The organism is Aromatoleum buckelii (assembly GCF_012910785.2).
Lineage (GTDB): Bacteria > Pseudomonadota > Gammaproteobacteria > Burkholderiales > Rhodocyclaceae > Aromatoleum > Aromatoleum buckelii.
Map to the genome: position 1 here is coordinate 1 of NZ_WTVH02000009.1, position 56784 is coordinate 56784.

At 67.1% G+C, this 56784-nt stretch carries 55 protein-coding genes (1 of these 55 only partly in view); 37 read left to right on the top strand and 18 right to left on the bottom strand.

The features are described from left to right. Positions 1–281: 281 nt before the first annotated feature. Positions 282–1250 (top strand): acetyl-CoA carboxylase carboxyltransferase subunit alpha, encoded by a 969-nt coding sequence (locus GO608_RS06110; RefSeq protein ID WP_169198775.1) that lies wholly within the window; start codon positions 282–284, stop codon positions 1248–1250. Positions 1251–1284: 34 nt separating this feature from the next. Continuing rightward, positions 1285–2556, top strand: a complete 1272-nt coding sequence (tilS, locus tag GO608_RS06115) for a tRNA lysidine(34) synthetase TilS (protein ID WP_169198846.1) — start codon at positions 1285–1287, stop codon at positions 2554–2556. A gap of 25 nt (positions 2557–2581) precedes the next feature. Here tilS and GO608_RS06120 read toward each other — a convergent pair whose 3' ends face one another. Continuing rightward, positions 2582–3190, bottom strand: a complete 609-nt coding sequence (locus GO608_RS06120) for a response regulator transcription factor (RefSeq protein WP_169198776.1) — start codon at positions 3188–3190, stop codon at positions 2582–2584. Further along, on the bottom strand, positions 3187–5163 hold the full coding sequence (locus tag GO608_RS06125) for a sensor histidine kinase (RefSeq protein WP_169198777.1): 1977 nt from the start codon (positions 5161–5163) through the stop codon (positions 3187–3189). The genes GO608_RS06120 and GO608_RS06125 overlap by 4 nt, the downstream gene beginning before the upstream one ends. Positions 5164–5314: 151 nt before the next feature. Between GO608_RS06125 and GO608_RS06130 the strand changes: the two genes are divergently transcribed. The 12 genes from GO608_RS06130 (at position 5315) to GO608_RS06185 (ending at position 17858) form a co-directional block, all read left to right on the top strand. Further along, positions 5315–6319, top strand: coding sequence for a TRAP transporter substrate-binding protein (locus GO608_RS06130; RefSeq protein ID WP_169198778.1), 1005 nt, complete (start codon positions 5315–5317; stop codon positions 6317–6319). A 76-nt stretch (positions 6320–6395) separates the two neighbouring features. Next, on the top strand, positions 6396–7112 hold the full coding sequence (locus tag GO608_RS06135; protein WP_169198779.1) for a TRAP transporter small permease: 717 nt from the start codon (positions 6396–6398) through the stop codon (positions 7110–7112). Then, positions 7109–8392 (top strand): TRAP transporter large permease, encoded by a 1284-nt coding sequence (locus GO608_RS06140; RefSeq protein ID WP_169198780.1) that lies wholly within the window; start codon positions 7109–7111, stop codon positions 8390–8392. The genes GO608_RS06135 and GO608_RS06140 overlap by 4 nt, the downstream gene beginning before the upstream one ends. Positions 8393–8539: 147 nt before the next feature. Then, positions 8540–9493 (top strand): ornithine cyclodeaminase family protein, encoded by a 954-nt coding sequence (locus GO608_RS06145; RefSeq protein ID WP_169198781.1) that lies wholly within the window; start codon positions 8540–8542, stop codon positions 9491–9493. Between the two features lie 58 nt (positions 9494–9551). Continuing rightward, complete coding sequence (locus GO608_RS06150; RefSeq protein ID WP_169198782.1) at positions 9552–10277, top strand: FHA domain-containing protein; 726 nt, start codon at positions 9552–9554, stop codon at positions 10275–10277. Between the two features lie 150 nt (positions 10278–10427). Next, entirely contained in the window at positions 10428–11195 is a 768-nt protein-coding gene (locus GO608_RS06155; RefSeq protein WP_169198783.1) for an MBL fold metallo-hydrolase, read from the top strand. Between the two features lie 73 nt (positions 11196–11268). Further along, positions 11269–13629 carry a GspE/PulE family protein gene (locus GO608_RS06160; protein WP_169198784.1) on the top strand — a complete coding sequence of 787 codons (2361 nt, stop codon included), beginning with the start codon at positions 11269–11271 and terminating at the stop codon, positions 13627–13629. Between the two features lie 39 nt (positions 13630–13668). Continuing rightward, entirely contained in the window at positions 13669–14364 is a 696-nt protein-coding gene (gene rpe, locus GO608_RS06165; RefSeq protein WP_169198785.1) for a ribulose-phosphate 3-epimerase, read from the top strand. A gap of 41 nt (positions 14365–14405) precedes the next feature. Beyond that, entirely contained in the window at positions 14406–15083 is a 678-nt protein-coding gene (locus tag GO608_RS06170; protein ID WP_169198847.1) for a phosphoglycolate phosphatase, read from the top strand. A 216-nt stretch (positions 15084–15299) separates the two neighbouring features. Beyond that, positions 15300–16787: an anthranilate synthase component I gene (gene trpE / locus GO608_RS06175; RefSeq protein WP_169198786.1), complete on the top strand. Its 1488-nt coding sequence runs from the start codon at positions 15300–15302 to the stop codon at positions 16785–16787. Between the two features lie 187 nt (positions 16788–16974). Next, positions 16975–17412: a thioredoxin TrxC gene (trxC, locus tag GO608_RS06180; protein WP_169198787.1), complete on the top strand. Its 438-nt coding sequence runs from the start codon at positions 16975–16977 to the stop codon at positions 17410–17412. 104 nt (positions 17413–17516) lie between these two features. Then, positions 17517–17858, top strand: a complete 342-nt coding sequence (locus GO608_RS06185; RefSeq protein WP_169198788.1) for a zinc ribbon domain-containing protein YjdM — start codon at positions 17517–17519, stop codon at positions 17856–17858. 41 nt (positions 17859–17899) lie between these two features. On the opposite strand, the gene GO608_RS06190 is transcribed toward GO608_RS06185, so the two are convergent. The 8 genes from GO608_RS06190 to GO608_RS06225 all read right to left on the bottom strand — a co-directional run bounded on the left by GO608_RS06190 (position 17900) and on the right by GO608_RS06225 (position 28294). After that, positions 17900–19897, bottom strand: a complete 1998-nt coding sequence (locus tag GO608_RS06190) for a GumC family protein (RefSeq protein WP_169198789.1) — start codon at positions 19895–19897, stop codon at positions 17900–17902. A gap of 285 nt (positions 19898–20182) precedes the next feature. Continuing rightward, entirely contained in the window at positions 20183–20758 is a 576-nt protein-coding gene (locus GO608_RS06195; protein ID WP_169198790.1) for an NADH-quinone oxidoreductase subunit B family protein, read from the bottom strand. Then, positions 20758–22302 (bottom strand): hydrogenase large subunit, encoded by a 1545-nt coding sequence (locus tag GO608_RS06200; RefSeq protein ID WP_169198791.1) that lies wholly within the window; start codon positions 22300–22302, stop codon positions 20758–20760. Before GO608_RS06200 ends, GO608_RS06195 begins: the two co-directional genes overlap by 1 nt. A gap of 1 nt (position 22303) precedes the next feature. Further along, positions 22304–23758, bottom strand: coding sequence for a hydrogenase 4 subunit F (locus tag GO608_RS06205; protein ID WP_169198792.1), 1455 nt, complete (start codon positions 23756–23758; stop codon positions 22304–22306). 90 nt (positions 23759–23848) lie between these two features. Further along, on the bottom strand, positions 23849–24508 hold the full coding sequence (locus tag GO608_RS06210) for a formate hydrogenlyase (protein WP_011238183.1): 660 nt from the start codon (positions 24506–24508) through the stop codon (positions 23849–23851). 6 nt (positions 24509–24514) lie between these two features. Then, a complete protein-coding gene (locus GO608_RS06215) occupies positions 24515–25462 on the bottom strand; it encodes a respiratory chain complex I subunit 1 family protein (protein ID WP_211159410.1) in 948 nt (315 codons plus the stop codon). Then, positions 25459–27459, bottom strand: coding sequence for a hydrogenase 4 subunit B (hyfB, locus tag GO608_RS06220; RefSeq protein WP_169198793.1), 2001 nt, complete (start codon positions 27457–27459; stop codon positions 25459–25461). The genes GO608_RS06215 and hyfB overlap by 4 nt, the downstream gene beginning before the upstream one ends. Positions 27460–27472: 13 nt before the next feature. Beyond that, positions 27473–28294: a spermine/spermidine synthase domain-containing protein gene (locus tag GO608_RS06225; RefSeq protein ID WP_169198794.1), complete on the bottom strand. Its 822-nt coding sequence runs from the start codon at positions 28292–28294 to the stop codon at positions 27473–27475. A 251-nt stretch (positions 28295–28545) separates the two neighbouring features. Here GO608_RS06225 and GO608_RS06230 point away from each other — a divergent pair, with 251 nt between their 5' ends. The 8 genes from GO608_RS06230 to GO608_RS06265 all read left to right on the top strand — a co-directional run bounded on the left by GO608_RS06230 (position 28546) and on the right by GO608_RS06265 (position 36848). Beyond that, a complete protein-coding gene (locus tag GO608_RS06230) occupies positions 28546–28812 on the top strand; it encodes a DUF504 domain-containing protein (RefSeq protein ID WP_169198795.1) in 267 nt (88 codons plus the stop codon). 76 nt (positions 28813–28888) lie between these two features. Beyond that, positions 28889–29164 (top strand): hypothetical protein, encoded by a 276-nt coding sequence (locus GO608_RS06235; protein ID WP_169198796.1) that lies wholly within the window; start codon positions 28889–28891, stop codon positions 29162–29164. Positions 29165–29368: 204 nt separating this feature from the next. Further along, a complete protein-coding gene (locus GO608_RS06240) occupies positions 29369–29935 on the top strand; it encodes an aminodeoxychorismate/anthranilate synthase component II (RefSeq protein WP_169198797.1) in 567 nt (188 codons plus the stop codon). A gap of 63 nt (positions 29936–29998) precedes the next feature. Beyond that, positions 29999–31030, top strand: coding sequence for an anthranilate phosphoribosyltransferase (gene trpD / locus GO608_RS06245; RefSeq protein WP_169198798.1), 1032 nt, complete (start codon positions 29999–30001; stop codon positions 31028–31030). 8 nt (positions 31031–31038) lie between these two features. Continuing rightward, positions 31039–31827, top strand: coding sequence for an indole-3-glycerol phosphate synthase TrpC (trpC, locus tag GO608_RS06250; protein ID WP_169198799.1), 789 nt, complete (start codon positions 31039–31041; stop codon positions 31825–31827). 12 nt (positions 31828–31839) lie between these two features. Continuing rightward, positions 31840–35844, top strand: a complete 4005-nt coding sequence (locus GO608_RS06255) for a translocation/assembly module TamB domain-containing protein (protein WP_169198800.1) — start codon at positions 31840–31842, stop codon at positions 35842–35844. A gap of 61 nt (positions 35845–35905) precedes the next feature. After that, complete coding sequence (gene msrA / locus GO608_RS06260) at positions 35906–36469, top strand: peptide-methionine (S)-S-oxide reductase MsrA (RefSeq protein ID WP_169198801.1); 564 nt, start codon at positions 35906–35908, stop codon at positions 36467–36469. A gap of 34 nt (positions 36470–36503) precedes the next feature. Then, positions 36504–36848, top strand: coding sequence for an FKBP-type peptidyl-prolyl cis-trans isomerase (locus GO608_RS06265; protein ID WP_053421116.1), 345 nt, complete (start codon positions 36504–36506; stop codon positions 36846–36848). A 7-nt stretch (positions 36849–36855) separates the two neighbouring features. Here the strand turns inward: GO608_RS06265 and GO608_RS06270 are convergent, their stop codons facing one another. After that, positions 36856–37239, bottom strand: coding sequence for a hypothetical protein (locus GO608_RS06270; RefSeq protein ID WP_211159411.1), 384 nt, complete (start codon positions 37237–37239; stop codon positions 36856–36858). Positions 37240–37321: 82 nt separating this feature from the next. Between GO608_RS06270 and GO608_RS06275 the strand changes: the two genes are divergently transcribed. Together GO608_RS06275 and GO608_RS06280 are read left to right on the top strand one after the other, a co-directional pair. Continuing rightward, complete coding sequence (locus GO608_RS06275) at positions 37322–38374, top strand: Glu/Leu/Phe/Val dehydrogenase (RefSeq protein ID WP_169198803.1); 1053 nt, start codon at positions 37322–37324, stop codon at positions 38372–38374. Between the two features lie 113 nt (positions 38375–38487). Beyond that, positions 38488–39348 carry a cation diffusion facilitator family transporter gene (locus GO608_RS06280; RefSeq protein ID WP_169198804.1) on the top strand — a complete coding sequence of 287 codons (861 nt, stop codon included), beginning with the start codon at positions 38488–38490 and terminating at the stop codon, positions 39346–39348. 28 nt (positions 39349–39376) lie between these two features. Here GO608_RS06280 and GO608_RS06285 read toward each other — a convergent pair whose 3' ends face one another. Next, on the bottom strand, positions 39377–39898 hold the full coding sequence (locus GO608_RS06285) for a hypothetical protein (RefSeq protein ID WP_247002904.1): 522 nt from the start codon (positions 39896–39898) through the stop codon (positions 39377–39379). A gap of 342 nt (positions 39899–40240) precedes the next feature. On the opposite strand from GO608_RS06285, the gene GO608_RS06290 reads away from it, so the two are divergent. Continuing rightward, the gene (locus tag GO608_RS06290) at positions 40241–41626 is read left to right on the top strand and encodes a fused MFS/spermidine synthase (RefSeq protein WP_169198806.1); all 1386 of its coding nucleotides are present in this window, start codon (positions 40241–40243) and stop codon (positions 41624–41626) included. Here GO608_RS06290 and GO608_RS06295 read toward each other — a convergent pair. The 3 genes from GO608_RS06295 to rfaE2 form a co-directional block, all read right to left on the bottom strand. After that, complete coding sequence (locus GO608_RS06295) at positions 41623–42504, bottom strand: YihY/virulence factor BrkB family protein (protein ID WP_211159412.1); 882 nt, start codon at positions 42502–42504, stop codon at positions 41623–41625. The two genes, GO608_RS06290 and GO608_RS06295, sit on opposite strands and share 4 nt — an antisense overlap. Before the next feature lie 92 nt (positions 42505–42596). Next, positions 42597–44429, bottom strand: coding sequence for a DNA helicase RecQ (gene recQ, locus GO608_RS06300; protein ID WP_169198807.1), 1833 nt, complete (start codon positions 44427–44429; stop codon positions 42597–42599). 84 nt (positions 44430–44513) lie between these two features. Further along, on the bottom strand, positions 44514–45002 hold the full coding sequence (gene rfaE2 / locus GO608_RS06305; protein WP_169198808.1) for a D-glycero-beta-D-manno-heptose 1-phosphate adenylyltransferase: 489 nt from the start codon (positions 45000–45002) through the stop codon (positions 44514–44516). A gap of 393 nt (positions 45003–45395) precedes the next feature. Here rfaE2 and coxB point away from each other — a divergent pair, with 393 nt between their 5' ends. The 6 genes from coxB to GO608_RS06335 all read left to right on the top strand — a co-directional run bounded on the left by coxB (position 45396) and on the right by GO608_RS06335 (position 49734). Then, positions 45396–46298: a cytochrome c oxidase subunit II gene (coxB, locus tag GO608_RS06310; RefSeq protein WP_169198809.1), complete on the top strand. Its 903-nt coding sequence runs from the start codon at positions 45396–45398 to the stop codon at positions 46296–46298. A 64-nt stretch (positions 46299–46362) separates the two neighbouring features. Further along, positions 46363–47940, top strand: a complete 1578-nt coding sequence (gene ctaD / locus GO608_RS06315) for a cytochrome c oxidase subunit I (protein ID WP_169198810.1) — start codon at positions 46363–46365, stop codon at positions 47938–47940. Between the two features lie 8 nt (positions 47941–47948). After that, complete coding sequence (locus tag GO608_RS06320) at positions 47949–48062, top strand: cytochrome oxidase small assembly protein (RefSeq protein WP_211159413.1); 114 nt, start codon at positions 47949–47951, stop codon at positions 48060–48062. Next, entirely contained in the window at positions 48059–48616 is a 558-nt protein-coding gene (locus GO608_RS06325) for a cytochrome c oxidase assembly protein (protein WP_169198811.1), read from the top strand. Before GO608_RS06320 ends, GO608_RS06325 begins: the two co-directional genes overlap by 4 nt. Then, the gene (locus GO608_RS06330) at positions 48613–48864 is read left to right on the top strand and encodes a DUF2970 domain-containing protein (protein ID WP_169198812.1); all 252 of its coding nucleotides are present in this window, start codon (positions 48613–48615) and stop codon (positions 48862–48864) included. Before GO608_RS06325 ends, GO608_RS06330 begins: the two co-directional genes overlap by 4 nt. A gap of 18 nt (positions 48865–48882) precedes the next feature. Further along, positions 48883–49734, top strand: coding sequence for a cytochrome c oxidase subunit 3 (locus GO608_RS06335; protein WP_169198813.1), 852 nt, complete (start codon positions 48883–48885; stop codon positions 49732–49734). Here the strand turns inward: GO608_RS06335 and GO608_RS06340 are convergent. Beyond that, positions 49729–49929 (bottom strand): twin transmembrane helix small protein, encoded by a 201-nt coding sequence (locus tag GO608_RS06340; RefSeq protein WP_169198814.1) that lies wholly within the window; start codon positions 49927–49929, stop codon positions 49729–49731. The two genes, GO608_RS06335 and GO608_RS06340, sit on opposite strands and share 6 nt — an antisense overlap. 60 nt (positions 49930–49989) lie before the next feature. Between GO608_RS06340 and GO608_RS06345 the strand changes: the two genes are divergently transcribed. Genes GO608_RS06345 through GO608_RS06365 form a run of 5 tightly spaced genes read left to right on the top strand, consistent with a single transcriptional unit; the run spans position 49990 to position 53823 of the window. Next, complete coding sequence (locus GO608_RS06345) at positions 49990–50682, top strand: SURF1 family protein (RefSeq protein WP_169198815.1); 693 nt, start codon at positions 49990–49992, stop codon at positions 50680–50682. Next, on the top strand, positions 50679–51248 hold the full coding sequence (locus GO608_RS06350; protein WP_169198816.1) for an SCO family protein: 570 nt from the start codon (positions 50679–50681) through the stop codon (positions 51246–51248). The genes GO608_RS06345 and GO608_RS06350 overlap by 4 nt, the downstream gene beginning before the upstream one ends. A gap of 37 nt (positions 51249–51285) precedes the next feature. Then, entirely contained in the window at positions 51286–52323 is a 1038-nt protein-coding gene (locus tag GO608_RS06355; RefSeq protein ID WP_169198817.1) for a COX15/CtaA family protein, read from the top strand. Then, positions 52289–53203: a heme o synthase gene (gene cyoE, locus GO608_RS06360; protein ID WP_169198818.1), complete on the top strand. Its 915-nt coding sequence runs from the start codon at positions 52289–52291 to the stop codon at positions 53201–53203. The genes GO608_RS06355 and cyoE overlap by 35 nt, the downstream gene beginning before the upstream one ends. A gap of 32 nt (positions 53204–53235) precedes the next feature. Then, positions 53236–53823, top strand: a complete 588-nt coding sequence (locus GO608_RS06365) for an SCO family protein (protein WP_169198819.1) — start codon at positions 53236–53238, stop codon at positions 53821–53823. 122 nt (positions 53824–53945) lie between these two features. On the opposite strand, the gene rpoH is transcribed toward GO608_RS06365, so the two are convergent. Then, positions 53946–54797, bottom strand: coding sequence for an RNA polymerase sigma factor RpoH (gene rpoH, locus GO608_RS06370; protein WP_169198820.1), 852 nt, complete (start codon positions 54795–54797; stop codon positions 53946–53948). Positions 54798–55238: 441 nt separating this feature from the next. On the opposite strand from rpoH, the gene GO608_RS06375 reads away from it, so the two are divergent. Then, positions 55239–56321 carry a porin gene (locus GO608_RS06375; protein WP_169198821.1) on the top strand — a complete coding sequence of 361 codons (1083 nt, stop codon included), beginning with the start codon at positions 55239–55241 and terminating at the stop codon, positions 56319–56321. Positions 56322–56763: 442 nt separating this feature from the next. Here the strand turns inward: GO608_RS06375 and GO608_RS06380 are convergent, their stop codons facing one another. Next, a protein-coding gene (locus GO608_RS06380) for an N-acyl amino acid synthase FeeM domain-containing protein (RefSeq protein ID WP_169198822.1) crosses the window boundary here: on the bottom strand, positions 56764–56784 show its 3' end. 750 nt of this gene lie beyond the right edge of the window; 21 of the gene's 771 nt are visible here — the last part of the coding sequence; its start codon lies beyond the right edge, outside the window; its stop codon occupies positions 56764–56766.

Genomic DNA, 56784 nt, shown 5'->3' on the forward strand with positions numbered 1-56784 from the left:
CATCGCCCGGAGCTTTCGCTGCTGTTGCGCGTGCCGCGCATGGTGGCTTTCGGGGTGGCCGAAAAGGCCGTCATCGGGGTGTTTCGACTACTCATGGCGCGGAGATTGTGTCGTCCCCGCTGCTCCTTTGCGTTGTATGCCTGCGCGCATCATGCCTCAGCGGTCCCGGGCTGTCACGTCCGGGGCCCCCCGCGACGGGGGCGACGCCGCGTGCGGCAGGCCCGCGGCTTTGCGACGACAAGCGTTACAATGTCGCACTTTTTTTCGCTTGGAACGGTCGGATGAAGACCACCTTTCTGGATTTCGAACAACCCGTTGCCGATCTGGAAGCAAAGATCGAGAAGCTGAGATTCGTCCAGGACGATTCGGCAGTGGATATTTCCGAGGAGATCGCGCGCCTCGAAGCGAAGAGTCAGACGCTGTCCAGGAACCTGTACGCGAAGCTCACGCCGTGGCAGATCGCGCAGGTCTCGCGTCATCCCCAGCGGCCCTACACGCTCGACTACGCGCGCCATATCTTTACCGATTTCGTCGAGCTGCACGGCGACCGCAGCTACGCCGACGACAAGGCGATCGTCGGCGGCCTCGCGCGCTTCAACGGCCAGAGCTGCGTCGTCATCGGCCACCAGAAAGGGCGCGATACGAAAGAAAAGATCCTGCGCAACTTCGGCATGCCGCGACCGGAAGGTTATCGCAAGGCGCTGCGGCTGATGCGGCTGGCGGAGAAGTTCGGCCTGCCGGTGTTCACGTTCGTCGACACTCCCGGCGCGTATCCCGGGATCGACGCCGAGGAGCGCGGCCAGTCCGAGGCGATCGGCCGCAATCTTTACGTGATGGCCGAACTCAGGGTGCCGATCATCGCGACGATCATCGGCGAAGGCGGTTCCGGCGGCGCGCTGGCGATCGCGGTCGGCGACCAAGTGATGATGCTGCAGTACGCGACGTACTCGGTGATCTCGCCGGAAGGCTGCGCGTCGATCCTGTGGAAGAGCTCCGACAAGGCTTCCGAAGCGGCCGAGACGATGGGCATCACTGCAGCGCGCCTGAAGTCGCTCGGTCTCATCGACCGGGTCGTCAACGAACCGCCGGGTGGCGCGCATCGGGATCATCGCGCGATGGCGCAGACTCTCAAGCGTGCGCTGCAGGATGCGTTGCGCCAAGTGGCGGACCTTTCTCCGGCCGAACTGGTCGAGAAGCGGTTCGAGCGCCTGATGAGCTATGGCCGGTTCAAGGAAGAGAACGTCGCCTGACCCTCTCCCCCCGCTTGTCGATGCTGTCGCCGGCGTGCTCGCGGCGGCAGCGGTGGCGTCCCGACAACGCCTGTGCGTCGCGTTCAGCGGCGGGGCAGACTCGACGACGCTGCTGCATCTGCTCGCCCGCCTGCGGCCGCGCTTCGGCTTCGACCTCTGCGCGGCCCACGTCCATCACGCACTGAGTCCGAACGCCGACGCGTGGCTCGACTTCTGCGCGCGACAATGCGCGGCGCTCGGCGTGACTTTCCAGCCGTTTCGCGAGCAGGTCGCGCGCCACCATCCGGCCGGTCTGGAGGCGGCCGCGCGCGACGTCCGCCATGCTGCGCTCGCGCGCGTCGCGTGCGACTGGCTCGTGTTCGGCCACCATCAGGACGACCAGGCCGAAACGCTGCTGTTCCGGCTGCTGCGCGGCGCGGGCGTGCGCGGCGCCGCGGCGATGGCAGCGATCGAGCCGGGGTCGCCGGGACGGCTGCGGCCGCTGCTCGGCGTGCGCCGCGCCGACATCCGCGCGTTCGCGCAGGCAGCGTCACTCGAATGGATCGAGGACGAGAGCAACGCCGATCCGCGCCATGCCCGCAATTTCCTGCGTCACCACGTATTTCCGCTGCTCGGCGAAGCTTTTCCCGGCGCGGTCCCGGCGCTCGCGCGGGCGAGCGGCCATTTTCGCGAGGCGGACGGACTGCTCGGCGATCTCGCGGCGCTCGACTACGCCGCGTGCGGCGGCTCGCCATGGCTGCGGGACCGGCTGCTGATGCTGTCCGACGAACGGGTGCGCAACCTCTTGCGTTGGCGGATCCGGCAGATGGGGTGCGAGGCGCCGGCGCGCGCGCGGCTCGTCGAGGCCGTCCGGCAACTGCGCGCGACGCACGCCCCGCTGTACCTGCCGCTCGGTACAGCCGCGTGCTGCACTTACCGGGATCGGCTGTGGCTGGAGCCGCAGCGCGACGGCGCTCCCGAGCAGCCCGTGCCCTGGCGGCAGGAGCCGGCGCTGTGCTGGGGTGCCGGCGTCGTGCGCTTCGAGCCGGTGACCGGCGCGGGCATCGGCCGAGGGGCGCTGCAGCGTGCCGTGGACGTCGCGCTGGTGCCGCGCTGGCCGGGGCTGATGTTGCGGCAGGACAGCGGGCGTCCGCGGCGCAGTTTCAAGAACCTGTGCCAGGAAGCCGGCATCCCGGCGTGGCTGCGGCCACGGCTGCCGGTGCTGCGCGTCGACGGCGAGGCGGCGTGGATCGGCGAGATCGGCGTCGCGGCCGAATTTCGCTGCGGTCAAGGCGAAGCCGGACTGCTGCCGGTGTGGCAGCGCTGAATTCATCGCCTGCCGGAACGGCTTCCTAGCGTCCGCCGACTAGATTGATCAGCTGCGCGAGCTCGACGGCCGAGCGCACTGCCATTTTGTCGAAGACTTTCGAGCGATGCGCCTCGACCGTGCGCATCGAGATGTTCAGGTGGTCCGCTATGACCTTGTTGTACTTGCCGGCGAGGATTTGCTCCATCACTTCGCGCTCGCGCGCGGTCAGCAGCGCGAGCCGTGCTTCGACCGTTTCACGTGTCGCGGCGGCGAGCTGGCGTTGCGCGTCGGCGTCGAGGGCGCGCACCACGACGTCGACAAGGTCACTGTCGTTGAACGGCTTTTCGATGAAGTCGAAGGCGCCTTTCTTCAGCGCCGCCACCGCCATCGGCACATCACCGTGGCCGGTGATGAACACCACCGGCAGCAGGTTGCCGCGCGCGCGCAGCGCGTCGAAGCACTCGAGCCCGCTCATGCCTTCCATGCGAATGTCGATCACCGCACAGCCGCCCCAGTCCGGCTGCACCGCAGCAAGGAATTCTTCGGCGCTCGGCCACGTCGTGCACGCCACGTCGCGCGTCTTGAACAGCCACTGCAGCGCGTCGCGGATCGCTTCGTCGTCGTCGATGATGTGGGCGCAGGCGGGATTCATGAGAGTTCGACCGGGAACGACAGGATGAAGATGGTACCGCCGCCCGGATTGCTTTCGAAACCCAGGCGTCCGTGGTGAAGCTCGGCGATCGAGCGGCAGATGTTCAGGCCCATTCCCATTCCTTCGGGCTTGGTCGTGAAGAACGGTTCGAACAGGCGGCGCGCGATGTCCGGGTCGATGCCGCGGCCGGAATCGGCGACCCGCACGACGAGCTGGCCGCCTTCCTCGCGCGTCGCGACGCGCACCGTGCGCCATCCGGGCGGATTGTCGTGCATCGCATCCATGCCGTTGCGCACCAGGTTGACGATGACCTGCTCGATCATCACCGGATCGGCGGGGATGTCCGGCAGACGCGCTGCCAGGTCCGTTTCGATGCGCATGCGCCGCTTGCGTGCGTCGGCTTCGATCAGGCCGATCGCTTCGCGAATCACCGTGTTGAAGTCGAGCGTCTCGCGTTTGGGCTCGGCGCGGCGGACGAAATCATGGACGCGGCGGATGATCTCGCCGGCGCGCCGCGCCTGGCGGCCGAGTTTCGCATGGATGTCGCGCAACTCGTCGCGATCGATCGTCGCCTGCTCGAGGCGGTTCAGGCAGCCGGTGTTGTAGCTCGCGATCGCGGCCAGCGGCTGGTTCAGCTCGTGCGCGAGCGTCGAGGCCATTTCGCCCATCGTCACCAGCCGTGAAGTCGCTTGCAGGCGCTCTTCCTGCTGGCGCCCGAGTTCGCGCGCGCGTTTTTGCTCGGTGATGTCGAGCAGCGACCCCATCCAGCCGGTATGGCAACCGGCCGCGTCGATCAACGGCGCTTCGAAGATCAGCGCGTCGAGCCGCTCGCCGTTCTTGCGGCGCAGGCGCAGCTCGACGCCTTCGGGCGGCGCGGCGCCGGAGAGGATCATGTCGTGGACTTCCTGCGTTCGTTCGAGGTGATCGGGATCCCAGTACGGCATTGGCGGCAACTGGCCGATCAGCTCTTCCGGGCTGTAGCCGACCATCCTGCAGAACGCCGGATTGACGTAGGTGATGCGGCCGTCGAGATCGCGAGCGCGCAGCCCGGTCAGCAGCGAATCTTCCATCGCCTTGCGGAACAGCGACTCGCTGCGCAATGCCTGTTCGGCGCTGTGGCGGCGCACCAGCTGGCGGCGCAGCTGCCACACGCTCCACACGATGATGCCGGCGAGCAGCACGATCGAGGCGATCAGCAGCACCGGCACCCAGCGCGTCTCGCCGCGGTAGGCGGTGATGTGCAGGCTCAGCCCGTGGCCCGGCGGGTCGAAAGGGATCGTGTAGTTCATGTCCCCGGACAGCGGCGCGACTTTCGACTTGGCGACGATCTGCCGGCCGTCCGCATCCAGCACGCTGACGCGGTAGCGCCCCGAGAACCACCACGGCAGCTCGCGCGCGATCAGTTCGTGCAGCGAGTAGATCCCGACCACGGCGCCGATGAACGCGTCTTCGGAATGGATCGGCACGTGGACCTCGAACTGATGGCTGCCGTCGGCGACCTCGTAGGCCGGCCCATAGGCGCGCCGGCCGATCGCGCGTGCAAGGCGGAAAACCGAGTCCGCTGGCACGGCGCCCACGCTCTCGCCGATCAGGTGACTGCCGGACATCGGCGGCATCTCGCCTTTCCGGCGGCCTTCGGCGTCGAGCCATATCACGCGCACGAGCCCGCTCTCGGGACGCAGCAGCTGGCGCAGCTTCGCGTCGGTCGAGGGCGGATGGGTGTCGTGCGCGAAGAGTTCGGGGCCGATCTGGGCGAGCAGGGAAGCGTTGCGGTCGAGCTGGAACTGGAGGTTCTGTTCCATCCACAGCACGTCGTTGATCAGCGTCATCCGCTGCTCGTCCCGGTCGGCGCTGCGCGTCAGCCATACCAGCGCCGCGATGATCGCGAGAAACAGCGGCAGCGTCAGGTACGGCAGCACGGCGAGCCATTTCGCCGGGGCCGGCGTTAACGCAGGGTCGGGCCGGCGGCTCATCGTGTCGGTGCGAGGGGAGCGGAGTTGTGGATGACCACAATATGGCCGGATCGAGGACGGTACTAGACTTTACCTGTATCCCGGGCCTCAGGCTTGGTTTTGCCAAGGCTCGGGTACTCGAGAATCGACAAATTCACCGGAGGAGAGGGTAATGAAAATTCGCGCACTTTTGGTTGGCCTGTTTGCCGTCGGCCTGTCGGCCACCGCGGTCGCCGCCGAGCCCATCGTCATCAAGTTCAGTCACGTCGTGGCGAACGATACGCCGAAAGGCAAGGCGGCCGAAAAGTTCAAGGAGCTCACCGACAAATACACCAAAGGGGCGGTGAAGGTCGAAGTCTACGCGAACAGCACGCTGTACAAGGACAAGGAAGAAATGGAGGCGCTGCAACTCGGGGCGGTGCAGATGCTCGCGCCGTCGCTCGCCAAATTCGGTCCGCTCGGCGTGAAGGAATTCGAGGTCTTCGATCTGCCTTACATCTTCGACGGCTACGATGCACTGCACAAGGTCACGGGCGGTGAGGTCGGCAAGGAGTTGCTCGGCAAGCTCGAGAAACGCGGCATCAAGGGTCTCGCGTTCTGGGACAACGGCTTCAAGTCCTTCTCGGCGAACTCTCCGATCAGGAAGCCCGAGGACCTGAAAGGCAAGAAAATGCGCGTCCAGTCGTCGAAAGTCCTCGAGGAGCAGATGCGCGCGCTCGGTGCGATTCCGCAGGTCATGGCGTTCTCCGAGGTCTACCAGGCGCTGCAGACCGGCGTCGTCGACGGCACCGAGAACCCGCATTCGAACCTGTACACACAGAAGATGCACGAAGTGCAGAAGCACATGACGCTGACCGACCACGGCTACCTCGGCTACGCGGTGATCACGAACAAGAAGTTCTGGGACGGCCTGCCGGCCGAGACGCGTACGCAGCTCGAACAGGCTGTGAAGGAATCGACCGAGTACGCGAACCAGATCGCGAAGGAAGAAAACGACAAGGCGCTCGAAGCGGTGCGCGCGTCGGGCAAGACGGAGATCTACCAGCCGACCGACGCCGAGAAGTTGGCGTTCAAGAAGGCGCTGGTTCCGGTGCACAAGAAGATGGAATCGCGCATCGGTGCCGAAACCATCCAGTCCATTTACAAGGACACCGGGTTCGACCCGTCCAAGCTGTAATCCATCATCCGCTCAACGCCCGCCGGCTCTGCGCAACACCGCATTCCGGCGGGCGTTTTCGTGACGGGAGTATCCCATGCTAAAAATCCTTGACCATGTCGAGGAGTGGCTCATCACCTTCCTCATGGGTGTGGCCACGATCATCATCTTCGTCTCGGTCGTGCACCGCTACGGCTCCGGCCTGGCGATTCCCGGCCTGCAGGACTGGCTGCTGTCGCTGCATTTCGGCTGGGCGCAGGAGCTGTGCATCATCATGTTCGTCTGGATGGCCAAGTTCGGCGCCGCCTACGGCGTGCGCACCGGCATCCACGTCGGCGTCGACGTGCTGATCAACCGGCTGTCCGCCCCCAACCGCGCCAAGTTCGTCGTCATCGGGCTCGGCGCCGGCGCGCTCTTCACCGGCATCGTCGGGACGCTCGGCCTGACGTTCGTGCTCGAGAACGGCGCCCATTATCAGTTCCTGACGTGGTTCGGCATGGACACCGGCGAGCTGTATGAAGGACCGACGACGCCGGACCTCGAATGGCCGACGTGGATCGTGTATTCGGCGATCCCGCTGGGGTCGTACCTGATGTGCTTCCGCTTCCTGCAAGTGATGGCGGCGTTCCTGCGCACCGGCGAGCTGCCGACGCACGACCACGGTCACGTCGAGGGCATCGACGAGGAGCACCTGCCAGTCGACGCGAACTACTACGACATGGACGACAACCTGCACCCGCACGACCTCACCCATAAACAGCTGGGCGAAAACGGCAAGAAGGGCGGCAATCGCACCCGGGGAGACAAGCAATGAGCGCCGCCATCATCTTCGTATTGCTCCTGGTGCTGATGCTCACCGGGATGCCGATCTCGATCTCGCTCGGCCTCACGGTCCTGACCTTCCTGTTCACGATGACTGAAGTGCCGATCGAGTCGGTCGCGCTGAAGCTCTTCACCGGCATCGAGAAGTTCGAGATCATGGCGATCCCGTTCTTCATCCTCGCGGGCAACTTCCTGACGCATGGCGGGGTTGCGCGGCGCATGATCAACTTCGCGACCTCGATGGTCGGCCACTGGCACGGGGGCTTGGGTCTGGGCGGCGTGGTTGCCTGCGCGCTGTTCGCTGCGGTATCGGGCTCGAGCCCGGCGACGGTCGTCGCGATCGGCGCGATCCTGTTGCCGGCAATGGTCAGGCAGGGCTTCCCGAACAAGTTCGGCGCCGGCGTGATCACGACTTCGGGCGCGCTCGGCATCCTGATCCCGCCGTCGATCGTCATGGTCATGTACTCGGTGTCGACGAACACCTCGGTCGGCTCGCTGTTCATGGCGGGCGTCGTGCCGGGCCTGTTGCTCGCGATGTTTCTCGGCTTCACGACCTGGTACCGTGCGCGCAAGTACGATTACCCGCGCCAGCCGAAAGCGAGCTGGGGGCAGCGGCTGAAGGCGTTCAAGGAATCCGCGTGGGGCCTGTTCCTGATCGTCGTCGTCATGGGCGGGATCTACACCGGCATCTTCACGCCGACCGAGGCGGCCGCGATGAGCGCGGTGTACGCATTCTTCGTCGCGGTGTTCATCTATAAGGATCTCGGCATGAAGGACGTGCCGAAGGTGCTGCTGAACTCCGCGAACATGAGTGCGATGCTGCTGTACATCATCACCAACGCGGTGCTGTTCTCGTTCCTGCTGACGCACGAGAACATCCCGCAGGAGATGGCGGACTTCATGATTGGCACCGGCGTCGGCGTGATCGGCTTCCTGATCATGGCCAACATCCTGATGCTGATCGCCGGCAACTTCATGGAGCCGTCGTCGATCGTGCTGATCCTCGCGCCGATCCTGTTCCCGATCGCGATCAAGCTCGGCATCGACCCGGTGCATTTCGGCATCATCATGGTAGTGAACATGGAAGTCGGCATGTGCCATCCGCCGGTCGGCCTGAACCTCTACGTCGCTTCCGGCATCACGAAAATGGGCATCACCGAGCTGACGGTCGCAGTATGGCCGTGGCTGCTGTCGATGCTGGTATTCCTGATCCTCGTCACCTACGTCCCGGCCATCTCGCTGGCCCTGCCGCGCGCGCTCGGCATGATGTAGCGAGGCCGTGTCGTCGCACAGCAAAGGCCCGCCTTTCGAGGCGGGCTTTTTTCACTGAACGGCCTGCCCCCGCGAGCTAGAATACGTCGCCCCGCATGCATTGACGGGGCCCTTGCGTGAATTGCCGGATGGCCGGGCAGGAGATACATGGCGATATATCTGAACGAAGCCGAAGTCGGCAGCCTCCTCGACATGCCGACGGTGCTCGATGCGGTCGAGCAGGTCATGGCGGCCCACGGGCGCGGCGAAACGATCGACTTCCCGCGGCAGCGCGTGCGCCTGCCGGCGACGATGACGCACCTGCTGCAGGGCGGGGTGCCTGCCGTCAACCTCTCGGGGCTGAAGGTGTATACGACCGGCAGCGGCCGCAACCGCTTCTGGGTGCATCTTTTCGACGCGACCAGTGGTGATCCGGTCGCCGTGCTCGAGGCCGACCGCCTCGGCATGATGCGCACCGGCGCCGCGGGCGGGATCGCGGCCAAATGGCTCGCGCGCGCGGACGCCCGCGTCGCAGGCGTGTTCGGCGCCGGCTGGCAGGCGCAGGGACAGATCCTCGCGCTGTGTGCGGTACGGCCGCTCGAACGCATCAAAGTGTTCGCGCGCAACCAGGAGCGGCTGCAGGCTTTCTGCACGCAGATGAGCCTTGACACCGGCCGTGACGTGGTGCCGGCGGCGAGCGCCGAGGACACGGTGCGCGGCGCCGACGTCGTCGTCACGATCACGACCTCGCCAAAGCCGCTGTTCGACGCCGCGTGGCTCGCTCCGGGCACGCATGTCACCGCCGCCGGCTCGAACAGCCTCGCCCGTCAGGAGCTGTCGGAAGCGGCGGTGAGGCGCGCCGACGTGATCTGCGTCGATTCGCGCGAGATCGCGCTGCGCGAAGCGGGCGACCTGCTGCCGCTGCTCGAAAAAGGGCGCACGCAGCCGGGACGATGGGTGGAACTCGGTGAAGTGGTTGCAGGGATTCGCCCGGGACGCACGAGCGACGCCCAGGTCACGCTGTTCGAATCGCAGGGCATGGCGATCCAGGACATCGCCGTGGCGGCGCAAGTCGTCGCGCGCGCCCGCGAACGCGGCCTCGGCACCGGGCTGCCTTACTGAAAGCCGTGCCCGCGGTGCGCGCCGCGCGCTTGCCCACTCGAGAAATGGAACAAATGCAATGCCGAAGTTGATCCTCAGCATGGACGGGCTGGTCCTCAAGGAAATCGTCCTCGACAAGCCGCGCACGACGATCGGGCGCAAGCCCAACAATGACGTCCAGATCGACAACCTGGCGATCAGCGGCCAGCATGCAGTCATCACGACGATCCTCGAGGACGCCTTTCTCGAGGACCAGAACAGCACCAACGGCACCTACGTGAATGGCCAGCCGATCAAGAAGCATGTGCTGCGCAACAACGACCTCGTCGAACTCGGCAAGTACCGTCTCAAGTACATCGTCGAGCCGCCTGCGCCGGCGGTGCACGCGTTCGGCTATGCCGCAGCGGTCGCGGACGGGCCGGTGTTCGTGCCCCCCGAGGTCGCACCTGCCGCCACCACCCCCGCTGGCAGCCCGACGCCCGGCGCAGCGGCGTCGGAGATGCGATCCGCTCCGGCTGCGTCGCCCGCTGCGCGGGCCGGCGCGCTGGGCGTCATGCAGCTGCTCAACGGCCCGAATGCGGGACGGGAACTGGAGCTGACGAAGTCGCTGACGACGCTCGGCAAGCCGGGCAAGCAGGTGGCGGCGATCACGCGGCGGGTGAACGGGTACTTCCTCACGCACGTCGAAGGCGAAGTGTTCCCGCTCGTCAACGGGTGCCCGCTGGACGCGCAGGCGCGCCGCCTCGACGAACACGACATCGTCGAGCTGGCCGGAGTCAAGATGGAGTTTTTCCTGCGCCCGTGACGCGGCCGCGACATCGCCGATTGCCGGCCGCATCGCATCGTGAAGTAATGCACGCGGGACGATCGGAAGGTAGTGATAGCGTGCTGCGTCACCTTTACCGGAGCGACGCTCGTAGCCTGCCGCGGTGGACTCCCGGCGCGACCCCAACCCATGAAGCTCAGAATACTCGGCTGCAGCGGCGGAATCGGCGGACGGGCTTCGGGCACGACGGCCTTCCTCGCCGATGACGACATTCTCGTCGATGCGGGCACCGGCGTCGGCGAACTGGAACTCGACGAGTTGCTGCGCATCGATCATGTTTTCGTCACCCATGCGCATCTCGACCACATCGTGTCGATTCCGCTGCTCGTCGATTCGGTCGGCGAACTCCGCGACACGCCGCTGACGGTGTACGCCACGGCCGAAACCATCCGCATCCTGCGCCTGCACGTCTTCAACTGGCAGATCTGGCCGGATTTCACGACGATCCCGGACTGCCACCGGCCGTACCTCAGGTTTCATCCCGTCGAACCCGGCCACCCGCTCCGGCTCGGAGCACGAACGGTCACGCCGCTGCCGGCCCGCCACAGCGTGCCGACGGTCGCCTACTGTCTCGACAGTGGCGAGGGCAAGCTCGTCTATACCGGCGACACCGAGTATTCGGCCGAACTGATCGCCGCCATCAACGCGCTCGACAGCGTGCGCCACCTGATCGTCGAGACCGCTTTCCCCGAAAGCCAGCACGGCCTCGCGCTCATGGCGCGCCATCTGTGCCCGAGCCTGCTGCAGGCGATGCTCGAAGAGCTCGCCGGAGCGCCCGAGGTGCACATCACCCACCTCAAGCCCGGCCAGTGCGAACGCATCATGCGCGAGATCGCGGCCGGAGCCGGGCGCCTGCGTCCGGTGAGGCTCGAGCAGGGCACGATCCTCGAGTTCTGAATTTCCTCGCGACGCCGGCTAGAATGGCCAGCCCCTGCACGCCCCGTTGAATCCCCTGACACCACGAACAGGAATGCCCATGACAGCAGCGCCCGGACGAGCCGGGAAAGCGAGCGACGTTGCCGGCCGTCTCGCGTTTTTCAAAGGACTGCAGACGATGACGGCACGCATCGATGCCGCCGACGACGTCGATCGCGTCATCCTCGATCTTTCCGCCGACCTGTGCGCGCTGTTCGACGCCGACAGCCTGTGCTTCTTCGCCCTCGATGAGGCCGGCACGACGCTCGTTTTGCGCGTCAGGACCGGCGCGGCCCCTGTCGAAGCGCGACTCCCGGTCGCGGCGCACAGCATCGCCGGCTACGTCGCACTGCGCCGCCAGCCCGTCAATATTCGCGACGTGCATGACCAAACCGAGCTCCGCGCGCTTTCCCCGGAGCTGCGCTTTCCCCGGAGCGGAGACGAGCGCAGCGGCTACCGCACGCGACAGGTGCTTGCGGCGCCCGTCATCGATCCTGCCGCCGGCGCGCTGCAGGGCGTGATCCTGCTGATCAACGCGACGCGCGGCGAGGACTTTTCGGGCGTCGCGAAGGACGGCCTGCTCGGGCTCGCGCAGGCACTGGGCGTCGCGTACGCCCGCCAGGGCAAAGCGCCGGCGGCGCTGCGCTCGCGCTACGACGCGCTGGTCGTCGACGGGCGCCTCGACGCGGACGAACTCGACGAGGCGGTGCGCCGCGCTCGCGAAGGGGGGGCGACGGTCGATGAAGTGCTCGCCGCGACCCGCGGCATCGCGCTGTCCGAGCTCGGCGACGCCGCGTCGCGCTTCTTCCACGTGCCGTACGAGCCTTACCGCCAGGATCGCGTCAAGCAGCTCGACCTGCTGCGCAACATCAAGCGCGAGTATGTGCAGCAGACCGGATGGCTGCCGCTCGAGGAGACGCCCGAAGGCATCGTCGTGCTAGCGTGGGACCCCGAGCAGGTCCGTGCATCGCGCATCGCGCACAACGTGTTCCCGAAGCGCCGGCTCGCCTTCCGCGTGACGACGCGCGACGAGTTCGACCGCACGGTGGATCAGTATTTCGAGCCATCGATGGAACTCGGCTCGGTGTCCGACCTGCTGCAGGGCCTGCCCGAAGACGAGCAGGACTTCCCGGTCGCCGACGACGTCCTGGCCGCGGCGGACAACGAACTCGTCAAGCTCGTGAACAAGATCATCATCGACGCGTACCGGCAGGGCGCGTCGGATATCCATGTCGAGCCGCGCCCGGGCAAGGACAAGACCCATATCCGCTTCCGCAAGGACGGCACGCTCGTGCCGTACATCCAGGTGCCGGCGAGCTACCGCAACGCGCTCGTGACGCGCATCAAGATCATGTGCGACCTCGACATTTCGGAGCGGCGCAAGCCGCAGGACGGCAAGATCCGCTTTCGCAAGTTCGCGCCGCTCGATATCGAGCTGCGCGTCGCGACGCTGCCGACTGCCGGCGGCATGGAAGACGTCGTGATGCGCCTGCTCGGCCACAGCGAGCCGATTCGCCTCGAGCAGCTCGGCCTGACCGCGCACAACCTCGAACGTCTCAGGCGCACGATCGCCACGCCCTACGGCCTGTTCTTCGTCTGCGGGCCGACCGGCTCGGGCAAGACGACGACGCTGCATTCGATCCTCGGCCATCTCAACACGCCGGAAACGAAGATCTGGACTGCCGAAGATCCCGTCGAGATCACGCAGAAAGGGCTGCGCCAGGTGCAGGTCAACCGCAAGGCCGGCCTCGATTTCGCCACGACGATGCGCGCATTCCTCCGTGCCGACCCGGACGTCATCATGGTTGGCGAGATGCGCGACCTCGAGACGGTGTCGGTGGGCATCGAAGCGTCGCTGACCGGGCATCTCGTGCTGTCGACGCTGCATACCAACAGCGCGCCGGAATCGATCGTGCGCCTGCTCGACATGGGCATGGACCCGTTCAACTTCGGCGACGCGCTGCTCGGCGTGCTCGCGCAGCGCCTGGCGAAGCGGCTGTGCGTCCAGTGCCGGCAAGCTTACTGCCCAGACGAGACGGAAATCCAGCAGCTGCTCGACGAGTACTGCGAAGACATGCACGCGACGCCGGAATTTCGCGCCGATTCGCGCGGCGCCCGCGCCGCAGTGTTCGTTCGGCTGCGCGCGACGCATGCGGATGCCGAAGGGCGCTTCACGCTTTACCGGCCGGTCGGCTGCCCGGAGTGCAACTCCGGCTACAAGGGGCGGGTCGGACTGCATGAGCTGATGCTCGCCTCGACCGAGATCAGGCGGATGATCCAGGAGCGCGCGCGCGTCGCGCAGCTGCTCGGTGTGGCGCTTGCCGAGGGCTTGCGCACGCTGCGCCAGGACGGCATCGAGAAAGTGCTCGGCGGCGTCACCGACATGGCGCAGGTACGGCGCGTCTGCGTGCGTTGAACGGTTAGAATCCGCGGCTCGAACGAACAGGAGAACTTCATGCACCGCATCGCCCCCAGCCTGCTCTCGGCGGATTTCGCCCGCCTGGGCGAAGAGGTCCGGAATGTGGTCGCGGCCGGCGCCGACTGGATCCACTTCGACGTCATGGACAACCATTACGTGCCGAACCTCACGATCGGCCCGCTCGTCTGCGAAGCGATCCGGCCGCACACGAGCGCACCGATCGACGTCCACCTGATGGTCAAGCCGGTCGACCGCATCGTCCCGGACTTCGCGAAAGCCGGGGCGAACATCATCACTTTCCATCCCGAGGCGTCCGAGCACGTCGACCGTACGCTGCAGCTGATCCGCGACTGCGGCTGCCAGGCAGGCCTGGTGTTCAACCCGGCGACGCCGCTGCACTATCTCGACCATGTGCTCGACAGCATCGACATCGTGCTGCTGATGAGCGTCAATCCCGGCTTCGGCGGGCAGAAGTTCATTCCCGGCACGCTGCCGAAACTGCGCGCGGCGCGCGAGAAGCTCGATGCGTACGAAGCGGCGAGCGGGCGGCGGATCCTGCTGCAGATCGACGGCGGCGTGAAGGTCGACAACATCGCACAGATCGCCGCCGCCGGCGCCGACACCTTCGTCGCCGGCTCGGCGGTGTTCGGCGCCGGGCGCGACGCCGACCCGCACCGCTACGACAGCGTGATCGCCGCGCTGCGCGCCGAACTCGCGAAGGTGGGCGCGTGAGTGCTTCGCCGAGCTCCTCCAGCGAGCGCGACGGTGCAGCAGTGAACGGACGCCGCTTCCCGGTGCGGGCAGTGCTGTTCGATCTCGACGGCACGCTGCTCGACACGATCGCGGACCTCGCCGAAGGCGCGAACCGCATGCTCGCCGAACTCGGCCGGCCGACGCGGCCGCTCGCCGAGATCCATTCCTTCGTCGGCAAAGGCATTCCGCATCTCGTGCGGCGCTGCATGACCGAGAACGCGCAGGCGAGCGAGGCCGAGATCGAAAGCGCAGTGGGGGTCTTCCGTCGTCACTACTCTGAAGTAAACGGCCGGCACACGACGATCTACCCCGGCGTCGTCGAGACTCTCGATGCGATGCGGGCGATGGATCTGCGGCTCGCCTGCGTGACGAACAAGGCCGAAGCTTTCACGCTGCCGCTGCTCGAACGCATGCGGCTCGACCGCTACTTCGACGCCGTCGTCAGCGGCGACACGCTGCCGGTGAAGAAACCCGACCCGGCAGTGCTGCACCACGCCTGCAACCTGCTCGGTGTCACCAGCGCGCAGGCGCTGATGATCGGCGACTCCGCGAACGACGCGCTCGCCGCGCGTGCGGCGGGCATGCCGGTGCTGCTCGTGACCTACGGTTATAGCGAGGGCATGCCCGTGGACACCATCGAATGCGATGGGCTACTATCGGTCGCCACCGGGGCGCTCGAACTCATCGACGCGATCTGACGGTTTCCCTGCCGCGACTTCACCCACTACGGCGAATCGACGTGACGCACGACCACCGGCTTTCGGACAAGGAACGCAACGAGACCTCCGCCATGCGCTGCTGCTGGCGGCGCTGGCGCTCGTGGCCCGCGGGCCACTAAAACGCGACCGCTTTCGCGGGCTGCCGATGCGCCCGCACCCCCTTGTTCCGATCGAACCGTTTCTCGTGGAGTCACCATGCTCGAACATGAATTCAACGCGCTGGCCGCGCAGGGCTATAACCGCATCCCGGTCACGCTCGAAACCTTCGCCGACCTCGACACGCCGCTGTCGATCTACCTGAAGCTCGCGAACGAGCCATACAGCTACCTGCTCGAATCGGTGCAGGGCGGTGAGCGCTTCGGCCGCTACTCGATGATCGGCCTGGCCGCATCGACGCGCATCGAAGTCTATGGCCGCTCGGCGCTGCTCCTGACCGGCAACCGCCTCGTCGAGCGGCGCGACTACGGCGATCCGCTGAACTACGTCGCCGAATTCATGGCGCGCATCAAGGTACCGCCGCGCGCGGGCCTGCCGCGCTTCGCCGGCGGGCTCGTCGGCTGTTTCGGCTACGACACGGTGCGCTACATCGAGCCGCGCCTTGCGAAGACCGAGAAGACCGACACGATCGGCACTCCGGACATCCTGCTGTTGCTGTCCGAGGAAATTGCGATCGTCGACAATCTGTCGGGCAAGCTGACGCTCGTCGTCTATGCCGAGCCGGAAGTGCCCGGCGCGTACAAGCGCGCGAAGAAGCGCCTGCGCGATCTCCTCGCGCGGCTGCGCGCGCCGGCGGTGATTCCCGAGGATGCGCACGCCGAATCGCAGCCCGCCACATCGAGCTTCGGCGAGGACGCGTTCAAGGCTGCGGTGACCCGCGCGAAGCAGTACATCATCGACGGCGACATCATGCAGGTCGTGCTGTCGCAGCGCATGAGCAAGCCGTACGCGGCGAGCCCGCTGGCGCTCTATCGCGCGATCCGCACGCTGAACCCGTCGCCTTACATGTTCTATTTCAACTTCGAGGATTTCCACGTCGTCGGGGCATCGCCCGAAATCCTCGTCCGGCTCGACCAGGACGGCGACGCGAAGCGCGTCACGGTGCGCCCGATCGCGGGCACGCGCCCGCGCGGCGCGACCGCAGCGGACGATCTCGCGCTCGAAGCGGACCTGCTCGCTGACGAGAAGGAACGCGCCGAGCACTTGCAGCTGCTCGACCTCGGACGCAACGACGCCGGCCGCGTCGCCGAGATCGGCAGCGTCAAGGTCACCGAGCAATTCACGGTCGAGCGTTACTCGCACGTGATGCACATCGTCTCGAACGTCGAAGGGCGCCTGAAGGACGGGCTCAACGCGCTCGCCGTGCTGCGCGCGACCTTCCCGGCGGGCACGGTGTCGGGCGCGCCGAAGCTGCGCGCGATGGAGATCATCGACGAGCTCGAGCCGGTCAAGCGCGGCATCTATGCTGGCGCCGCCGGCTACATCGGTTTCCATGGCGACATGGATCTGGCGATCGCGATCCGCACCGCCGTCGTCAAGGACTGCCACATCCACGTCCAGGCCGGGGCCGGCATCGTCGCCGATTCGAACCCTGACGCTGAATGGACCGAGACGCAGAACAAGGCGCGCGCGATGCTGCGTGCGGCGGAGATGGCGGAATCGGGTCTGGACACGCGGGTCGACTGACACGTGGGACAACGCTCTTCCGCGTGGCCGTCCTGTCATCGCAGGCAGCGCCCGAGGCAGGCAGCGGGCAGAATCTCGACGTTGTGTTGAACCGGATCGTCGGATCAGCCTCTGAATGAGCGATGGTGCGATCGCGCATTCACCGGCTGTTCTTTCCCCGTCACTCTGCACACTCTGGGAGGCCCCGATGACCGAAACCCTGACCATTGCCTGTCCTCACTGCCACGTCCTGAACCGCTTGCCTGGCGGGCGTTTGAGCGACGACCCGAACTGCGGCAAATGCCATCAGGCGCTCTTCACCAGCCATCCGGTCGAACTCGACGCCGCGAGCTTCGACGTGCACGCCGGTCATGGCGACCTGCCGCTGCTCGTCGATTTCTGGGCGTCGTGGTGCGGTCCGTGCCGGACGATGGCGCCGGCGTTCGAGGAGGCCGCGGCGAAGCTCGAACCGCATGTCCGGCTCGCGAAAGTCAATACCGAGGAGGCGCAGGATCTCGCGGCGCGCTACGCGATCCGCAGCATCCCGACGATGGTGCTGTTCCGCGCCGGCCGCGAAGTCGCACGCCAGTCCGGGGCGATGAACACCGGCCAGATCCTGCAGTGGGCGAAAGCGCAGGGACTGTGAGGACGTCCGCCGGCCGGCAACGGCGTTGCGCAGGACGCAAGAGTTGCCGAGGCAGGGCGGGGCGCGGATACTGCCGGCCTTCGAACCCGATACCCTGAGGAACCATGTCCACGATCCCTGCCTGCCCCCGATGCGCGATGGAGAACACCTACCCGGACGGCGACAATTACATCTGTGCCGATTGCGCCCACGAGTGGCCGATTGTGGCAGCCGCCGATGCCGACGATGAGACTGCTGCGCTCGTGAAGGATGCCAACGGCAACGTGCTGGCGGATGGTGACTCGGTCGTGCTGATCAAGGACCTCAAAGTCAAGGGATCCTCGATCACGTTGAAGGTCGGCACAAAGGTCAAGAGCATCCGCCTCGTCGGCGGAGACCACGAGGTTGACTGCAGGATGGACGCCGGCAGCTTCATGCTGAAGGCTTGCTACCTGAAGAAGGTCTGAGCGGCCTTCCTTCTGCCTGACCCGCCCCTGCCGGGCCCGGGTCAGGCGGAGCGTACATTGCGCAGTGCCGGATGAGTCCGGTCGATCTCTTCGAGGGGGCGCTTCCTGCCCGCCGGCGACAGCGCCGTGTAGGCGCCCAGCATGTCGGCGGGGAGCCGTCCGACAATGCCGAACAGGTCCGCGAAACGCACGCCCTGGTGCACCAGATAAGCGATGTAGCTGTGGCGCAGCGCCGCGGACGTGATCTCGTCCGGGTCGGGGATGCCGGCATCGTGCGCGGCGTAAAGAAGCGTCGCGTCGAGCGCGTCGGGCGTCCCGTCACTCGTGGTCGGGGCGACCAGGGCGTCGTCTGTTTCCGGATGCTGTTCCCGGTACCGGCCCAACTGCGCCGCGAACGCCGCAGGCAGCGGCACGGCGCGGTCGGGCAGGAGAATCTGCCGGCCGGCCAGGTCGACCGCCGTCCATTTGAGCCGGGCGAGCTCGTCGAACGACACGCCGGAAAGCAGCGCGAGCGCGCCGATGCGGGGGTCGTCGGGCAGCTCGTCGAGCAGTTGCCCGATCTCGGCTTCGTCGAGTTCGCGCGGCAGGGGCGCCGCACCCGCGAGCAGCGCCGACGGGGCGAACTGGCCGAGCGCCTCCGGTGAGCGCGACGCCGGCAGCTGCACATTGCCGAGCCATGCCGGTGCGACAACGAGTGACGGCGCCGGGGGGGGGCGGTTGAACAGCTCGACGATCCAGGTCGTCAGCAACGCCAGCAGCAGCGATGCCGTGAGGCCGATCGCCGCGTCCCGGCCGTACTGCGGCCGCCACGGCTCGGCCGGCGGGAAAGCCGCTTCGAGCGTCGTGACTTCCGGGACGCGGATCCGCTCCGCAGCCTGCAGTCCGGTCGCCCTGACGACCGCCACCCGGTGCATCTCCTCGAGTCCGGTCAGCTCCTCCTGCATCGCCTTGAACTCGCCCAGACGCGCCGTGAACGCCTGGACCGTCCGCCGCTCGCCGCCCGCCTGTTGAGCCAGCCGGTCCACGGCCGCGCGCGCCGCTGCGACTTCCTCTTCGGCGTCGCTCAGCGCTGCCTGCTGCCCCTTTTCGCGGACCTGCTGCAATTGTTCGTCCAGATTCGCGATGCGCATGCGCAGGGCCTTGGCGCGCGGATCGAAGGTGAGGAAGTCCGGCGTGTAGGCACGTTCCAGTTCGTGCTGCTCCTCGCGCAATTGCGATGCCCGCTGCTCCAGGTTCGACAGCGTCGGGTTGTCGCGCGCGCGGACGATCGACTTGCCGGCCGCGATCGAATCGCGCAGCGAACGCAGTTTCGCTTCGGCCGCGACGAGTCGGTCGTTCGCCGCGTTCAGCGATTGTCCGACGCCCTTGACCTGGCTGAGAACGCGGTTTTCGTCGCGCTCCAGCGAGACGATGTCGTGGTCGCGGCGATAGTCGTCGAGCGCGCGCCGTTTCTCGGCGACGCGCTCTTCGAGTTTCGCGGCTTCGTCCTGCGCCCTGGTCGCACGGCTGCCCGAATCCTGGCGATAACGCTCGGCGAGCTCGCTGCGGTAAGTCTCGATCAATGCGTTGACGAGCGGAGCGAGCGCTTCGGCCGGCCGGCCGCTCGCCGCGAGCTCGACGACGTCGGTTCCTTCGACCGGCGCCGCGTCGAGCATCTGCCGATAGTCCTCGACGCTATCCCCGCCCTCGTCTGAGCCGGCCGGCAGCGGCATACCGATGCCGGCGACCCGGGCGACCGCTTTCTCGACGAGCGGGCGGCTCGTGAGCACTTCGACTTCGGTCAGGAACGCCGCCTGGACTGCGGCTCTGCGCTCATCGGCGGTGTCGCCGTTGCCCGGCATGTCGATCCGCAGTCGTGCGGCGGTGCGGTATTCGGCGGGACGCGAGTAATCGTAGATCAGGCTCGCGGCGGCGAGCAGCAGGAAACTCAGGCCGAAGACCGCGATACGCCGCCGTTTGGGCGGTGCCGGATAGGCAGTCGGGGCGAGGCCGGGCCAGAACGGATCGACAGTAGTGGGGCCGGTGTCGTCGCGGATCATGCTTTCGATCCGCGCTGGATATCGGAACTGGGTGATGCGGCGCGCGAAGGGACGCCGGGGGTCACGACTGCACGACGCGGTGAGCAAATGCGCGAAGTGAATTCTTCCATGTGCCTGTCTCCTTCCTCGCCGCATCGCGTCGACTTGACGGATGGATTGAGGGGATTAACTGCGTATGCCTATTGAAGCATTCCGGCGGCGAAAACTCATGCAGTTATTCATCCGCTTACAGTCTTGCCGGGCAAGCGCTTGCGCCGCCCGCTCCGGCGCGCGGCAGCGCAAGGTTCAGTTGAAGCCGGGCGTGAAATCGGACGCTGTGCCCTCGTCCGGGGCAAGGGAGGGACGGACCCGCAGGGCGGTGAGAATGCCGGCGAGGATGTCAGCCGGAGGAGGGGGACAGCCGGGAACGGTGACGTCGACCGGGATGACGTTCGACACCCGCCCGCAGCTCGCGTAGCTCTCGCCGAAAATGCCGCCGGTGCAGCCGCAGTCGCCGATCGCGACGACGAGCTTCGGCGCCGGGATCGCATCGTAGGTGCGCTTCAGCGCGAGCTCCATGTGACGCGACACCGGTCCGGTGACGAGCAGCATGTCGGCATGACGCGGGCTTGCGACGAACTTGATGCCGAGTCCCTCGATGTTGTAGTAGGGGTTGTTCAGCGCGTGGATCTCGAGTTCGCAGCCGTTGCACGAGCCGCCGTCGACGTGTCGGATCGCCAGCGCGCGGCCGAGGATCGCGAGAATGTCGGGGTGGATCAGGTGGGCCCGGTGGCGCGACGGGGAAAGGGTCGGGGAGCGGGTCGGGGAGGCCGATGCGCCGGGACGGCGATGGCGGGCGATGTACTTGAGAATGTGCCACATCACAGATCCTGCGCGGAATAGCCGAGGTTGAAGGATTTGTTGATCAGCGGGAAGTCGGCGACGATGTTGTCGATGATCGCGTGCTCGATCACCGGCCAGTTCTGCCACGACGGATCGTGGCAATGGCAGCGCGCGATGCGCCCGCGCGCATCGGTTTCGAGCGCGACGAATATTTCGCCCCGCCAGCCTTCGATCCAGCCGGCACCGGACGCCGCGTCGCGAATCGCGATCGGGACATCGAGCGGGCCATCCGGCAGCGCGGCAAGCAGCGCGTCGATCAGCCGCAGCGACTCGAAACATTCGTCGAAGCGCACCGCGACGCGGGCCGCGACGTCGCCGTTGAACTGCGTGGACGCCGTCACTGCGAGCTTGTCGTACGGCGGCCACGGAAAGTCCACGCGCAGGTCGGCGACCTGCCCGCTCGCGCGCCCGGCGAGCCCGGTCAGCCCGAACCGCGCGGCGAGTTCCGGAGCGACCCGGCCGGTCGTCACGAAACGATCCTGCAAACCGGCATGCTCGTCGTAGATGTCCTTCAGTTCGGCAACTTCGGCGACGAGCGCAACTGCGTCGCGACGCAGTTGCGCCGCCGCGGCGGCGTCGAGGTCGCGCGCGACGCCCCCCGGCCGGATGCAGTCCATCAGCAGCCGGTGGCCGAACGCCTCGAAGTTCGCGCGCAGCCAGTCTTCGCGCAGGCGCGAGAACTGCGCGAGCGCGAAGCCGAACGCGGCATCGTTGCCGAGCGCACCGAGGTCGCCGAGGTGGTTCGCGACGCGCTCGCGCTCGAGCAGCAGCGCGCGCAGCCACGCGGCACGCTCCGGCACCGCCACGCCAGCAGCCGACTCGGCCGCCATTGCGTAGGCCCACGCATACGCCACCGTGCTGTCGCCGGACACGCGCCCCGCCAGCCGCGCCCCTTCGTCGATGTCCATGCCCATGAAGCGGCGCTCGATGCCTTTGTGCGTGTAGCCGAACCGCTCCTCGAGGCGCAGCACTTTCTCGCCAACGACCGAGAAGCGGAAATGCCCCGGCTCGATCGTACCGGCATGCACCGGCCCGACCGCAATCTCATGCACGCCGTCGCCTTCGACAAAGACGAAGGGGTAGTTGTCGGGCTGCGGAGCGAAGCGCTCCTGGCCGGTGTTCTCGATGCGCAGCGGGAAGTAGTCGGCCGGCCACGCGCCGTGGCGCAGCCACTGGCGGGAGTCCACGCTGTCCTCGGCGTCGATGCCGACGAGGTCGTGCGCAGCGCGCTGCATGCGGAGCGCGGGGACGAAGAAGCGCGAGATGTCCGGGTAGGCCGGGCGCATGACGTCGAGTCCGAGCTCCACCCAAAGCAAGCCTTCCGCGGTCGCGTAGGCGGTCGCCACCGCAAAACCGTCGCCCATCGCGCGTCGGTCGCTGCCCCACAGACTCACGAGCCGGCCTTTCGTTGTGGCGACCGCGAACGCGAGCGCGCTCCACTGCGTGGCATCGACGCGGGCGCGGTGCATCGGCAGCGGCGCAGCGAGTCGTTCGAAGCGGCAATCGAGTCCGGAAAATTGCACGTCAGCCTCCGATCATGCGCGCGGCCTCGCGGTACCAGCCGTCGAGCCAGGGCGGGATGTAGAGCCCGAGCATCAGCGCGAGCCCGAGATGGACGAACACCGGCAGCAACGCGGGCGGATGCGGGAGCGGGCGCAGCGAGGTTTCGCCGAACACCATCGGCTGGACGTGGCCGAAGATCGCCGCGAAGGCGACGCCGAGCGCGACGAGCAGGAACGGCGTCGCCCACGGCAGCTCGCGCATCGCGGTGGTGAGAATCAGGAACTCGCTCGCGAAGACGCCGAACGGCGGCATGCCGAGGATCGCCAACGCGCCGAGCATCAGGCCCCACCCGACCGTCGGATTGACTTTCAGCAGGCCGCGGATGTCCTCCATCAGCTGCGAACCGGCTTTCTGCGCGGCATGGCCGACGGCGAAGAAGATCGCCGATTTCACCAGCGCATGCACCGTCATGTGCAGCAGCCCGGCGAAATTCGCGATCGGGCCGCCGAGGCCGAACGCGAACGTCATCAAACCCATGTGCTCGATCGACGAGTACGCGAACATGCGCTTGACGTCACGCTGGCGCGACAGGAAGAAGGTCGCGACGACGACCGTGACCAGGCCGAAGCCGATCATCATGCGCCCCGGCAGCCCGTTCGCCAGCGCGCCGTCGGCGAGCACCTTGCAGCGCAGCACCGCGTACAGCGCGACGTTGAGCAGCAGCCCCGACAGCACCGCCGAGATCGGCGTCGGCCCTTCAGCGTGCGCGTCGGGGAGCCAGTTATGCACTGGCACGAGGCCGACTTTCGTGCCGTAGCCGAGCAGCAGGAACACGAATGCGAGCGACAGGATCGACGGGTCGAGCAGATGCTTCGATTCGGCAAGATGCGTCCACAGCAGCGCGCCGTCGCCACCGCCGATCGCGCGTTCCGCGGCGAGGTACAGCAGGATCGTGCCGAAGAGTGCCTGGGCGATGCCGACGCCGCACAGGATGAAGTATTTCCACGCCGCTTCGAGGCTCGCCGCGGTGCGATACACCGACACCAGCAGCACCGTCGTCAGCGTCGCGGCTTCCATCGCGACCCACAGGATGCCGAGATTGTTGGTCGTCAGCGCGAGCAACATCATGCCGTTGAAGAGCTGGTACATGCTGTGGAAGAGCCGCATGCGCTGCGGCGTCATCTTGCCGTGGTCGCGCTCGATGCGCATGTACGGGCGCGAGAACAGCGACGTCGTGAAACCGACGAACGCGGTCAGCGTCACGAGGAACACGTTGAGCGCATCGACGAAAAACCACTCGCTCCATGCGAGCAGCGGCCCGCCGCGGATCACCTGCACGGTCAGCCACGCCGCCGCGGCCAGCGTGGCCAGACTGACGGCGGCGTTCAACTCCGGCGCCCATTCGCGTTCGCCCCACAGTGCGAGCAGCGCACCGCCGGCGAGCGGGATCGTGAGGACGAGGAGGAGGGCGTCCATCACGTCCCCCGCTGGGCCGCCCCGAGGGGGGCGTGCGTCCCCTGGGGGGGCAGCGCGGTGGCGATAGCCACAAGCGTGGGGGCTGTCATCTCAGTCCTCCTTGAGCTTTTCGAGATGGCGGATGTCGAGGCTGTCGAACTGTTCGCGGATCTGGAACATGAACACGCCGAGGATCAGGATGCCGACCAGCACGTCGAACGCGATGCCGAGCTCGACGATCATCGGCATGCCGGAGGTCGCCGCGGTCGCCGCGAAGAACAGGCCGTTCTCCATCGACAGGAAGCCGATGACCTGGGGCACCGCTTTCGCGCGCACGATCATCATCAGGAACGACAGCAGTACGCACGCGAGCGCGATGCCGAGCGTGCCGCGCGCGATCGACGCCGACAGCCCGGCGATCGGCGCGGCCAGATTGAACGCGAAGATCACCAGCACGATGCCGATCAGCATCGTCGTCGGGATGTTGAAGAGGGTCTCGACGTCCCAACGAACGTTGAGCCGTTCGATGACCCGGTGCAGCAGGATCGGGATCAGGATCACCTTCAATACGAAGGTCATTGCGGCCGAGTAGTACAGGTGATGCTGGCCGGTGAGAAAGCCGACGATCAGCGTCGCCGCCGCCAGCGCCGCGCCCTGCAGCGTGAAGAGGTGGATCAGCGTCAGGATGCGCCGCTGCGCGATCATCGCGAACGCGAGCACCAGCAGCACGACGGCGAACAGGTTGATCGACTGGGCGAGCAGCGAGGTCATCGGTCCTTACGCTCCGAGCAGCACATGCACGAGCAGCGCAATGACTGCCAGCAGGAATGCGGTCGCGAGGAATTCCGGCACGCGGAAGAGCCGCATCTTCGCGTTGATCGTCTCGATCAGTGCGAGCAGCACGCCGCCGATCGCGAGCTTCGCGACGAGCACCGGAATCGCGAACAGGATCGTCAGCGGCGTGCCGGCCTCGGCAATGCCCCACGGTACGAACAGCGCGAGGCCGATGCACGAATACGCGAAGAGCTTCAGCGACGCCGCCCATTCGACGAGCGCGAGATGGCGGCCGGAGTACTCGAGGATCAGCGCCTCGTGGATCATCGTCAGCTCGAGGTGGGTCGCCGGGTTGTCGACCGGCACGCGCGCGTTCTCCGCGAGCGACACCATGGTGAAGGCGACGCCGGCGACTGCCAGGCTCGGGTAGATCGCGAACGGCTGGTGCGCGAGCGTCTCGACGATCTTCGCGAGCGACGTCGATTGCGTGATCAGCGACGCGGAAAACAGCACCATCAGCAGCGCCGGCTCGGCGAGGAAGCCGACCAGCATCTCGCGGCGCGCACCGAGCGTGCCGAAAGACGTGCCGATGTCCATCGCCGCGAGCGAGATGAACACGCGCGCGAGCGCAAACAGGCCGACCAGCGCGATCGCGTCGGCGGCCGGGGCGAGCGACAGGTCGGTCGACAGCGTCGGGGCGATGCCGCACGCGAGCGCCATGCTGCCGAACATCACGTAAGGCGCGACACGGAACAGCGGCGAGGCCGTCTCGGCGACGACCGATTCCTTGTTGAACAGCTTGTGCAGCACGCGGTACGGCTGCAGCAGGCTCGGCGCGCGCCGGTTCTGCAGCCACGCGCGCCACTGGTTGACCCAACCGGTCAACAGCGGCGCGAGCGCCAGCGCGAGGACGATCGCGAGCAACTGCGCGAAGAGGCCGGTGAAGGTCATGATTTCGCCACCAGCAGCAGCACGATCAGCGTGACGAAGCTGTACAGCAGGTAGATCGCGATGCGCCCCCGCTGCAGCCGCCCGACCACGCGCGCGATGCGCTCCGTGAGGCGCGCGAGAGGCAGGTACAGCCAGTGCCAGAAATGGTCCTCGATCGTCACTCGATACACCGGCCGCGCGTCGAAGGGCGCCGGCAGCTCGCGGCGCATGCGGAACACCGGCTCGAAGATCTGGCGGATCGGCTGGCCGAAGCCCTCGGCAGTGTCCTGCATGCGTGCGGTCTGCGCCGGATAGCCGCAGTCCCATGCCGGCGCGCGGCGCAGCCGGCCGTGGTAGAACCGGCGCACCAGCACGGCCGCGAGCAGGACCGCGAGGCCGACGACAACGAGGAATGCCAGCGGGTTGTAGCTCGCGCGCTCGAGCGAGCTCGGCGCAAGCAGCAGCCAGCCGTTCGCCCGCACCGTGGCGCCGATACCGCCGCCGACGAGGAGCTGCGTGACGCGGTCGATGATGCCGATGACCGGCACCGGGAACAGGCCGAGCAGCACGCAGCCGGCGCTGAGCCACACGAGCCCGGCGCGTTCGAGCGGCGATGCCGGGTGGGCTTCGGCGAGCTTCGGTTCGCGCGGCTGGCCGAGAAAGATCACGCCGAAGAACTTCACCATCGTGTAGCCGGCGAGCGCCGCGATCAGCGCGATGCCCGCGGCGAGCACCGGCACCAGCATGTTGAGGAAGGAGTCCGGCAGGTCGGTCGTGAACAGGAAGCTCTGCAGCAGCAGCCATTCGGAGACGAAACCGGAAAACGGCGGCAGCCCCGAGCTCGCGAGCACGCCGACGAGCGACAACCACGCGACCCACGGCATGCGCCGCATCAGCCCGCCGAGCTTGCCGAGACTGCGCTCGCCGGTCGAGTGCAGCACCGAGCCGGTCGCGAGGAACAGCAGGCTCTTGAAGAACGCGTGGCCGATGACGTGGTACAGCGCCGCGGTCAGTGCCAGCGCGGACAGCGCGGTCATCCCGTACGCATTGAACAGCACGCCCAGGCCGAGGCCGACGAAGAGCAGCCCGATGTTCTCGATCGACGAATACGCGAGCAGGCGTTTCATGTCGGTCTGCACCGCGCTGAACACGACGCCATACAGCGCCGTCGCCAGCCCCACCGCGAGCAGAGCCACGCCCCACCACCACTGCTGCGCACCGAGGAGATCGAAGCCGACGCGCAGCAGCCCGTAGATTGCGGTCTTCAGCATCACGCCGCTCATCAGTGCCGACACCGGCGACGGCGCAGCCGGATGCGCTTCGGGCAGCCACACGTGCAGCGGCAGGATGCCGGCCTTCGCGCCGAAGCCGAGCGTCGCGAGCAGGAACGCGACCGACGCCCACAGCGGCGGCAGCGACTGTGCGCGCATGTTGGCGAAGGTGTAGTCGCCGGTGTTCGCCTGCAGCACGCCGAAGCACAGCAGGATCGCGATCGCGCCGACGTGCGCGATGAGCAGGTACAGGAAGCCGGCCGCGCGGATCGCCGGCACGCGGTGGTTTGTCGTGACGAGGAAGAACGACGACAGCGCCATCGTCTCCCACATCACCATGAACGCATAGGCGTCGTCGGCGAGCACGACCATCGCCATGCTGGCGAGGAAGAGATGGTATTCGAGGCACAGCAGGCCCGGCGGCGTTCCTTCGCCTTGACGGAAATAGCCGGCGGCGAAGACCGAGATGCCGACGCCGGTCGCGCCGATCACAAACAGGAAGAATGCCGACAGGCCGTCGAGCCGCAGGTGGAACGGCAGATCCGGCAGGCCGAGCGCGAGGATCGCGGTCTGCGGCGTGTCGAACATCGCCGCGAGCGCGAATCCGGCCAGCGCGAGCCCGAGCGCGGCGCCCGCCGGGAACAGCGTGCGGGCAACGAAAGCGGTGTTGCGCAACGCCGCGATTCCGGCGAGCCCGAGCGCGAGCCAGCCGGCGATGACGATCAGGATCCAGTCGAGAAGCAGCACGGGCGCGGGGCTTTCAGCGCCGGCGCTGGCCGGACGCCCACGGGTCGTCGCGATCCTCGCGGCGGCGCTCGAGCCGGTGCTGGATCCGCTGTGCCAGCGGAACCAGGCCGAACGGATGGTCGAGGGCGAGCGCCCGGGCGCGGTCGAGCAGTTGAGCTCGGCCCGGCGGAAAATGCGGGCTCTTGCTCGCGAACACGATACGGTTCGAATCCTCGTCGGCGCGCACGGCGACCATCCGGCCGTCGAAGCTGTCGCGGATGCGCGACACATAGAGCCCATAGCGCCGGTCGCCCGACCATAGGTTCACCACCATCATGCCGCCCTCCGCAAGCATCGCGCAGCAGTGATCGTAGAAGCCGGCCGAGCACAGCTGCTCCGGCATTCCTCCGATATCGAAACCGTCGACGATCAGCACGTCGGGCGCCTCGCCCGGGTCGCGCACGTATTCGGCTCCGTCGCGACACAATACCTGCAAACGCGGTCCGTCCGGCGGGATTCCGAACGCATCGCGAAGGGCGATCACCTCCGGGTTGATTTCGATGGCGGTGACGCGCGTTCCGGGCATCGTCTTGAGACAGTACTTGAGCAGCGAACCGCCGCCCAGGCCGATCATCGCCACGTGACGCGGCGCAGGGTGGAACAGCAGGAAACCCATCATCGTGCGGGTGTAGTCGAGCGCGAGCGCGTCCGGATCGTCGAGCGCCATCTGGCTCTGGATCGTGAGGCCGTCGAACTGCAGCGTGCGCTGGCCGTCGGCGTCGACGACGAACGGATGACCGTCACCGGGCCGTGAAAGCAGAGCGCACCACCCGACCAGACCCTCCATGTCGCCCACGTTACCGACTCCTTGCGCGTGTAATTCGCATTTTCAGCCGATACACACTACGTTGTAACCGGCCGTGCTTTCAAGGTTCATTCGATCTCAACTGCCGACGGATACCCGAACTGAAAGAAAGCCGCGTCGGGCTGGCATCGCTGATCGACGCGCCGATCGCACCTTTCTTGCGCGCCGTGCGAAGTGTCGCGACGGGCAGCCAGGCAACATCGCGCGGACCGGTCGGAGCGAAAAAGAGGAGGGGCCGTCCAATGACACCGCTGCACGAACTCCTGAGCCGGATCCGCTGGGACGCCGACTTCGGCGCGGCGCAATTCGAACTCGGCTATTACGACCGCGTCGCCGACCGCATCGTCCGCGTCGATCTACGCGACCTGTCGTTTGACTCCGAAAACCGTGCGATGCTCGACTTCGTTGACGACGAGGGTCGCGCGCGCAGCATACCGCTACACCGAGTCAAGGAAGTCTGGCGGGACGGGCGCTCGATCTGGCGGCGGGAACATCGAGGCGGCGGTTGAGGCGCGATGGGGCACGGCGATTGCGTGAGGACTGGTCCGATCGCTTCCGAATCGGATTCGCAAGGGAGACATTCCGATGAAGAGTCCTTTCCATGCCGGTCCCGGCCCCGAGATCCCGAATCCGGTGCAGCCCAAGCCCGAGATCCCGGATACGACCCCGGCAAAGCCGGAGATCCCCAAGCCCGACCAGCCGGTGCCCGAGGAGCCGCGCCCGATTCCGCCGAAGCCGGAAATCCCGGACCCGGGTCCCGCCCGGCCTGAGACCGAGCCGGACACGCCCCCACCCGACTTGCCCCCAGTCGGCCAACCGCCCGACATCGTTGCCGTCACAGCCCGCGGATTCGACAGGTAGCTTCTTTCCTGCGCACGAAACGCTGGCCCGCTTCCTCCGTTGGGCCCGTGCCTTTGCGCGAAAGCCGTTCGCGGCCGATAATGCTCCGCTCGGGTGCCGTCCCATCCGTTGTCGTGCCAGTGAAGAAAACAGCGCGTAGTTGAGTGGATATCAAATGACGGCATCGCGCCCGCGATCCGGTTAATTTAATGTGATACGCCAACTATGCTGCTAATGATCGACAACTACGACAGCTTCACCTACAACCTCGTCCAGTACTTCGGCGAGCTCGGGGCGGACGTCAAGGTATATCGCAACGACGAAATCACCCTCGAACAGCTCGCGCTGATGAAACCTGCGCAGCTGGTGATTTCGCCCGGCCCGTGCACGCCGGCCGAAGCGGGAATCTCGGTCGCGGCGATTCGCGAGTTCGCCGGCAAGCTGCCGATTCTCGGCGTGTGCCTCGGGCACCAGAGCATCGGCGCGGCGTTCGGCGGCCGGGTCGTGCATGCGCAGCGCCCGATGCACGGCAAGACGTCGCCGGTGTTCCACGAAGGGCAGGGCGTGTTCCGCGGGCTGCCGAATCCGGTCACGTGCACCCGCTATCATTCGCTCGCGATCGAACGCGACCGCCTGCCCGACTGTCTCGAGATCACGGCGTGGACCGAAGACGGCGAGATCATGGGCGTGCGGCACCGCACGCTCGCGGTCGAAGGGGTGCAGTTCCACCCCGAATCGATCCTTTCCGACCACGGCCACCAGCTGCTGCGGAATTTCCTCGAACAGAACTGAAACCGGCGCCGGGATGCCGCGAAACGCTCCCGCACTTTTACGAATTGCTCCTACAGGCCCACCATGACCATCACCGCCCAGGAAGCGCTGCAGCGCACGATCGACCACCGCGAGATTTTCTATGACGAAATGCTGTCGCTGATGCGCCAGATCATGGCCGGCGAGATCTCGCCGGTGATGACCGCGGCGATCCTCACCGGCCTGCGCGTCAAGAAAGAGACGATCGGCGAGATCACGGCGGCGGCGACGGTGATGCGCGAGATGTCGACGCCAGTGCGCGTGCCGGGCGCGGACCAGAACTTCCTCGATGTCGTCGGCACCGGGGGTGACGGCGCCAACACGTTCAACATCTCGACGACGACGATCTTCGTCGCCGCGGCCGGTGGCGCGCGCGTCGCGAAGCACGGCGGGCGCAGCGTGTCGTCGAAAAGCGGCGCTGCCGACGTGCTCGAGGCGCTCGACGTGAAGCTCGGGCTGACGCCGGAGCAGGTGGCCGAATCGATCGAGGCGACCGGCATCGGCTTCATGTACGCGCCGGCCCACCACAGCGCGATGAAGAACGTCGCACCGGTGCGCCGCGAGATGGGCGTGCGCACGATCTTCAACATTCTCGGGCCGCTCACCAACCCGGCCGGCGCGCCGAACACGCTGATGGGGGTGTTCCATCCCGACCTCGTCGGCATCCAGGCGCGCGTGATGCAGCGCCTCGGCGCGGATCACGTGCTCGTAGTCCATGGGCTCGACGGCATGGACGAAGTGAGCCTCGGCGCCGCGACGATGGTCGGCGAGCTCAAGGACGGCGAGATCCGCGAATACCAGATCCACCCGGAGGACTTCGACCTGCAGATGGTCGGCAGCCGCAACCTGCGGGTCGAAACCGCCGACGAATCGAAGGCGGTGCTGCTCGGCGTGCTCGACAACCAGGCCGGTCCAGCGCGCGAGATCGTCATCCTCAACGCCGGCGTCGCGCTCTACACCGCGAACCTCGTCGATTCGATCGACCTCGGCATCCGGCGCGCCCGCGAGCTGATCGCGAGCGGCGCAGCGCGTGCGAAACTCGACGAGTTCATCGCCTTCAACCGCAAGTTCGCGTGAGCGCAACGATGAGCAACATCCTCGACAAAATCCTCTCGGTCAAGCGCGACGAAGTCGCCGCCGGCAGTGCGGCGCGCCCTCTCGCGCAAGTCCGCGCCGACGCCGAAGCGCTCGCTGCGCCGCGCGATTTCGTCGGCGCGATCTGCGCTAAGATCGCTGCCGGAGACGCTGCGGTGATCGCCGAGATCAAGAAGGCGAGCCCGTCGAAAGGGGTGATCCGCGAGGATTTCCGCCCCGCCGAGATCGCGCTGCAGTACGAGCGCGGCGGCGCCGCCTGCCTGTCGGTGCTGACCGACCGGCAGTTTTTCCAGGGGGCGCCGGCGTATCTGCAGGCGGCGCGCGGGGCCTGCAGCCTGCCGGTGCTGCGCAAGGATTTTCTCGTCGACCCGTGGCAGGTGTACGAGGCGCGCGCGATGGGCGCGGATGCGGTGCTGCTGATCGTCGCCGCGCTCGACCTCGCGGCGATGCGCGACATGGAAGCGGTGGCCGGGAGCCTCGGCATGGCGGTGCTCGTGGAGGCGCACGACGCGGCCGAGCTCGACGTCGCGCTGCAGCTCTCGACGCCGCTCGTCGGCATCAACAACCGCAACCTGCGCACCTTCGACGTCAGCCTGCAGACGACGCTCGATCTGCTCGGGCGCGTCCCGGCCGGGCGGATCGTCGTCACCGAGTCGGGCATCCTCACGCCCGCGGACGTCACGCTGATGCGCACGAATGCGGTCAATGCTTTCCTCGTCGGCGAAGCGTTCATGCGCGTGCCGGACCCGGGCGAGGGATTGCGCTCGCTGTTCGGCTGAGCCGGACCGACGATGGCGCCCGCAGTCGAGACTTCGGTGCGGCGCCGGTTTTTCCGCATCACGGGCGGACTGCTGCTGCTCGTGCTGCTGCTCGTCGTCGCGGCGGCGCTGTTTGCGACGTGGCTGGTGCGTACGGAATCCGGCCTGCGCTTTGCCGCCGACGCTGTTGAACGCCTGAGCGGCGGGCAGATCGACGTCGAGAACGCATCCGGCCGTCTCGCCGGGCCGCTGCGGATCGACGCGCTGCGCGTCGCCACGCCGGACCTGCGGCTGCGGATCGATAACCTCGCGCTGCAGTGGAACGCGGCAGCGCTGTTCGACCGCCATCTCGACATCACGTCTGTCGCGATCGACGAAATCACGCTCGCGCGCCGCCCCGCTGACGCGCCCGCTCCCCCCCAAGGTCCTCCAGCCACGCTCGAACTGCCGTTCTCGCTGTCGTTGCGAGCGCTGCAGGTCGGGCGCATCGCGGGGCTCGACTGGCCGGCGGAAGGTGGCGATGCGGCGCCGGCCGAGGCAGTGAAGTTCGAACTCTCGTCGCTCGCGGCCACGCTCGCGAGCGACGGGCGGCACCATCGCGTCGAAGCCCTCTCTGCGACGCTGCCGTTCGGTCAGGCGAGCCTGTCCGGTGAAATCGACGGCGGCGCGGCGCCGTTCGCGCTGTCGGCAAGCGGCAAGCTGCGGGGCGAGCGCGCGGGCCATGCCTACACGTTGAAGCTCCGCGCCGACGGCGATCTGGTCGCTCCGCACCTGCTCGTCGAAGGCGAAGGCGCAGGCCTGTCCGGCAGCGCCGACATCGTCGCCGCGCCGTTCGACCCGGTGCCGCTGCGCCGCCTGCGCGCCGCGCTCGGCGACCTCGACCCGTCCGCGTTCCAAGCGGACGCGCCCAAGGCCGCGCTGCGCATCGAAGCCGACCTTACGTCCGCTCCCGGCGAAGCGTGGGTGCTCTCCGGGCCGCTCACGATCGAAAACCGGGCGCCCGGCACGATCGACCGCAACGCGCTGCCGGTCGAGCGCATCGCGGCGCAACTGCGCTGGACGCCGACCGAAACGAGTGCCGATTCGCTGCTCGTCGAGCTGCCCGGCGCCGGCACCGTCGCCGGAAACGTCCACTGGTCGCCGGATGCCGGCACCGCATTCGGGCACGTGACTGCGATGCTGCAGCTCGCCGGCATCGATCCCGCCCGGCTCGACGCGCGACTGCCGAAAAGTAAGGTCACCGGCAGCATCGAAGCGGCAGGCGACGCGTCGCGGCAGACGGCGCGGCTCGACCTGCGCGTCGGCGCTGCGCGGATTCGTGCCGAGGGCGAACTGACGGCGGCGGGGGCGGACGACGCCGCGCAAACGCTCGTCGCAACCGGCCAGCTCGCGGCGTTCGATCCGCACGCGCTGCTCAGCCGCGCGCCTGCCGGAGACCTGAACATGAGCTTCGAACTGCGGGGTGAACTGGGTGAGCGGCGGCGTTTCGACGCCCGCTGGCAACTGCAGCCGAGCCGGCTCGAAGGCCGGCCGCTGAGCGGAAGCGGCCACGTCGTCGTCGACGGCGAGCGGCTCGCCGACAGCGATATCGACATGACTCTTGCCGGCAACCGGGTGCAGGTGAAAGGCGCGTGGGGCGGCCGCGGAGATGCGCTGGAGATCGACGTCGATGCTCCGGCGCTCGCCGCACTCGGTGATGAATTCGGTGGCCGTGCCCGGATCGAAGGGACTTTGAGCGGCACGCTCGAACGCCCCGGCGCGACGCTCGACCTGTCGGCAACGGCGCTGCGCCTGCCCGGCGGGCTGCGCGTCGCGGGACTGGACGCGCAGGGCCGGTTTGCCGACGGCATCGACGGGCCGCTCGAGCTCGCGCTCGACGTCACTGGATTGGGCCGCGGCGAGGGCGAGAACCTCCTCGACCGCGCGAAGCTCGGCGTCAGCGGGAAAGGTACGGACCACGTCATCGACTTCACGGCGAGCGGCCTCGAGGACGACACGCTGCGCATGCGCCTCGAAGGCGGCGTCGTGAGGAAGCCCGATGCTGGCGGTTCGGCGGACACCACAGGCGCGGCGGGGGGTGCGGCCAAGCCCGACTCCGCCCCATCCGGCGATCTGCGCCCCCGCTTCGCGTGGCAGGGGCGGGCCGTGACGCTCGAGACCGGCGGGCGGTTCGTCGCACGGCTGACCTCGCCGGCGGAGCTCTACATCGGGGCCGAACGCATCGCGCTCGGGACGGCTGCGTTCGACGCCGGCGAGCGCGGCCGTATCCGGCTCGACGAGACGCAATGGACGCCGCAGCTCATCGCCGCACGCGGTTCGCTGACCGGTCTCGCGCTGCGCCTCGCGAGCCGGCCCGACGGACGCCGCGAGGGGCGCGTCGGGCGCGAGCGCGGGGCGCTGGTGCTCGGCGCCGAATGGGACCTGCAACTCGGGCAGAGCGCGAACGGGACGGCGCGCGTGTTCCGCGAGTCGGGCGACCTGAGCGTCAGCGGCGAGCTCCCGGCGCGGCTCGGTCTCGAACATCTCGAAGCCCGGTTGACCGCGCGCGACAACCGGCTGGCGCTGTCGCTCGACGCGCGAGGGTCCGAGCTCGGTGAACTGGTCGGTTCCGCGACCGCGCTGGCCGAACGCGACCCGGGGGCAGGCTGGCGACTCGCGCCCGACGCGGCGCTGCTCGGCTCGGCGCGGCTGGAGATGCCGTCGATCGCGTGGCTCGGGCGCTTGATGCAGGAAAACATCGTCACCGGCGGCAGCCTCGCGGCCGATTTCGCGCTTGCCGGCACGCCGTCCGACCCGCGCGCGAGCGGCAGCATCGACGGACGCGGGCTGTCGGTCGCCCTCGTCGACCAAGGGCTGCAGTTGACGGGAGGCGAAGTCCGCGCGGAGTTCGATCGCGACCGGCTGCGTCTCGTCCGGCTCGAGTTCGTGTCGCCGAATCGCGTCCGGCCCGCCGACGGGCGCGTCCCGGTGGCACGCTTCACGCGCGAGCCGGGCCGCCTCACCGCGTCGGGCGAAATCGCGCTCGACAGCGGCACGGGGAGTTTCATCTACCAGGCCGACCGCCTGCCGATCCTGCAGCGCCCCGACCGCTGGCTGATCCTGTCCGGCGGCGGTACCGCGCAGAGCACGTGGACCAGCCTCGACCTGGAAGCGGAGTTTCGTGCCGACGCGGGATACATCGAGCTGGCCGACTCGCCGCCGCCGAGCCTCTCCGAGGATGTCGTGATCCTCGGGCGCGAAACGCCGTCCGGCAAAGGTGGCTTCAAGCTCTCTGCCGACGTGCTGGTCGCGCTCGGCGAGAACCTGTACCTGTCCGCGCTCGGCGTCGATACGCGGCTCGCGGGCGAACTGCGGCTACGCGTGCGCGACGGCGAGCCGCTGAGCGCGGTCGGCACGATCGCGACGGTCGGCGGCACCTATCAGGGCTATGGCCAGAGCCTCGTGATCGAGCGCGGCCGGATCAATTTCCAGGGACCGCTGAACAACCCGGGCCTGAACATCGTCGCGTTGCGCAAGGGGCTCGCGGTCGAAGCCGGAGTCGCGATCGTCGGCAGCGCAAGGCGGCCGCAGGTGCGGCTGGTGTCCGAGCCGAACGTACCCGACCCGGAGAAACTGTCGTGGCTCGTCCTCGGCCGGCCGCCGACGGCCGGCGGCGGAGCGGACCTCGGCCTGCTGCTGCCGGCCGCGCAGGCGCTGTTCGGCGGGCCCGGCGGGGGCATGACCGAACAGCTGTCGCGCAGCCTCGGCTTCGACCAGTTCTCGATCGGGCAGGGGGAACTCAGCAGCGTCACGCGCGGCGCGACGAGCCGCGTCGTCGGCGAAGGTTCGGTCGTGACCGGGGAAGGCACCGTCAGCGGACAGGTGCTGTCGCTCGGCAAGCGCCTGTCGTCGGACCTGTTCCTGTCGTTCGAGCAGAGCCTCGGCGGCGCCGAGAGCCTCGTCAAGCTGACCTACCAGCTGACCCGGCAGGTGTCCCTCGTCGCGCGCGGCGGCAGCGACAACTCGGCGGACGTCTATTACACAATCTCCTTCAAATAACCGGGAATGGACGTGCGGCAGCGCTGTCCTATCAGCAACGATTCCCAAGGAGGTGATCCGTATGACGGAACAGGAAATGCCCGCGGCACGTGAAACCGCCATTCTGGCCGGTGGCTGTTTCTGGTGCCTGGAGGCCGTGTTCAAGGATGTGGAAGGCGTGGAGGCGGTGACGTCCGGCTATACCGGCGGGCGCGTCGATTCTCCGTCTTATCGCCAGGTCTGCGAAGGTGGAACGGGCCACGCCGAAGCCGTGCGTATCGTGTTCGATCCCGAAGTGATCGGCTACCGCGATCTGCTGGAGATATTTTTCGTTATCCACGACCCGACGAGCCTCAACCGGCAGGGCAACGACGTCGGCACGCAATACCGCTCCGCGATCTTCGCGACGACCGACGAGCAGTTGCACGAGGCGCTCGCGCTAATCGAGGAAATGGGCGAGATGCGTGTGTACCCGTCGGCGATCGTGACCAAAGTCGAGCGTGCCGGCACGTTCTGGCCGGCGGAGGATGTGCACCGCGATTATTACGCACGCAACTCGGACCAGTCGTATTGCCAGTACGTCGTCGCGCCGAAGATCGCGAAATTCCGCGAGAACTTCGCCAGCCGGCGCAAGCGTGGAGGGTAGAATCCGGATTTTCGCCTCAATCAGGAGAGTACCGATGTCCCAGACCACGACCGCGAGCGGCCTCATCATCGAAGACATGGAGGTCGGCAGCGGCGCGACGGCCGAGAAAGGCAAGAGCGTGTCGGTGCATTACACCGGCTGGCTCACCGACGGCCGCAAGTTCGATTCGAGCAAGGATCGCAACGATCCGTTCGAATTTCCGCTCGGCGCCGGCCACGTCATCCGCGGCTGGGACGAAGGCGTGCAGGGCATGCAGGAAGGCGGCCGGCGCAAGCTGACGATTCCGCCCGAACTCGGCTACGGCGCGCGCGGCGCTGGTGGCGTGATCCCGCCGAACGCAACGCTGGTGTTCGAAGTGGAGTTGCTGAAAGTCCGCTGAGCACGGTTCATAGGGCGACGAGTCGAGCGTCGGTTGCCGGCTGCGCGGCCGCCCAGCACCTTGAAGCGTTCTCGTCGTTCACGCTCAGCTTCCTGCTCAAGATCCCGGAAGTCGACATCCCCCGGTCGAGCGTCGTGTTCGCGATTGCGACGGTGCCTGCGGCGCGGATCAGGTTGATGTCCCGGGCGAGATAAGACCCGTACGCAATCATCACGCCCATGCCGGGCGACAGCGTGAACAATGCATGCCCGAGCGCGGCGAGCACGACGGCAGCGGAGCCGGGCAAGGCGCGCAGGACGATCGCCGTGATCCCCGCCTGAGAGCTGACCCCGCGCTCCGAACGGTCGCACGGGGAGCGTTTTTCCCGGTCCAACCGCGGACCGATCAGCACTCCGCGGCACTTCCTTCCGCCATCGCCACAAGCGACGGCGGAAGGAAGTGCCGCATCCTCGACACCCGCGAAGGAGACCAGCATGAGCGTGTTTTCCACTCCCGATTTCGCCGACCACGAACAGGTCGTGTTCTGCAGCGACGACAGGAGCGGCCTGAAGGCGATCATCGCGATCCACAATTCGAATCTCGGTCCGGCGCTCGGCGGTTGCCGGATGTGGCCGTACGCGAACGAGGACGAGGCGACTCGCGACGTGCTGCGGCTGTCGCGCGGCATGACTTACAAGTCGGCGATGGCGAACCTCGAGCTCGGCGGCGGCAAGTCGGTCGTCATGGGTAACCCGCGCACCGACAAGACGCCTGCGTTGCTCGAAGCGCTCGCGCGTGCGATCGACCGGCTCGGCGGACGCTACGTCGCGGCGGAGGACTCGGGCACCGGCGTCGCCGACATGCAGCTCATGTCGCAATTCACGCCGCATGTCTGCGGGGTCCGCGACAAGCCGGCCGAGCACGGCACCCGGAGCGGCGACCCGTCGCCGTCGACGGCATACGGCACGCTCGTCGGCATCCGCGCGGCGGTGAAGGAGCGGCTCGGGCGCGATTCGCTCGACGGCCTGCGCGTCGCGGTGCAGGGGCTCGGCCATGTCGGCCTCGATCTGGCGCGCCGGCTGAAGGCGGCGGGCGCCGAGCTGTGGGTCACCGACCTCTGCCGCGAGCCGCCGCGCGCTGCGGGAAAGGAGCTCGGTGCGATCGTCGTCGCGCCGGAGGAAATTTTCGGCCTCGACGTCGACGTGTTCGCTCCGTGCGCGCTCGGCGCCATCCTGAACGACCGGACGATCCCCGAGCTGAAGGCGAAAATCGTCGCCGGCGCCGCGAACAACCAGCTTGCCGAACCGCGGCACGGCACGGCGCTGATGAACCGCGGCATCCTGTACGCGCCGGACTACGTCGTCAACGCCGGCGGCATCATCGACGTGTATTACGAACGCATCGGCAACTTCGATCCCGCGGCGCTCAGGCGGCACATCGAGGGCATCCACGACAGCCTGCGGGAGATCTTCGCCCGGGCGCGCGCCGAAGAGCGGCCGACCGGCGAAGTCGCCGACGCGATCGCCGAAGAACGTTTCAGGCGCTGACGTCGCGGCGCCGGGCAGCCGCCGCCCGTCGTCCGGGCCTTTCCCGTGCGGCGCGCCTGCGGCGAACGGCCGGCGTGGTTTACCATGTCCGCCGTCCCGTTCCCGTTGTCATCATGCGCACCCTCACTCCGCACCAGGCCCTGCTGCTGTCGATCCTCGCCGCGCTGACAACGATCGGCATGAAGGCGGGGGCGTGGTGGCTGACCGGCTCGGTCGGATTCCTCTCCGATGCGCTGGAGTCCCTCGTCAATCTCGCCGGTGCGTCGTTCGCGCTGCTGATGGTGTCGTTGGCGCACGCTCCGGCCGACCCCGAGCACCCGTACGGCCACGGCAAGGCGGAGTATTTCTCGGCCGCTTTCGAAGGCATGCTGATCTTCGTCGCCGCGCTGGTGATCCTCGCGACGGCCGTCGAACGCCTGATCCATCCGCAGCCGCTCGGCGCGCTCGGTCTCGGCACGGTGCTGTCGGTCGGCGCGAGCCTCGTCAACCTGGTCGTTGCACGCATCCTGTTCCAAGTCGGGCGGGCGCACCGTTCGCTCGCGCTCGAAGCGGACGCCCGCCATCTGATGACCGATGTGTGGACGACCGCGGGCGTCGTCGCCGGCGTCGGCTTGGCGAGCCTCAGCGGCTGGAACTGGCTCGATCCGCTCGTCGCAGCCGGCGTCGCGGTGAACATCCTGCGCGAAGGCTGGGGCCTGATGCACCGCTCGGTCGACGGCCTGATGGACCGTGCGCTCGACGACACCGAAATCCGGCGCATCGAGGCAGTGCTGCAGTCCTGCTGCAACGGGGGTGGACGCTTCGTCAACCTGAAGACGCGCGTCGCCGGTGCGATGCAGTTCGCGCATGTCGATCTGCGCGTGCCGGGAGACTGGACCGTCGCCCACGCTCACGCGCTTGCCGACGCGGCCGAGGAGGCGGTCAGGACCCAGACCGGGACGCGCCTGACGACCCATATCGAGCCGATCGATTAGCTCTCCGCGGCACGCGCCGAGGGTTCCCTCACGTCGTTGCCGCGGCCCCTCCGGGTTCGGCGGCCATCGAATCGCCGATGATCTGCCGCGCGTAGGTCGTCTGCTCCTCGGTCGCGGTGTGCGCGACGAGGACCACGTGGCCGCTTGCGAGCGCATCCTTGACGAGATCGGCGACGTCGCCCTTGCTGTTCTCCGCGCCGGCCGCCGCGCCGACGATCGCGCCGAGGCTCGCTCCCCAGCCGAGCATCGACAGCGCGCCGAGCACCGGGCTGGCGACGAACAGGCTGATGTTCGCCGCCGCCAGCGCAACGGTTCCCGCAGCGCCAGCGAGCGTCCCGACCGCGGTGCCGATCGCGCCGTCGCGCAGCACTTCCTTCAGCACGTCGTCGCTGTCAGCCGTGGCTTCCTCGTTCTCGCGGCTGCGGCCCGGTTCCAGCAGCCTCGCCTTGTCCCGCGGCAGGCCGCGCTGAACGAGGCGGTCCAGCGCCGCTTCGGCCGCCGCGCGCGTCTCGTAGACACCCAATACTCTGTGCAGGTAGTTTTCCATCATGTGCTCCTGTCCGGCGGGCGGTGCGCGGTCGCACGCGTTCTCCGCATCCGGGATAGAGTGCGCCGGAGAGGCTCGCGTTCCGAAGCGCTGCACGGACGCGCCTGCGAAGGGCTCTCCCTACGCATGCGCCGATCCGGGTTCAATCCTTGCGGGAGTCGTCGAACCGTTTCCGGCTGCGGCGCACGGCGATGTGCGCGGCGAGCCCGATCGCAGCGACGAGGACGATGAAAATGAGAGGATGCAGCAGGTCACGCACGGAGCGTACTGTATCGCGGCAGGCGCTCGCGCGAGCGAGCGGCGCGACCCGATTCCGCAAACTTCGCCCATGATGCGCCCGCGCCGATGACCCGCCCCGACCGTCCCGTTCGCACCGCCGTCCTGTTCGCCACGGTTTTTGTCGAGGGCTTTTCGTCGCTCGGCGCGGAGATCATCGCGTTGCGCCGCTTGGTGCCGCATCTCGGCAGCGCGATCACCGTGACGGCGCCGACGATCGGTTTCTTCCTGCTCGCGCTCGCGCTCGGCTACCAGGCGGGCGGACGCGTCGAGCGCGATTTCCTCGGCCGCGTGCGGCGCAACTTTCTGCTCGCCGCCGCATTGATCGCAGTCGGACTGGCCGGACCGGTCATCGACGCGTTGTTCGCCCACGTCACTCCCGCGCCGCTCGCGTACCTGATCTTCGTCGCCGGCGTGCTGTGCCCGATCGCGTGGCTGCTCGGCCAGACGGTGCCGGTGCTGACCAACCTGCTGCGTGACGATCGCGTCGGCGCGCGCAGCGGCGCAGCGCTGTACTGGTCGACCCTCGGGTCTTTCCTCGGTTCGCTGTCGCTGTCGCTGCTGGTCATGCAGTGGCTTGGCGTCGCCGCGGCGATCCTCGTCTGCGCGGCGCTGCTCCTCTTTCTCGTGCCATGGCTGCAGGATTCGCGGGAACGGACGGTGGCGGCCGACCTGCCGATCATCGCGCTGGTCGCCGTCGCGGCGTTCGGCGGCAATGTGCTGCTGCCGCAGCAGATCGAGACTGCCTACGCGACTTACAAAGTTGGCCCGGTGGCGGTGTCCGGCATGATCGACCCGCGGGTGTTCTGGATCAACAACCAGGTCGCTTCGATCATCGACGACAGCGAGCCGCCGCGCTACACGCGTTACATCGAGCGGCTGCGCACGGTGATGCTCGAAGAAATGGGTTTTCGCAACCGCAGCATCCTCGTGCTCGGCGCCGGCGGCTTCACGCTCTCGCACCGTGAACCGCTCAACGACTACCTCTACGTCGATATCGACCCGGCGATACGCGAACTGGCGGAGCGGGAATTCCTCGGTGCCGGCAGCCGCGGGCGTTTCGTCGCCGCCGACGCGCGACGTTTCGTCACCGACACCGACGAGCGCTTCGACGCGGTCGTCGTCGACGCCTACAGCGCGCTCACGAGCATTCCCGCCCATCTGGTCACGCGCGAATTCTGGCAGGGGACGCAGCGCGTGCTGGCGCCGCAAGGCGTGATGTTCGCGAACCTGATCCTCGATTCGCGTCTCGCGACGCCTTACGCCCGCAACCTGCTCGCGACGATCCAGTCGGTATATGGCCCGTGCGCCGTTGAAATCCTGTTCCGCGACCGCCCGCTCTCGAACGTCCTGGTGCAATGCTTCGCCGGCAGCCCGCCGCCCGCCGCCGAGCCCTACACCGACGAGCGCAACCGCGCGGATATCGACGTGCTGCGTTCGAATCCGAACGACTAGCGTGGCGCGGGAGGCGCAGTTTCGCCGACCTTCGAGCCTGCTCCGTGCGCATAGACATGAGTGAATTCGGCGCCGAGCAGGAACACGAGGCTCGAGTAATACACCCACACGATGACGACGATGAAAGTGCCGGCCGCGCCGAAGCCGGACGCGAGCGCGCTTTTACCGATGTAGAGGCCGATGAGGAATTTGCCGATCGAAAACAGCAGCGACGTGACCGCAGCCCCGATCCAGACGTCGTCCCAGGCGATTCTGACGCTCGGCAGGATCTTGAAGATCATCGCGAAGAGCCCGGTGATGACGGCGAACGACACGAGGAAATTCACTGCCTGCAGCGTCAGCTCCCAGTTGCCGAACCAGCCGCCCCACCACTCTCCCAGCGCTGCGAGCGCGGTGTTGAGGATCAGCGACACGATCAGCAGGAAGCCGACGCCGAGCACGATGCCCAACGACAGCAGGCGCGCGCGCACGAGACCGCTGATGCCTGTTTTCTGCTTGTCCGGTGGCACTTTCCACACGATGTCCAGGTCGGTCTGCAGTTCGGCAAACACGGTCGTCGCGCCAATGAGGAGCGTCACCGTGCTGACGACGGCGGCGATCGTCCCGCCTTCAGGGTCGTTGGCCGCCTCCAGCACGGTTTGGATCCCCTGCGCACCGGTTTCTCCGACCATGCCGCCGAGCTGCTCGACGATCGCGTTGCGCGCGGCCTCTTCACCGAACACCAGGCCGGCGATCGCGATCGAGATCAGCAGCAGCGGGGCGAGCGAGAACACCGTGTAAAAGGCGATCGCCGCGCCCATGCTCGACGCGCGGTCGTCGATCCACGCAGTGACCGACTGCTTCGCCAGCCTCCACAGCATGCGTGCCGAAATTGCCACGGTCCACCTCCGATGGCGACCTTTCGCTGCGACGCCGGCAAACCGCGTACCCGCTGTCTGCGGACGTGCTGCCTGCGGGGAGTGCCGCCGCCTCAGATCTCGCGCGCGATCTCGGCGAGGATGTCCGCGCCGTACGCTTCGAGCTTGCGATCGCCGATGCCCGAAACGCCCGCGAGCTCGGCGAGGGTCGCGGGCCGCGCGAGTGCTATTTCGCGCAGCGTCGCGTCGTGGAAGATCACGTAGGCGGGGACGTTGCGTTCGCGCGCGGTCGCCGCGCGCCACGCGCGCAGGCGGTCGAACAAGGTCAGCGGCACGCCATCCGGGATTTCCAGTCGGCTACTGCGGCTGCGCTTCGCCCGGCGCTTTTCCGGCGCGAGGCGCAGCGCGAACTCGGCTTCGCCGCGCAGCAGCGGGCGGGCGAGGTCGGTCAGCGTCAGCGCGCTGTGGCGGTCGTGGTCGACGGCAAGGAGTCCGCGCGCGACGAGCTGGCGGAACAGGGTGCGCCAGGTCTTTTCGTCGAGATCGGCGCCGATGCCGAACGTGCTGACTTTGTCGTGCTCCCAGTCGCGCACCTTGTCGGTGAGTTCGCCGCGCAGCACGTCGATGACGTGACCGGCGCCGAAGCGCTGGCCGGTGCGGAACACCCCCGACAGCGCCCGGCGCGCCGCGTCGGTTGCGTCCCACGTGCGCGGCGGCTCGAGACAATTGTCACAGTTGCCGCACGCTTCGCCGGCTTCGCCGAAATGTGCGAGCAGGAACTGGCGGCGGCAGCCGGTCGTCTCGACCAGGCCGACGAGTGCGTCGAGTCGCGCGCGCGCCCGCCACTTGAATTCGTCCGCGCCTTCGGACTCGTCGATCATGCGGCGCTGCTGCACGACGTCCTGCGCGCCCCACGCCATCCACGCCTGCGCCGCAAGTCCGTCGCGCCCGGCGCGGCCGGTTTCCTGGTAATAGCCTTCGATCGAGCGCGGCAGGTCGAGGTGCGCGACGAAGCGCACGTCGGGCTTATCGATGCCCATGCCGAACGCGATCGTCGCGACCATGACGATGCCGTCCTCGCGCAGGAAGCGGCTCTGGTGCGCGGCGCGGATTTCCTGCGCCATGCCGGCGTGGTACGGCAGCGCGCGGATGCCCTGTTCGCCGAGCCACGCTGCCGTTTCCTCGACCTTGCGCCGCGACAGGCAATACACGATGCCGGCGTCGCCGGCGTGGTCGTCGCGGATGAACGCGAGCAGCTGCGCGCGCGGATTATCCTTGTCGACCATGCGGTAGCGGATGTTCGGCCGGTCGAAGCTCGACACGAAGCGACGCGCGTCGCCGAGCGCGAGGCGCCGGGCGATTTCCTCGCGGGTTTCGGGGTCGGCCGTCGCCGTCAGCGCGATCCGCGGCACGGCCGGGAAGCGTTCGGACAGCACCGACAGCTGCAGGTATTCCGGGCGGAAGTCGTGGCCCCACTGCGACACGCAGTGCGCCTCGTCGATCGCGAACAGCGCGATGCGTCCGGCCTCGTGCAGCCGGTCGAGCGTCGCGAGCAGGCGTGCCGTCAGCAGGCGTTCGGGGGCGACGTACAGCAGGTCGAGCCGTCCGGCGACGAGGTCGCGCTCGACCGCGGCGGACTCGTCGGCGGCCTGGCTGGAGTTCAGATAGGCGGCAGCGACGCCGGCTTCGCGCAGCGCGCTGACCTGGTCCTGCATCAGCGCGATCAGCGGCGACACGACCACCGCGGTGCCCGTGCGCATCAGCGCCGGAATCTGGAAGCACAGCGACTTGCCGCCGCCGGTCGGCATCAGGACCAGGGCGTCGCCGCCGGCGGCGACGTGTTCGACGATCGCCTCCTGCTCGCCGCGGAACGCGGTGTAGCCGAAGACGTGTTCGAGAAGGTGAAGCGAGGAGGGGGAAGCTGCAGCAGAAGTCATCGGCGGCATTTTAACGGCGTCGTGCGTCGTCGGGCGCCCGATCAGCCAGCCGTTACCGTAGCGGCGCTCGCACCCGTTGCCGCGCGCGCGGTTTCAGCTGCTGCGGATGCGCCCGAGCAGCGCAGTCGTCGAGCGCTCGTGCTGGAACGGAATCGAATGCACGGTGCCCCCCCAACTGCGCACTTCCGCCGCGCCGACGATCCGTTCGGGCGCCCAGTCACCGCCCTTGACGAGGACATCCGGCCGGGCTTCGAGGATGCACGCGAGCGGCGTGTCTTCATCGAACCACGTCACGAGGTCCACGCATTCGAGCGCGGCCATGACGGCAGCGCGATCCTCGAGCGGATTGACCGGCCGGTCGTCTCCTTTGCCCAGACGCCGCACCGACGCATCGGTGTTCAGCGCGACGATCATGGCCGCGCCGAGCGCGCGCGCCTGGGCGAGGTAGGTCACGTGGCCGCGATGCAGGATGTCGAAACAGCCGTTCGTGAATACGAGCGGGCGGGAAAGGGCCGCGGCACGGCTCGCCAGTTCCTCGGGCGGACAGATCTTGGTCTCGAAAGCGGGACGGGAATAGCGCATTTTTCGTTTCGTAGTGGGTGGGCGCCGCGATTCTAGCGCGGGAGCTGCGGCAAGTTGCCCGCTGCAGTGCACGCCCTGCGGGAAAACCCTGATACGGTCTTCCATTCCTTGCGGACAGTAAGCGGTTAGCACGTATTGCGCTGCAAAATATTGATGATGCTCAAAAACCTGTATTGCGAATGCCGATTTTGCTATGGCATGATCGGTTCGACTACACGGAAAAGTCTTCCATCATCAAGGCTGCGATTCCTTCCGGGTAGCGGTTTGTTCTCGCCGATTCGCCGCAATGCGCGGCTTCCGGCGCCGGCTGTCACGGTTCGGGAAACGGGCTCGCGCGTCATGCGATTCCGCTTTCCCGGCGACGCCGACACTGCATTCGATAGAGGTTGGGACATGCGTCTTGCCGGTCGCGTTGCAGCTCCAGTCATCCTGCTCCCCGTAGCTTCCGCTGCCGTCGCGCAGAGCATACCGAGCAAATTCAACCTCCCGCCGCCCGTCACGCCGATCGGCGCCCAGATCTACGACCTGCACAACCTGATGCTGATCATCTGCCTGGTGATCTTCGTCGCGGTGTTTGGCGTCATGTTCTGGGCGGTATTCCGACACCGCAAGTCGCGCGGCGCGGTGGCGGCCAATTTCCACGAGAACACGTCGGTGGAGATCGCCTGGACGATCATCCCGGTGTTCATCCTGCTCGGGATGGCGTGGCCGGCGACCAAGACGGTGCTCGACATGAAGAACACCGCCGACCCCGACATCACGATCAAGGCCACCGGTTATCAGTGGAAATGGGGCTATGACTACCTGCAGGGCGAAGGGCAGGGGATCCGCTTCGTCTCGAACCTGTCGACGCCGCGCGACCAGATCGAGGGCGCTGCGCCGAAAGGCGAGCATTACCTGCTGGAGGTCGACAACCCGCTCGTCGTGCCGGTCGGCAAGCGCATCCGCGTGCTGACGACGGCTAATGACGTGATCCATTCGTGGTGGGTGCCGGCGTTCGGCGTCAAGCAGGATGCGATCCCCGGTTTCATTCGCGACGCGTGGTTCCGCGCCGATACCGAAGGCGTGTATCGCGGCAACTGCGCCGAGCTGTGCGGACGCGATCACGGCTTCATGCCGGTCGAAGTGCACGTCGTGTCGCAGCAGGCTTACACCGAATGGGTCGCCCGCCAGCTCGCGGCAGGGGCGGCATCTGACACGGGCGCAACGGCGCAGGGCGCGACGCCGGTGCCCGCCGCACCGACTGAAGGGGCTGCGCAATCCGCACCGGCGAACGCCGCCCCGGCAGGCAACTGAACGGCAGCACGAGCGCAGCACCCCCTCCGGCCAGCAAGCCGGAGCGGAACGTCAAGGAGGCAGCATGGCCGCGGTAACCCCCGATCAGTTGCACGACCACCATCATGGCCCGACCGGGCTGATGCGCTGGATCACGACGACGAATCACAAGGACATCGGCACGATGTACCTGATCTTCGCCTTCGTGATGTTCCTGTCCGGCGGCGTGCTGGCGCTGACGATCCGGGCCGAACTGTTCCAGCCAGGCCTGCAGATCGTGCAGCCGGAGTTCTTCAACCAGCTCACGACGATGCACGGCCTGGTGATGATCTTCGGCGCGATCATGCCGGCCTTCGTCGGCTTCGCGAACTGGCAGATCCCGCTGATGATCGGTGCCAGTGACATGGCTTTCGCGCGCATGAACAACTGGAGCTTCTGGCTGCTGCCGCCGGCGGCGATCCTCTTGATCGGCTCGTTCTTCGTGCCCGGCGGCGCGACCGCAGCCGGCTGGACGATGTACGCACCGCTGTCGGTGCAGATGGGCATCGGCCAGGACATGGCGATTTTCGCGGTGCACATCATGGGGGTCAGCTCGATCATGGGCGCGATCAACATCGTCGTCACGGTGCTCAACATGCGCGCGCCGGGCATGAAGCTGATGAAAATGCCCCTGTTCTGCTGGGCGTGGCTGATCACGGCCTATTTGCTGATCGCGGTGATGCCGGTGCTCGCCGGCGCGGTGACGATGGTGCTCACCGACCGGCACTTCGGCACGAGCTTCTTCAACGCCGCGGGCGGCGGCGACCCGGTGATGTACCAGCACATCTTCTGGTTCTTCGGCCACCCGGAGGTGTACATCATGATTCTCCCGGCCTTCGGCATCATCAGCCACATCATCCCGACGTTCGCCAGAAAGCCGCTTTTCGGCTACGCATCGATGGTGTACGCGCTCGCAGCGATCGCGATCCTGAGCTTCTCGGTGTGGGCGCACCACATGTTCACGACCGGCATGCCGGCTGTCGGGCAGCTGTTCTTCATGTACGCGACGATGCTGATCGCGGTGCCGACGGGCGTGAAAGTGTTCAACTGGACCGCAACGATGTGGCGCGGCTCGATGAGTTTCGAGCCACCGATGCTGTGGGCGGTCGGCTTCATCCTGGTATTCACGATCGGCGGTTTCACCGGCCTGATCGTCGCGGTCGCGCCGATCGACATCCAGGTGCAGGACACGTATTACGTCGTCGCGCATTTCCACTACGTGCTGGTGGCCGGCAGCCTCTTCGCGCTGTTCGGAGGCGCGTACTACTGGCTGCCGAAATGGACCGGCCACATGCCCGACGAGCGCCTCGGCAAGATTCACTTCTGGTGCTCGATGGTGTTCTTCAACATCGCGTTCTTCCCGATGCATTTCCTCGGGCTCGCCGGCATGCCGCGGCGCATCCCGGACTACGCGCTGCAGTTCGCCGACTTCAACATGCTCGCGACGATCGGCGCGTTCGGCTTCGGCCTGTCGCAGCTGATCTTCATCGTCGTCGCGGTGAAATGCGTGCGGGGCGGCGCGAAGGCATCGGCGCGTGCGTGGGAGGGTGCCGACGGACTGGAATGGACCGTCCCGTCACCGGCGCCGTACCACACTTTCGAGGAAGCGCCGGTCGTGAGGTGATGAGGAACATGACAAGGGATCCGCGCCGCTCCGCCAACCTCCGCACCGCCCTGGTGCTGGCGGCGCTCGCCGTCGCGTTCTTCGTCGCCGTCATCTTCAAGTACGGAGTGTTCGCGCGATGAGCATGATCGCTACCGAGAACCGCCGGCTGCTGTTGCGCCTCGCCGTGGCGGCGGTGGTGATGTTCGGCTTCGGCTTCCTGCTCGTGCCGTTCTACGAAAAGATCTGCGAGGTCGCCGGCGTCAACAACCTGCTGCGGCCGGACCGCGTCGCGAACTCGCAGGTGGATGCATCACGCACGATCACCGTGCAGTTCGACGCCAACACCCACGACCTGCCGTGGCGCTTTCGCCCGCTTCAGGCAGCCGTGAAAGTCCACCCGGGGGAGCTGGTGACGATCGCATACGAAGTGTCGAACATCCGCGACGAGCCGATCACCGGACAGGCCGTGCCGAGCTACGGGCCGCAGCGCGCGGGAAAGTTCTTCCGCAAGCTGGACTGCTTCTGCTTCACGCAGCAGACGCTCCAGGCGGGCGAAAAACGCACGATGCCAGTCGCCTTCGTCGTCGATGCCGAACTGCCCGCCGAAATCACGACAATCACGCTGTCCTATACCTTCTTCGAAATCGCGGGCCGGCGGGTGGTCGGCGCACCCGGAGGCGGAGCCGCGTCTTGAGGGATGAACGGGACGACGGCCAATTGCCGGAGCCGGGGCCGCAACCGCAGGGTGAGCCGCGCCGGGCGGGGTTCTGGGCGACTTTCAGGGCTGTGCTGTGGTCGTTTCTCGGCGTGCGGCGGCACGACGCCTACCACCGCGACGCCACTTCGCTCGACCCGAAACTGGTCGTCGCAGTCGGGTTGTTGGCGGGATTGCTGTTCGTGCTCGGCCTCGTCACGGTCGTGCACTTCGTCGTCGGAGCATAGAAGGCCTGGGAGGCAGTCATGGCGCACACGCTGGACAAATATTTCGTGCCGGAACCGTCGAAGTACCCGATTTTCGGCTCGATCGCGCTGCTGCTGTTCGCGTCCGGCGCGGTGATGTGGCTGAACAAAATCGGCGGCGGGCGATGGGTGCTGCTGCTCGGCGTCGCGACGCTCGTCTATATGCTGTTCGGCTGGTTCGGGCAGGTGATCCGCGAATCCCAGAGCGGCAAGTACGGCAAGCAGGTCGACCGCTCGTTTCGCTGGTCGATGGGCTGGTTCATTTTTTCGGAAGTGATGTTCTTTGCCGCGTTCTTCGGCGCGCTGTTCTACGCCCGCGTGCTGAGCGTGCCATGGCTCGCGAGCGGCGCGAACGAGGCATTGATCTGGCAGGGTTTCACCGGCGCGTGGCCGTCCGACGGACCCTATCTGGCGGACCCGTTCACGCCCATGGGGGCGTGGGGCATCCCGGCGCTGAACACGCTGATCCTGCTGTCGTCGGGCGCGACGCTGACGTGGGCGCATTATGGCCTGCTGAAGGACAACCGCAGCCAGCTCAAGATCGGCCTGGTGCTGACGATCCTGCTCGGCGTGACGTTCCTCGGCTTCCAGATCTACGAATACGTCCACGCCTACCAGGAACTCAATCTGCAGCTCGATACCGGCATCTACGGCTCGACGTTCTTCATGCTGACCGGCTTCCACGGCCTGCACGTGACGATCGGCGCGATCATGCTCACGGTGACGCTCGGCCGCGTGCTCGCCGGGCACTTCAACCCGGAGCACCATTTCGGCTTCGAGGCCACCGCGTGGTACTGGCACTTCGTCGACGTCGTGTGGCTGATGCTCTTCGTCGTCGTGTATTGGCTATGAGCCGAGGCGCTGCGTGATCAGGCCCGACGCCAACCCCGCCATCAGCAGTACGAACAGCGCGATCGACAGCGCGACGCGCAGCGCAAGCGCATGTACGGTGCGCCGGCCCTTGCCCTGGTCGCGCAGCAGGAACACCAGCGCCGACGCGAGGCTGCCGACGATGAGCACCAGAAAGACGATCACGACGACGTGCATGATGGGACTCCGGCGAACTGGCGAAGAGTTCCATTCTGGTCGAAACGGACGGCGGCGGCGATGATTTTCCGCCGCTTTCATCCGCTGCCGCTGGTCGCCGGCGTCGCGCTCGCGCTGCTGGCCGCCCAGCTCGGCAGCTGGCAGCTGGGCCGGGCGGCCGAGAAGACCGCGCTGCAGGCACGCATCGAATCCGCAGCGGCCGCCGCACCCGTTTCGCCTTCGGCACAGATGCAGGTGGCCGAATGGCAGCCGGTGCGGCTGCACGGCGAATGGGTCCCGGCGGCGACGATCTATCTCGACAACCGCGTCCGCCACGGCCGCGCAGGCTACGAAATCCTGACACCGCTGCGCCTCGCAGGGGATGCCGGCTGGGTGCTGGTCAATCGCGGCTGGACCGCCGCGGGCGCCGACCGTGCCGTATTGCCCGATGCGACGCCTGCGGCGGGAGCGGTCACCCTTGCCGGCATCGTCCGCGTACCGCAGGCCGACCCTTTCACCCTTTCAGCGGAAGCCGCGCAGGGGCGGGTCTGGCAGTACCTCGACATGGAGCGCTATCGCGCGCTGTCCGGGCTCGCGGTGCGCGACTGGATCGTCCACCAGACCTCGGCCGCCGCGGACGGCCTGCAGCGCGACTGGCCGCGACCTGACGCCGGCATCGACCGCCACCACGGCTATGCGCTGCAGTGGTACTCGCTCGCCGGACTGTCGGTGGTGATGACCGGCGTGTATGTCTTCAGGAGGCTCAAGTCGTGACGCAACGCAGTGCCAAACTCACGCTCGCCGCGCTTGTGCTGGTGTGCACCCTTCCGGTTGCAGCGTCGTATTTCGCCTATTACGTGTGGCAGCCGAAGGGGCAGGTGAATTACGGCGAGCTGATCCCGCCCGCTCCGCTGCCCGACGCGGTCCTCCCCGGCGTGGCCGGCCAGCCGCCGTTCGAACGGGAGGTGCTGGACGGCCGGTGGACGCTCGTCTATGCCGGCTCCGGCGCCTGCGGGCCAGATTGCGAACGGGCGTTGTACGCGGTGCGCCAGTCGCGTCTCGCGCAAGGCAAGGAGATGACGCGCGTCGAGCGGCTGTGGCTCGTCACCGACGATGTCGATCCGCCGGCGGCGCTGCTCGGCCCGCACGAAGGGTTACGTGTCGCGCGCGCCGGATCGCCGTGGCTCGTCCGCTTTCCGGGCGCGGCGCAGGGCGTTCATGTGTTCCTGGTGGATCCGCTGGGCAACGTGATGATGCGTTTCCCCGTGCCGACCGACATCAAGAGGGTGATCAAGGACCTGGAGCGCCTGCTCAAATATTCCGGGCTCGGGCGGGGGTGACGACGTGCGCGCTGCGAACGCTGCGGAAGAGGCACGGATGACGCTCTACCGCCGCCTGGTGCTGGCTGCGCTGGCGCTGACGACGCTAGTGGTCGTGTTCGGCGCCTATGTGCGGCTCTCCGACGCCGGTCTCGGCTGTCCCGACTGGCCCGGGTGCTACGGCCGGCTCACGCCGCACCACGCGGCGACGGATATTCTGGAGACGCACGCGGCCGATCCGCACGGGCCGGTGAGCCTGCCCAAGGCGTGGAAGGAGATGATCCACCGCTATCTGGCGGCGAGCCTCGGGCTGCTGATCATTGCGGTCGCGGTGCTCGCGTGGCGTAGGCGCGACGACTCCGCGAGTTCGCCACGTGTCGCCGCTGCGCTCGTCGGCCTCGTGATCTTCCAGGGGTTGCTCGGGAAATGGACCGTCACGCTGCTCCTCAAGCCGGCGATCGTCACCGCGCATCTGCTCGGCGGCCTGGCGACGCTGGGATTGCTCGCGTGGCTTGCGCTGAAGGCGTGGCGCATGCCGCCGGTCACCGTGTCGCGCCGCCTGCTGGGCGGGGCACGGGTCGCGCTCGTGCTGCTCGTGGTCCAGATCACGCTCGGCGGCTGGACCAGCACGAATTACGCGGCGCTCGCGTGCAGCGATTTTCCTGCGTGCCAGGGGACCTTCTGGCCGCCTGCCGACTACGCCGATGCGTTCCATGTCGTGCGCGAACTCGGCATGACCGCCGACGGCGAGATCCTGTCGTTCGCCGCGCTGACTGCGATCCATTGGTCACACCGGATTGGGGCTGCGCTCATTGCGCTGGCGCTGTCGCTCCTCGCATGGGCGTTGTTCCGGGGCCGCGCGACGCGGGCAGCGGGCCTCGCGCTGTTCGCCGCGCTCGCGCTGCAGACCGCGCTCGGCGTCGCGAACGTTCTGTTCAGCCTGCCGCTGCCGCTTGCCGTCGCGCACAACGCGGGCGCGGCGCTGCTGCTCGGAGTGATGGTGACGATCAACTACCGGATGCGCGTCATGCCTCGGCTGGCCGCAGTGGGGAGAAGCGAACATGAGCGTGCTGAACACGAGAACTCTTACGCTTGACCGCCATGCCGCCGGCCGGCGGCTGCATGCGTTCTATGTGCTGACGAAACCGCGCGTCAATACGCTGATCGTGTTTTGCGCGGTGATCGGCATGTTCCTCGCGGTGCCCGGCGGGCTGCCGGATCCGAAAAGCGTCGTCGCCGCGACGCTGGGCATCGCCTTCGTCGCCGGCGCCGCAGCGGCGATGAACTGCCTCATCGAAGCCCACATCGACGCCCGCATGGCGCGCACCCGTCACCGCCCGCTGCCCCGCGGTGACCTTGCGCCGGCCGAAACACTGCTTTTTGCCGGCGTGCTCGGCGGCACCGGGCTGACGGTGCTGTACCACTGGGTGAATCCGCTGACGATGTGGCTGACGCTCGCGACTTTCGTCGGCTACGCCGTCGTCTATACGGTCCTGCTCAAGCCGCGCACGCCCCAGAACATCGTGATCGGGGGCGCATCCGGCGCGATGCCGCCGGTGCTCGGCTGGGCCGCCGTCACCGGCGAGGTCAGCGCCGACGCCCTGTTGCTGTTCCTGATCATCTTCGCCTGGACGCCGCCGCATTTCTGGGCCCTGGCGCTCTATCGCAGCGCCGACTATGCGCGCGCCGGCCTGCCAATGCTGCCAGTGACCCACGGACCGGAATTCACCCGCCTGTCGGTGCTGCTCTACACCTGCATCCTGTTCGGCGTCACGCTGCTGCCGTTCGCGACGCGCATGAGCGGTCCCCTGTATCTCGTCAGCGCCATCGCGCTCGGCATCGGCTTCCTGGGCCATGCGTGGCGGCTGTACGTCGATTACAGCGATGCGTTCGCGCGGCGCACGTTCCGCTTCTCGATCCTGTATCTGTTCTTGCTCTTCGCGGCGCTCCTGGCGGATCATTACCTCCCGTTCTGATCGCGCTGCCGTTGCAGCCCGCCGACGTCCCGATGCTACGCACCCTGATCCTCGCGACCGCGCTTGCGCTCGCCGGCTGTACCGATTCCTCCGCGCCCAAGCCTTCTTTCCACGCCACGGACATCACCGGCGCCGAATACGGCAGCACGTTTGCGCTGACCGACCACCACGGCACGCCGCGCACGCTCGCGGACTTTCGCGGCAAGGTCGTGACGATGTTCTTCGGCTATACGCAATGTCCGGACGTCTGCCCGACGACGCTGTCGACGATGAGCGAAGTGATGCGCCTGCTCGGACCGGACGCCGAGCGCGTGCAGGTGCTGTTCGTCACCGTCGATCCAGAGCGCGACACGCAGGCACTACTGGCGAACTACGTTCCGCAGTTCGACGCGCGCTTCCTCGGTTTGTATGGCGACGCTGCGCAGACGCAGGCGGTGGCGAAGGATTTCCGGATTTTCTACCAGAAAAGCGGCGATACCGAAGGTGCGAACTACACCGTCGACCACGTCGCCGGCACCTACATCTTCGATCCGACGGGACGGTTGCGGCTGTACGTGCGGCACGGGGAATCGGCTGAAAACATCGCGGCAGACATCAGGGCGTTGCTGCCGGCGAAGTGACGTTCCTGCGGCAGGACAGGAGCCGGCGGATGCCGGCCCCTGCGAGCACCCCCTGAAACGGCTTTGCCGTTTCCGTCCCCGGAGGGGCAAGAAATCCCGGAAGGAGCGTTTTCCCGAGAGCCTCACGCAGGCGCCAGCAAACCCCGCATCTTCTGCATCGCCTTGGCTTCGATCTGGCGGATGCGTTCCGCCGACACACCGTATTCGGCGGCGAGTTCGTGCAGCGTCGCGCTGTCGCCTTCGGTCAGCCAGCGCCGCTTGACGATCGTGCGGCTACGGTCGTCGAGGCTCGCAAGTGCGTCGCTCAGCCCTTCGTCCTGCAGGCGGGCGAGCTGCGCCTGTTCGAGCACTTCCGAAGGCTCGGCGTTCGGGTCCGGCAGATACGCGATCGGCGCGAAGTGGTTTTCGTCGTCGTCCGGCCCGCCCTCGAGCTGGATGTCGCGACCAGTGAGCCGGGTTTCCATTTCGACGACTTCCTCGGGTTTCACGCCGAGCTGCTTCGCGACCGCGATCACTTCGTCCCGATTCAGCGTGCCGGTGTCCTGCTTGAGACTGCGCAGGTTGAAGAACAGCTTGCGCTGGGCTTTGGTCGTCGCGATCTTGACGAGGCGCCAGTTCTTCAGAATGTACTCGTGGATCTCGGCCTTGATCCAGTGGATCGCGAACGAAACGAGCCGCACGCCGCGATCCGGGTCGAAGCGCTTCACCGCTTTCATCAGGCCGATGTTGCCTTCCTGGATCAGGTCGGCGTGGGGCAAGCCATAGCCAAGGTAGCCGCGCGAGATCGCGACCACCAGGCGCAGGTGAGACATCACCAGCCCGCGCGCAGCTTCCAGGTCGCCTTCGTTACGCAGGCGCGTGGCCAGACTCACCTCTTCCTGCTCGGTGAGCAGCGGGATGCGATTCACCGACTGGATGTACTGGTCGATACTGCCGACGGCAAAAGGTACCGGGAAAGACAGGGCTTGGCTCATAGGTACGGGTCCTCCTCGAAACCAATGTTAGCACTCATGGCCTTGGAGTGCTAAACGCATGCCCGGGTTCCGTGTGAGAGCATTCGGCCTTGGGGCACGCAGCACCGGCAGGGACACCCTCCCAGCGCAGAAAACCTTTGCCGCCTGCCGGTTTCGCTGGGCTTCGGGTACATGCATATGGCGTTGAAGTCGCAGTGCAGCAATGCTTGAAGTATATGCTCGGCACGTCGTGGGAAAAGGGCCGGCATGCCCCCGTGTACTGCATCGGGTATCCATGTTGCGTCGGTGCAACATCTTTTGCCGGCTGGGGGCGTTCCAGCCCTGCTTGACTTGCGCCTGCATGCTCCCGTTTTGCACAATCGCTTCAACTTCTCGCTTGAGAGGTAAGTCGGGCCGTGGTGGACTCCCCGGTCTCAGCTTCAAATTAGAGGAGAAACATACATGCAGAAGAAACTGATTGCCCTGGCCGTTGCCGGCCTGGTCTCCGCCCCGGTTTTCGCGCAGTCGAACGTCACCGTGTACGGTGTTGCCGACGCTTTCTTCGGCTACGGCAAGATGGACGACAACAAGTTCACCGGCGTCGAGAGCGGCGGCTGGGCGGGTTCCCGCCTGGGCTTCAAGGGTAGCGAAGACCTCGGCAACGGTCTGAAGGCCGTGTTCACGCTCGAGTATGGCCTCGAGCTCGACGACAACGAAGGCGTCGGCGCAGGCGGTCCCCGCAGCCGTCAACAGTTCGTCGGCCTGCAGGGTGGCTTCGGCTTCATCGGTCTCGGCCGCCAGTACTCGCCGGGCTACTACGTCTTCAAGTACGACGCGATCAACGTCATCCCGTTCAGCCCCCAGTTCGTTCTCGCGAACGCCCTCGGTTCGAACATCGTCGCAGCCACCCCGGCTCGCGTCAGCAACTCGATCAACTACAAGTCGCCCGATTTCGGCGGTCTGACGCTGAACGCGGTCTACGGCTTCAACGAAGTGAACCAGGACGACAACCGCCAGGCAGGCGACTTGGCGGCGATCGGCGCCGATTATGCGAACGGCCCGCTCGCGATTGGCCTTGTGTATAGCCAAGTAAAGCAGGACGCCGGCGCGATCCCGAGCGAGAAGTTCCCCGTTACCACTGCCGATGAAACCAAGAAGGAAGCGTACCTGGGTGCCGCTTACGACTTCGGCATGTTCAAGCTGATGGGCTCGTACCAGGTCATCAAGGATGCCACTCTGGACGAAGACAGCGACAAAGTCTGGCAGCTCGGCGGCGTGGTCCCGGTCAGCTCGGCTGGTAAGGTCCATCTGTCCTACGGCCGCACGGATGCGGATAGGGATGACAGCGATGCTGCTGCCTGGTCGCTGATGTACTCGCACAGCCTGTCGAAGCGGACGCTCGCTTACGTGGGTTACACGCAAGTCCAGAACGACGATGCGACCAACATTTCGATCCTCGCCAAAAGGACCGACGAGATCACCGGCGCCCCCCTCACCGACGAAGACAGCCGCAACTTCCTGATCGGTGTGAATCACTCGTTCTGATCGTCTCCTGACGATTTGAAACCCGCGGGCGCTTCGGCGCCCGTGTTCTTTCCTGCTGGTCCCCGAAAAATGCCGTTGTTGCGCTGTGCCGATCGTTCGCATCGCAGGCAGGCAACGAATCCGATGTGCTGCCGCGGTTTATCCCTGCAGCGGATAGCAGCGCCTCTCCTCAGGCATGACAATCTGGCCCCCGGCAGCGAGAGAACCCGCTGCGGCGAACAGAATCGCAACCGCCGATGCCCGGCGAGCAGAAGTCCGCCGCGAGTCGAAGGAAACCCGGGCGATGCCCTCTGGCCTGTACCCTCATGACGCAACTACGTCCACCGGGAGATGGATCGTGCAGAGTGTTGCTGGAATTGATCCGCGAATCCGTTCCGCTGTTCAGGAACAATAAGCGTCGAGTACTGATGTTGATTGGCGCCCGATAAGGCGCGCCGTCAGTTCAGACTGCGAAGCGCAGACC

Bases quoted from the DNA above. Each gene is read 5' to 3' on its own strand.
- GO608_RS06320 (WP_211159413.1), top strand. From the start codon at position 47,949: ATGACAAGGGATCCGCGCCGCTCCGCCAACCTCCGCACCGCCCTGGTG.
- trpD (WP_169198798.1), top strand. From the start codon at position 29,999: ATGACCATCACCGCCCAGGAAGCGCTGCAGCGCACGATCGACCACCGC.
- GO608_RS06150 (WP_169198782.1), top strand. From the start codon at position 9,552: ATGCCGAAGTTGATCCTCAGCATGGACGGGCTGGTCCTCAAGGAAATC.
- GO608_RS06275 (WP_169198803.1), top strand. From the start codon at position 37,322: ATGAGCGTGTTTTCCACTCCCGATTTCGCCGACCACGAACAGGTCGTG.
- coxB (WP_169198809.1), top strand. From the start codon at position 45,396: ATGCGTCTTGCCGGTCGCGTTGCAGCTCCAGTCATCCTGCTCCCCGTA.
- GO608_RS06325 (WP_169198811.1), top strand. From the start codon at position 48,059: ATGAGCATGATCGCTACCGAGAACCGCCGGCTGCTGTTGCGCCTCGCC.
- GO608_RS06240 (WP_169198797.1), top strand. From the start codon at position 29,369: ATGCTGCTAATGATCGACAACTACGACAGCTTCACCTACAACCTCGTC.
- rpe (WP_169198785.1), top strand. From the start codon at position 13,669: ATGCACCGCATCGCCCCCAGCCTGCTCTCGGCGGATTTCGCCCGCCTG.
- GO608_RS06265 (WP_053421116.1), top strand. From the start codon at position 36,504: ATGTCCCAGACCACGACCGCGAGCGGCCTCATCATCGAAGACATGGAG.
- GO608_RS06255 (WP_169198800.1), top strand. From the start codon at position 31,840: ATGGCGCCCGCAGTCGAGACTTCGGTGCGGCGCCGGTTTTTCCGCATC.
- GO608_RS06230 (WP_169198795.1), top strand. From the start codon at position 28,546: ATGACACCGCTGCACGAACTCCTGAGCCGGATCCGCTGGGACGCCGAC.
- trpC (WP_169198799.1), top strand. From the start codon at position 31,039: ATGAGCAACATCCTCGACAAAATCCTCTCGGTCAAGCGCGACGAAGTC.
- GO608_RS06130 (WP_169198778.1), top strand. From the start codon at position 5,315: ATGAAAATTCGCGCACTTTTGGTTGGCCTGTTTGCCGTCGGCCTGTCG.
- GO608_RS06235 (WP_169198796.1), top strand. From the start codon at position 28,889: ATGAAGAGTCCTTTCCATGCCGGTCCCGGCCCCGAGATCCCGAATCCG.
- GO608_RS06110 (WP_169198775.1), top strand. From the start codon at position 282: ATGAAGACCACCTTTCTGGATTTCGAACAACCCGTTGCCGATCTGGAA.
- rfaE2 (WP_169198808.1), bottom strand. From the start codon at position 45,002: ATGCGCTATTCCCGTCCCGCTTTCGAGACCAAGATCTGTCCGCCCGAG.
- GO608_RS06280 (WP_169198804.1), top strand. From the start codon at position 38,488: ATGCGCACCCTCACTCCGCACCAGGCCCTGCTGCTGTCGATCCTCGCC.
- GO608_RS06285 (WP_247002904.1), bottom strand. From the start codon at position 39,898: ATGATGGAAAACTACCTGCACAGAGTATTGGGTGTCTACGAGACGCGC.
- GO608_RS06120 (WP_169198776.1), bottom strand. From the start codon at position 3,190: ATGAATCCCGCCTGCGCCCACATCATCGACGACGACGAAGCGATCCGC.
- GO608_RS06365 (WP_169198819.1), top strand. From the start codon at position 53,236: ATGCTACGCACCCTGATCCTCGCGACCGCGCTTGCGCTCGCCGGCTGT.
- trpE (WP_169198786.1), top strand. From the start codon at position 15,300: ATGCTCGAACATGAATTCAACGCGCTGGCCGCGCAGGGCTATAACCGC.
- GO608_RS06215 (WP_211159410.1), bottom strand. From the start codon at position 25,462: ATGACCTTCACCGGCCTCTTCGCGCAGTTGCTCGCGATCGTCCTCGCG.
- GO608_RS06335 (WP_169198813.1), top strand. From the start codon at position 48,883: ATGGCGCACACGCTGGACAAATATTTCGTGCCGGAACCGTCGAAGTAC.
- msrA (WP_169198801.1), top strand. From the start codon at position 35,906: ATGACGGAACAGGAAATGCCCGCGGCACGTGAAACCGCCATTCTGGCC.
- GO608_RS06125 (WP_169198777.1), bottom strand. From the start codon at position 5,163: ATGAGCCGCCGGCCCGACCCTGCGTTAACGCCGGCCCCGGCGAAATGG.
- GO608_RS06190 (WP_169198789.1), bottom strand. From the start codon at position 19,897: ATGATCCGCGACGACACCGGCCCCACTACTGTCGATCCGTTCTGGCCC.
- GO608_RS06195 (WP_169198790.1), bottom strand. From the start codon at position 20,758: ATGTGGCACATTCTCAAGTACATCGCCCGCCATCGCCGTCCCGGCGCA.
- GO608_RS06145 (WP_169198781.1), top strand. From the start codon at position 8,540: ATGGCGATATATCTGAACGAAGCCGAAGTCGGCAGCCTCCTCGACATG.
- GO608_RS06210 (WP_011238183.1), bottom strand. From the start codon at position 24,508: ATGACCTCGCTGCTCGCCCAGTCGATCAACCTGTTCGCCGTCGTGCTG.
- ctaD (WP_169198810.1), top strand. From the start codon at position 46,363: ATGGCCGCGGTAACCCCCGATCAGTTGCACGACCACCATCATGGCCCG.
- GO608_RS06135 (WP_169198779.1), top strand. From the start codon at position 6,396: ATGCTAAAAATCCTTGACCATGTCGAGGAGTGGCTCATCACCTTCCTC.
- GO608_RS06160 (WP_169198784.1), top strand. From the start codon at position 11,269: ATGCCCATGACAGCAGCGCCCGGACGAGCCGGGAAAGCGAGCGACGTT.
- GO608_RS06185 (WP_169198788.1), top strand. From the start codon at position 17,517: ATGTCCACGATCCCTGCCTGCCCCCGATGCGCGATGGAGAACACCTAC.
- GO608_RS06375 (WP_169198821.1), top strand. From the start codon at position 55,239: ATGCAGAAGAAACTGATTGCCCTGGCCGTTGCCGGCCTGGTCTCCGCC.
- trxC (WP_169198787.1), top strand. From the start codon at position 16,975: ATGACCGAAACCCTGACCATTGCCTGTCCTCACTGCCACGTCCTGAAC.
- GO608_RS06345 (WP_169198815.1), top strand. From the start codon at position 49,990: ATGATTTTCCGCCGCTTTCATCCGCTGCCGCTGGTCGCCGGCGTCGCG.
- GO608_RS06290 (WP_169198806.1), top strand. From the start codon at position 40,241: ATGACCCGCCCCGACCGTCCCGTTCGCACCGCCGTCCTGTTCGCCACG.
- GO608_RS06340 (WP_169198814.1), bottom strand. From the start codon at position 49,929: ATGCACGTCGTCGTGATCGTCTTTCTGGTGCTCATCGTCGGCAGCCTC.
- rpoH (WP_169198820.1), bottom strand. From the start codon at position 54,797: ATGAGCCAAGCCCTGTCTTTCCCGGTACCTTTTGCCGTCGGCAGTATC.
- GO608_RS06155 (WP_169198783.1), top strand. From the start codon at position 10,428: ATGAAGCTCAGAATACTCGGCTGCAGCGGCGGAATCGGCGGACGGGCT.
- GO608_RS06205 (WP_169198792.1), bottom strand. From the start codon at position 23,758: ATGGACGCCCTCCTCCTCGTCCTCACGATCCCGCTCGCCGGCGGTGCG.
- recQ (WP_169198807.1), bottom strand. From the start codon at position 44,429: ATGCCGCCGATGACTTCTGCTGCAGCTTCCCCCTCCTCGCTTCACCTT.
- GO608_RS06355 (WP_169198817.1), top strand. From the start codon at position 51,286: ATGACGCTCTACCGCCGCCTGGTGCTGGCTGCGCTGGCGCTGACGACG.
- cyoE (WP_169198818.1), top strand. From the start codon at position 52,289: ATGAGCGTGCTGAACACGAGAACTCTTACGCTTGACCGCCATGCCGCC.
- GO608_RS06140 (WP_169198780.1), top strand. From the start codon at position 7,109: ATGAGCGCCGCCATCATCTTCGTATTGCTCCTGGTGCTGATGCTCACC.